Source organism: Latilactobacillus parasakei (assembly GCF_049674265.1).
Lineage (GTDB): Bacteria > Bacillota > Bacilli > Lactobacillales > Lactobacillaceae > Latilactobacillus > Latilactobacillus sakei.
Genome location: NZ_CP186861.1, coordinates 2,131,407 through 2,189,077, shown reverse-complemented (window position 1 = coordinate 2,189,077; position 57,671 = coordinate 2,131,407). Strand labels below are relative to the sequence as shown.

The following is a 57,671-nucleotide window of genomic DNA, read 5'->3' as shown; positions in this document are numbered from 1 at the left end:
TATTGCGAATCATATCCGGTGCTTCTTGAAGTCGTTCAACATCAAATTCATCAAATTGTGCGACCCGATCAATCCCCATCCCCGCCATTTGTTGCCGTAGAATTGGAATTTTACTAGCGGCTACTTTCCAACTTAAACCCACCTGAAAAACACCAACTGTTAAGAGTTCAAACCAAATTTGATCATCATCAGTTGGCGTCCCAAAATAGCAATGATAGGCTTGAACGCCATCTGTCGCTATTTTAAAATCATTTTTCGCTGTCTCATCTACCATCGATAAACCGCCTGTCCTGCACTTTCTGTTGGAAAGCCCACTTTCTTCGCTAATTCACTGTAATGTGCTTCTAAATAATCGTAACATGCTGTCACATCATGGGCCATAAAAACCGGTAGTAACCCCATCTGATCATCAAAGTGAATGTGTTCTTCTTGCGCATAGGCCTTCAAGACTTTCGCTAACTGATAAAAGTCCTGATTAGCGATATAATACGGCGTTACGGCTTGTTTGGTATCAACGGTGACAATCGCGCGATAAGCGTGACCGACCCCTGGTAGTCCCCCAATCCCCGCTGCTGGGCCTGCAGTTTGGAAGACTGCATAATGGACAGCTCGAATTACTGCTGTCGCCAATTGCTTAACCATCTTCGTGGGCATCACTTTTAAATAATCTGTCTGTTTCAAACTGATTTGATGTGGTGCTAACGTTATTAAATAAGGCGTCCGTGTTTGCCGCCAATGTGTCGGCATCGTTTGCCCGTCCCTGATAACAGCGACATCTGTCAACGTTTCACTAAACTGTTGCCTTAAGTCAACATAGTACCGCTCTGGTTTTTGGATAAGCTGTCCCAAAACGGATAACGGCACTGTTTCTTCCGTTTCAGATAAATGCCAATGCTGTCGTAAGCGCGTTAATAGCGAACCCGATTTAGTCACTGTTTCAACGTCTAACAGTTCGTTCAAACTCACGTTATAAAGTTGCGCAAGTCCGACTAATAAGTTCAACTCCGGCACACTTTTATCAGTTTCCCACTTAGAAATGACTTGGCGCGAAACATTCAGTTTATCCGCCAGTATCTGTTGTGAGTATCCCGCACCTAATCGAAATTGTTTTAAACGCTGACCAATTAACATCTAACCACCTCCAAGACCTACCGTAGCGAAAACCGCCTTTTTTCACCAGCAACAATCTAAAGCATTAGTTAAATCAGGCCGCTACGATTCATTGCACCCTTATCATACCACGCTTTAGATACAAAAAAAGCGGCGAATCAAACGTCAATTTGATTCACCGCTACCTGTTTATTTTTCAAAGAATGTTGTTTGCACTGCCCGACTAATGGCGAGCTTAACGTGCGCATAAGTTAAACCACCTTGTAAATAAAGCGTGTAAGGTGCCCGTAATGGTCCGTCAGCTGAAAATTCGATGCTGGCGCCTTGAATAAAGGTGCCGGCAGCCATCACGATTTGATCTTCATATCCGGCAAAGTCACTTGGAATGGGTGTGACGAAAGAATCGATTGGTGATTGTGCTTGTACACAACCCGCAAACTTAACCATGTCATCAGGATTACCAAAGTTAACTGTTTGAATTAAATCGGTTCTAGGGGCATCCCATTTTGGTGAAACATTTAAGCCCATTTGTTCCAAAAGTGCTGCTTCAAAAACAGCCCCTTTGATGGCATTTCCTGTGACACTTGGCGCTAAGAAAAAGCCTTCGAACATCAATTGTAAGTTACCTTGTGTGGCCCCTTCACTGGCACCAACACCTGGCACCGTTAAGCGATAACCAATCATTTCAATTAAGCGTTCTGGCCCAACAATGTAACCACCTGTTTGGGCAATCCCACCACCAGCATTTTTAATCAATGAACCGGCCATGACATCCGCGCCGACTTCCGTTGGTTCGATTGTTTCTGAGAATTCGCCGTAAGCATTATCAACGAAGACAATCAATTCGGGATTAATCCCCTTGATAAAACGTACCATCTCTTCAATTTTAGCAACCGTAAAACTATCGCGATCGGCATAACCACGTGACCGTTGAATCGCAACGACTTTCGTTTTAGCCGTGATCTTCGTCTTAGCTGTTTCAAAATCGACCGAGCCATCTGCCAATAATGGCACGTAATCAAAGCCAATTTGATATTCCTTCATCGAACCAATGCCGTTACCGGCCATCCCGACAACTTCTTGGAGCGTATCGTAAGGTTCTCCGGTCAAATAGAGTAAATCATCGCCAGGGCGCAACATGCCCAATAAGGCTGTTCCAATCGCATGTGTGCCGGAAACTAGTTGTGGCCGAACAAGGGCGTCTTCCGTCTTGAAAAAGCGACTATAGACCGCTTCTAACTTATCGCGCCCTTGGTCATCGTTCCCATAACCCGTTGTTCCGTTTAAATGTGATTCTGAAATATTTTCTTCTTGAAAGGCTTGCAGCACCTTCGCTTGATTATTAATAATTTGTTCATCTAACGCTTGGAGCCGTGGCGCAATTTGGGCGTCAACAGCTGCAATTTTGGTCCGTAATTCTGGTGCTAATGAGGCTTGCCAATCCATATTATTCACTCCGTTTCCACTATTTCTGTAACCAGGCCTGGATATCTGCTTGAATGCGTGCTAAGTCGGCTTCTTGATGCTCAACTAAATTATACCAGTTAACCGGAATTTGATTTCTAAACCATGTTAATTGGCGTTTTGCATAATGGCGCGAGTTTTGCTTCACTTGATCAATAGCTGCTTCTAGTGAACACTCACCATCAAAGTACGGGAAAAATTCCTTATAACCAATGCCACGAACTGCTTGCGGACTTGTTGCCCGGCGTTCATAAGCCCATCTTGCTTCTTCAATTAACCCGGCGTCCACCATTTGATCAACGCGTTGATTAATCCGCTCATACAAGACAGGACGGTCGCAATTTAAGCCAATAATAAAGGTATCATAGCGCAATTCCTTAGGCTTTTGTTGCGAGAATAAAACACCCGTTGTTTCATAAACTTCTAATGCCCGAATAACGCGGCGCGTATTAGCCGCTGGTATTTTTGCCGCAGCATCCGGATCAATCTTAGCCAGTGCCTGCCATAAATCAGTTTCTGAATGCCGCTCTAAGTATGCTTGCCATTTATTGCGAATACTGAAATCCTGTTCAGCATCCGTTGCACTCCCTAGCGTCATATCATACAATAAGGCTTGCAAATAAAGACCGGTCCCACCAACAATCAATGGTAAATGTTGGCGGTCAGTAATTTCTGTAATCAATTGTTGGCCTTGTTGTTGAAAGTCAAAAGCCGTGAAACGTTCATCAATATCCGCGACATCGATTAAATGATGCGGCGCAATGGCTTGTTCTGCCGGCGTTACTTTGGCCGTTCCGATATCAAGATGACGGTAAACTTGCATCGCGTCTCCAGAAATAATTTCGCCCTTCAACTGTTGTGCCACTTGTAGGCTAAGTGCTGTCTTACCAACACCCGTGGGCCCTACAATGACAATTATCTTTTCTTTTTTCATTATTTCACCACACTAATTAACGTATTTTACTAGCTATTCGCGCCTAAATACGCGATAATGAACATATAGTTTGAATGAATGATTGAGGAGGTTTTACGATGAAACATAAATTTTTTAAAGGTTTCGTAATCGGGACTGTTTCTACTGTTGGTGCGATTGCCGGTTCACTCTTTGCATTTAAGAAAACCGTGTTAGATCCTATCGAAGAAGAAGAAAATAAAATCGAAGAAAATCGTCGTCGCGCTAACCGTAAGAGCCATTCAGCTCACCAAGGCTAAGCGATTAAAGATGATCACAAGACGCTGCCCTACTTTTGTAGGTGGCGTCTTTTTTTGGTGCTGAAACGTGCTTTTCAAAGCTACCTCTTGTGCTTTGCTACGTACCGCAAACAATCGACTATTGTCGTTTATTCACGATACTAGGCAAATGCTCAGAGTCAAATCGCTTTGAACAGCACTCTTTTTCTTGAAACGTACTTTTATCGCTAGCTTTCTGTGCTTAACTACGTGTGCCAAACTAGCGATTACATCGCTAATTCGTCACCCTAGGTTAATGCTCAAAAGCTGATCAAGCGGTAAAAGCACTCTTTTTCATATAAAAACCCAAAAGTCTGCTGTTCTTCACTGGCGACTTTTGGGTCTTTTTTTAATCTACTTTTTACGTTTTGTTTTTCCTGTCCAGTTGTTAAAACCTTTTTGGAGCCATTTAACGTTCGTAAAACCTGCTTTGCGAAGTTTTAATGCTGCCCGAACGCTTAATGTAATGCCTGTATCATAGAGGTAAACTGGCAAATCCATTCGTAATTCCCCCATGTTTTGTTTCAACATTGGGTAAGGAATGCTCCGAGCACCTAAGATATGGCCAGCATCGAAATCCTTGCGTTCACGCAAATCAACGATTTGGGCTTTACGCATGTTTTCTTCAAATGCCTTTTCAGTCAGTTCGCCGCCTAGACGCTTACGTTGGATTTTATAATAAACCCACACGCCAATTATCCATAATAAAATAGCGATCAAGATAATATTAACAACAAACATTGGATTAATTGTCCCGATTACAAACATCTACAAAACTTCCTTTTTAACAGATTATTGTTGGTCAAATTGTAAAGCTAATGAAGCAGCACCGATAACACCGGCAACGTTACCTAAGTTAGCTAAACGAACCTTCGTTGTTTGCTTAACATTTGGGAATGTAAATTCTTCAAAGTAAGCTTCAACTTGTTTACGTAAGAATTCACCAGCGGCTGAAACACCACCACCGATAACGATGTAGGCTGGGTTCAACATGTTACCAACGTTAGCTAAAGCTAAACCAAGGTAGTATGACACGCGGTCAACTACTTTGACAGCCAATGGATCAGATTCCTTAGCCAAGTCGAAAACAAGTTTTGAACTGATTTGTTCGCCATCATCTAACATTGTCTTCAATTTTGAATTACCAGCATATTCTTCAGCCATGTCACGCGCAACACGCACAACACCTGTTGCTGAAGCATAAGTTTCTAAACAACCTTTTTTACCACAAGTACATTCGTAGCCACGTGGTTCAACAGTTACGTGACCTAATTCACCGGCGGAACCAGCAACACCGTGTAGTAAATGACCATCAGCAACGATCCCGCCACCGACACCAGTACCAAGTGTTACGAAAGCAACGTCAGGTTGGTTTTCACCAGCACCCTTCCAGCGTTCGCCTAAAGCGGCTACATTGGCATCATTATCAACTGCTAGTTTCATATGTGTGCCAGCTTCAATATCACGACGTAAGTATTGTGTCACTTTCCAGTTTAAGTTGAAGGCGCCAATAACAGTACCTTCTTCACTATTAACACTACCAGGTGTTCCCATCCCAATTCCGATGAAATCTTCGGGTGTCATGTTGTATAAATCTAAATGATGATTAATCGATTCAACGATATCGGGCACAATGTGGCTACCTTCATCCAAAATATCTGTATCGATACTCCAACGTTGTTGAATGTCGCCATCCACTGTCATAATTGCAAATTTAGCCGTTGTACCACCTAAGTCAACGCCGATTAATTTCTTGTCTGTCATTTAAACTTTTCCTCCAATAATTCATGATTGAATGTTTGTTTTTCTTCCAACCGATGTTCATGTACTAGCACCATCTTAGCGTCGCGATACACTTTACCATCGATTAAACCAGCATCGTAGACATGACGTAACTCGATACTCGTTAGCTCAATATCCCAAAGTCGCTTACCAACATGGACATAAACACCAAATTGTTTTAAAAGTTGTTGCACATCATAAAGTGTTCTCATCAACTTCACCTATCATATTATACCTAAATTTATTAACGATTCATACCCAAGTAGACAAATAAAATAAGGGTAACGACGTAAACTAACCCACTAACCACACGGTTTAGCGGGTTAATTTTCCCGATACGTGGTGCGCCAAGTGCCATGCTACTTAAAAAGCCACCTAAAATACCGCCAACCATCCCATACATCGCATTGCGATTAACGACAAATTGTAATCCGGCTGTTAAAAATAGGAATAACCAATACTGGCGCGCAATCTGACCAAAAACTGGATTATCTTTGAACGCATCACCAAGCATTAAAAAACCACCAAAAATCCCAAGAACGGCTAAGCCCGCTGTAATCGTTTGCGAACCTGTTCCTAAGAAAAGACCTTGCGTGATTAAACTTGCTAAACTACTGAGTATATAGATTGCCAATAAGCGCCAATGACCAATTAATGATTCTAATTGGCTCCCGACAAAATATAAAATAACACAATCCATTAAGAGACTTAAAAAACTAATATGGTTAATTGAAGCCATTAAAAATGGGACAACACCACCTGCCAGCAAGCCTTGCACCGACGTAATTCCCTGCGCCCAAATCATTGGTGCAACAAACATTAACCCAAAATAAAGGACGTTCATGATAATCAAAGCATAAGCGACAAATGGTATTTCCCGCCAATCTTTGTTGTGATTTACTTTCATCTCTTCTCCTTCTTAAGCCGTAATAATGTGCTTTAGTTTAACATCAAATTGATCAACTGACCAATCAGGCACCTTCACTTGTTGTGGCTTTAAAGCGAGTGCAACAGTGTTCATCTGATGAGCTGCCAGATAGCGATCATAATAACCACCACCAAAACCAACCCGCCAACCGTCTAAACTAAAGACAACCCCTGGAACAATCATTAAGTCCGGTACAATTACCTCACCAGTTGCTTGCGGTTCTAAAACACCAAAATGACTTCTCTCAAGAACCGTTGTTGACGTCAACTCATAAAAGGCCATCTGACGCTTAGGAAAAGTTCTGGGCACAACAACCCGTTTCCCCGCTGCTTGCGCAGCCTCAATAATCGGTTGCGTTGCGACTTCAATCGGTTGATTAAGCGTTATCCCAATCACGGTTGCGGATTGAAAAGCAGCACTGTCAATTAATTTTTGTAACAAGATTGCTTCTTGTTGTTGCTTGTTAGCGGGTTGTTGGGCTAAACGCTGTAACGCTGCCAAACCCTGTTGTCGGACTTGTTGCTTAGTTTGCACGAAGACCCCTCCTAACAAAAAAAGCCCGGGCAAGCGCCCCGGCTTTTTTTATGCGTCACTATTTAGTTTCGCGGTGTAAAGTTACTTTGCGTTCGCGTGGGCAATATTTCTTTAATTCCAAGCGATCTGGATTGTTACGTTTATTTTTGTTTGATAAGTAACTACGTTCGTGACATTCTGTACATTCCATTGTAATGTGAACACGCATTGATATAGCCTCCAAGCTGTAAGTAAATTTCTAAAAAACTGTTTAATTCTTAGACTCTTAGTATCATACCATTTTTTCTAGTATCTGAAAAGGTTAATTCGCAATATTTCATTTTGAAATATTATTTAATTTATAGTAATCGGTAATCATTTCACGCGCCAACAAGGTATTGTAGTGCCCTTCATCGGATGTCAAGTTAGGGAAAACAATCGCGATGGCGACTTGTGGATCGTTATATGGAGCAAACCCAACCAGACTTGATGTGACGGTTTCTACTTGCTTGCTGGTTGAATCATTTGGATCTTCACGTGCAAATGATTGCGCGGTCCCGGTTTTAGCACCAAAGGTTGGTTTGATATCCTTCAAGGTATGCGCTGTCCCCCAGGCATTAGTCCCGTTGACAACGTTGTACATCCCTTCTTTAACAACATTAAAGTACGATTTTGGTGCGTTAATCGTGTTTAAGACCGTTGGACTAGTCTTAGATTCAAGTTTGCCCAGGTTACCATCAGTCCCTGTTTGTTGGATTGAATCCACCAAATAAGGTTTCATCCGGTTACCACCGTTAGCAATTGCTGAAATATATTGTGCCAATTGAATTAAGGTATAGGCATCGTAGTTCCCGTAGGATAAATCCAGTGCGGAACCCACGGCTGTACTCCCATCATCCGTTAAAGTTGGCCCTTCAATCCCTTTTGCTTCACCTGGTAAATCGATACCTGTTTTTTGACCTAAACCAAATTGATTGAAGTAACCCCGCATTTTTGTAAAGATATCCGGTGAAATCTTGATGCTCTTATTGGGAATGTACTCAGCTTTCCCTTCACGTAATGCTAATTGCATCATGTAAATATTGGAAGAAACTTCCAAAGCCGATTGTGCTGATAATGACCCGAAAGTCCCCACTGGGTAAACAGATTTCTTAACTGGGGTGCTTGGTAAATAAATTGGCGTATCCGGCAAGGTATTATTAGTTGGTGAAATAACACCGTCCATCATCCCACCCATCACTGTGGCCCCTTTGACAGCAGAACCCATGACGAAGGTGCGATTGATAACCCCTAGCGCATCATCGCTGGCTTGCTTAGTAGTACGGTCGTTTTGTTCACCAGCCATCGCTAAAATCGCACCGGTTTTTGGATTCATCGCAACCGCGTAAGCACCGTCAGAGTACGTCGTTGCGCCAGCGGCTACCGCTTTGGCATAGATTTTCTTCAAGGCTGCTTCCACTTTTGTTTGGTAGGCTTGATCGATGGTTAAGTTTAAATTACTCCCTTTTTGGCCCTTGAAAAGTACTTTGCTTGAGAGAATTTGGTTGTTATTACCAACTTCCACTTGGGTTTGTGATTTAGAGCCATGCAAAATACTTTCGTATTGCTTTTCTAAATAACTAGTCCCAACCCGATCGTTTCGTGAATAGCCTTGGGCTAATAACGAATTGATACCGTCTTCTGGCAACCCTTGTTCTTCTGTTGAAACATGCCCGATAATACTGCGCATTGAATCACCATTAGGATATGAGCGTTCCCAATCGGTCCCAACATTAATCCCAGGTAAACTGGTTAAATGTTCACTAATTTCAGCAATTTCTTTATCAGTGACGTTGTCATTCTTGATATAAACTGTTGAAAGTTGATAAGCACCACTCATAATTTTAAAAATCGCTGCCGCTTGTTTTTGCTTATCTGATAAGCCAGTAAATGACTTTTCAACGAGGTCAATTGTTGATTGATAAACTGTCTTATCCGGAATCTTAGAACCGTCAGCCGCTACTTTTTTAGATTTTGGTAAGCGGGCATTCCATTTTTTAAGATTCTTCGGATTGCTGAGGTAATAATCAATCTGATCACGTTCTGTCAACGTATCTAACTTATCGATGGTTAGATATTTCGTTAACTGATTGGCCTCCGCATACATTTTATCCGCCAAGACGTTCATATTCTTCGTATACGTAATGGCTGATTTAGCACTGTTGCCGACCAACACACGCCCCTTGGCATCCAAAACCATCCCACGGGGGACATTGCCGGTCACGATTTTTTTATCGGTACTATTGACCATCGCCTGATAACTCGCACCGTTTAACACTTGCAAGCGCCCCAATTGAATAATCAAGGCTGCAAATAATGCAAAAACGATAAAAAATAGGAAGTTAAGTCTGAATGGAATATGGGATCTCTCCCGGTTTCTCTTAGTTTTTTTCTTCATAATTTTCACGGACAATCAGTTACTCCTTATTATTAGGCTTTTTGAAAAAGCCTTGCGATTCTTTATTTAAATCTTAATAAAATAAGATTATTGTACATAGCATATGCTTCATTGGTTAAGTTTAGCAAAATTATCCTTAACAAGCTATGCCCAATCTCTAAATTCAAGTGAGATTATGGTATCCTAAAGAGGATTAACATTACTGTTATATTTTACAGCTTTTCATCATTAAAAGCTGTTCATCAAACTAATTTTTAGATTTTTTTATTAATTGGAGGTTTCTCGTGACTCGATTATATACTTTTTTACGACGCCACTACGCGTTAGGCCTTAGCTTCTTACTTCCTTTTGCCATTATTTTTATTTATGGCTTAAGTCGCCACGTCTTTCCGTTTGGCGGACAGACAATTATGACGGTTGATTTAGGGCAACAATACATCGATTTTTTTGCCTACTTTAGAACAACCTTACTTCAGCATCCCGATACTTTCTTTTATTCGTTTGCCAAGGGACTTGGCGGTGATATGCTCGGTGTTTGGGCCTACTACTTAATGAGTCCGTTTAACCTGCTCGTCTTATTGACGCCCGGTAAATGGTTGAGCTTTGGCGTTTGGCTCATGGTATTGCTTAAATACGGTTTTAGTGGGCTGAGTTTTGCCTACTATCTCAAGAAAAGTCGTCTGCTAAGTGGCTGGTGGCTGCCAACACTCAGTCTAGCCTATGCACTATCAGGCTTTGCAATCGCCAATCAATTTAACGTGATGTGGTTAGATGCCATGATTTGGTTACCACTAGTCGTTTTAGGCATCGAACAACTCTTTGAGCGCCATCGTTTTTGGTTATACCCACTTAGCTTAGCGGCTTTATTAATTATCAACTATTATATGGGCTACATGGTTTGTTTATTTGTAGTGGCCTATTTTTTCTGGGCGAGTGTCCATCATTTTAAAACTTGGCGCCAAACTTGCCTCGCCTACCTCAAATTTGCCGGCGGTTCAATTCTAGCTGGTCTGTTAGCGGCTTGGCTATTATTACCGACTTTCTTCCAATTAACACAAAGTAAAGGCCAATATACAATTCAAAAGATTCATTGGAAAATTGAATATAATCCCCTCAAGATTCTCTCTAAATTAGTGGTTGGGAATTTCAATTTCGATCAAATGCCAAAAGGCGAACCCAACATTTTCGTTGGTAGTCTCGTTTTGATTGGTTTTATCGCCTATTTCCTAACCCGCAGCATTCCGATTAAAGAACGACTGGCCGCGTTACTGGTAACTGGGTTTCTCGGTTTATCACTGTGCTTTGAACCGCTCGATTTACTCTGGCACGGCATGCAATTCCCAGTTTGGTACCCTTATCGCTTCTCTTATGTGATTAGTTTCTGGCTAATCGTCTTAGCTGTTCAGCGATTGCATTATCAACCACAGTTCAAGTGGTACAGCTTGCTCGCGCCACTTCTACTACTGGCGGCATCACTTGCTTACACTTTCAAACACGTCAAAGCATTTTCAGCATTATCCGAACGACAAGTACTCCTTAGCCTTGGCTTTTTAATCGCCGTTGGTTTAATTCTAATGTTGCCAGCGCGCTTCAAACGCTATACTGCTGTCTTTTTATTACTGGTTACCGGTGGCGAAATGACCGCCAATGCCATCCTCAGCTTGAATCAAATTAGCTACGTTTCACAAAAGGATTACGCTGATTACACGGAACAACTGCAATCAGCTGTCGCCGCCGTTCCTAACAAAGTCCCGTTCCAACGGATTGGTAAAACGTTCATGCGGACTAAAAATGATCCGATGCAAGCCGACTACTTCGGCGGTTCTCACTTTAATTCAATGTTGGAACCAAGCTATCCTAAATTCATGGGGAGTATCGGTGAACCTGCCGGTGATGGTTCCGTGGCCGATACCAACCAAACGATGTTCACCGACGCTTTACTAGGTTATCGCTATTACCTCAACAGTACCAGCGTTCAAGCAACCGTGCCGCGCAGTACCAACAGACCCGATTTAAGTGACTATCGCCAAATCAAACAAAACGGCCAGATTGCCATTTATCAAAATGATAATGCATTACCACTCGGTTTTGCAGCTTCTGATAAGGTGCTTAAACATAAGGTCACGGCGGACTATCCAATTCTTGAACAGGGCAACATTGCAACCAAGCTAACGGATAATCCTACGCTTGGCAATCAATTATTCACCCTTCAATATTTCAACACCGTTGCTTACCAAAATACTAAGCAAAAACCGAAGTTAAACGAAACCTTCCTCCGCATCAATTCTAAAAAAGATGCGCACGTGACCTACACCTTCACGCCAACGACGAATGACCCTTACTATTTAACACTGGGCTCAAGTCTCGAAAAGAATGCTGTGCGCTTGACGTTAAACGGTCAACCGATTACGCAATATGATACCTTTAGAGATACCGTTGCGCTTAACTTGACTAACAAGGCACTCGGGAAACCGCAGACGTTAGACATCGCCTTTTCAAAGGATGAAATTTGGCTTCAAAACATCAATCTCTATAGTCTTAACTTAGAAGCCTTAAGCAAGATTACGACCCAATTGAAACAATCACCGTTACACATCAAACACTTTTCAAATACGCATATCAGCGGTGATATCACAATCAAACACAAGAATCAGGTCTTAATGACGACGATTCCTTATGCCCCTGGCTGGCAAGTAACGGTCGACAACCATCCCGTAAAGGCGGTCAAAGGGCTTAAGAACTTCATCGCAATACCATTAAAAACGGGTCACCATCAAATCCAACTGACTTACCGGCCTCCTTATTTCAGACTAGGCCTTCTAATTTCAGTCGTTTCGGGATTAATGGCGATCTTAATCGCGATTATAACGCGCTATTTTAGAAGAAGACGACTGTTTTAAAAAAAGAAGAGTGTGGCATAAGTCGGGTATATTCTGAGGATTAACAGAGAGCGGCGGATAATTGCGTTAGCAATTATTCGTCGTTCGGCGTTAACCACAGGAATATGACTTATAGAACACGTTTAGACAAATCATATTTAAACAGAATAAAAAGACGTTCGGGCAAAATTAATTTTGCCTGAACGTCTTTTTATTCTGTATCCGTGTCCGCCAAGATCAACGCGTTTTCAGCGTAGTTAATATCTTTGCGTAACTCATCCGCCAATTCCCATGAAATCTTATGCTGTTCCAATAATTCTTGAATCGCAAGTCGTTCACTCGTTAGCGCCTTGATTCGTAATTTTTGTAGTTGTTGTTCGTAAATATCCGTCTTCGTATGGCCGATATTTTTCATGTTCTCAATTTGATTCCGGTAACGAATAATAATTTGATAAATGACTTGTCGGTTATAATGATGCTGCCGGTTCTCAGGCTGTTTCAAGAAATACGACAGTTGTTTGATCCCCGCTTTCGCCATTTCCTTTTCGGTCGTCCGCCACTCGGTGAGCGCTGCTGTCGATTTTTGCGATGTCTTTAATCTCGCTATTAACCGCTTCAGCATCGTCAAACCACGGTAGAACATCAATTGGACATGACGCCAACTGAAATTACTGCCAATCACCGATAACCCAATTTGTTTCTGCCGGAGTTTCCGTTTACCACGGCGGTACGTTTTGGCCGTAATTTCACCATCAGACCGCAGTGTTTCTAACTTTTGCCGTTCCCCTTCAAAAGCGACCTGCCGCAAAATTAATTCTTCTGCAATCAACGGTGGTAATTCATCGCCTTCTGTCTGCTCATTTTGTTGATTTTCAAACCGGCGCATCATCAGTTGGTATTCAGCAATTAAATCTAGCGCTGCCCGATTATTTTCAATATGACGCAACGACTCAACCGTCCCAACTGCCACACGATACATATAGATTTTGGCATCAAATTCACTCAGTAATTGGTCATCAACTGGCACGAGTTCTGCCTCGTCATTTGTATCTTCGTGAGCGGTTCCCCGTAATTCAATCGGCGTTCTCACCTTGGTTAATATTGGAATAAAGATAATCGCCATTACCAAGCTAACGATAATGACACCGGCTGCAATAAACAGCATTAAACCGCGTTCTGGAAATGGTGAGCCATCGGCAAGCACAGTCGGTACAGAAAGCACCCCGGCCATCGTAATGGCTCCCCGCACGCCTGAAAGCCCTGAAAGGACTGAAATTTTAAGATTATCTTTTAATTGCTTCGGATTCGACTTGTTAGTATACAATAAGTAGCTTAATGTCCAACAGGTTCGAATTAGAATTAAAATCCCCCAAACCGCTAATACCAAGAGAATTTCTTCCCCCGTATTAATCAGTGGACTATGCACCGTCCCCCTCATCGCGACTGGTAATTCGATCCCCAAAATTAAAAAGACAAGGCCGTTCAATAAATAAACACCAATCGACCAAGTTTGTTCCGTCACTAATTTTAATTCTGGTAAATAATCTAAGTAAATATTGCGACTTGCGTGACTAATAATCCCAGCTACAACCACTGCAATGACCCCTGATGCATGGAGTAAATCTTCAACCACTAGATAAATCACAAAAGGGGTAATCAACTGCAAGACGGTGTGAAAAACAACGTCTTCAATCCCCTGTTGCAACATAAACAGTCGAATAAAATGAATTGCATACATCAACAACATCCCAGCAATTGCGCCAACGATACTGATGTATAAGAAATCACCGGCAGCTTGTTGAATCGAGAAGTACCCGGTAACCGCAGCGGCAATCCCGTATTTAAAACTAATCAAGCCACTGGCATCGTTAATTAAACTTTCGCCACTAACCAAATGTAAAACACGCGGCGGCAAGTCGGCCTGTTCTGAAATCGACTGGACCGCCATCGGATCCGTTGGTGATAAAATAGCAGCTAACGCAAAACTCGCTGCCAATGGCATCTTAGGCACTAGCAAATGAATTGCTAAGCCCCCAATCAATGTAGTAACAAATACTAAGAAAATCGCATTTCCAATAATCGGTCCTCGCAACGCCCATAATTCCCGCTTAGGAAACCGGCGGCCGTCGTTAAACAACAACGGCGCGACAAACACTAACATAAACCAATCTGTTTTTAATGGAATCTCAACTGAAAAAAGTAGTGCCACCAGCAAGCCCAATCCAATTTCAATCAGACTGACTGGTAGTCGTGGTACATAGTGACCGATGATATTAGCGACAATCAACAGCATCACTAACAAAATAACAGCTTCAATGATAGCCATCTAAATCCCTCACTTTCATGCAAAAATAGGGGTCGTACAATGACTGGCCCCCATTTTTACTATTCTGATTTTTTACCGATAATTCGCACTTCTGGCTCAAGGCGAACTTCGAATTTGTCCCAAATTATTTCTTGAATATACGCAATTAACGTTAAATAGTCGGTAGCAGTTGCGCCGCCACGATTAACAATAAACCCAGCGTGCTTCTCTGAAACTTGTGCGCCACCGATTTGATGTCCTTGAAGGCCTGCCTTTTGGATTAAAGGCCCCACAAAATGGCCCACTGGTCGTTTGAAGACACTCCCACATGAAGGGTATTCCAACGGTTGTTTAGCAGCGCGTAATGCATTTAACTCATCCATTTTCTCACGGATGGTTGGTGCAACGCCTTTAGCCATTTCAAAGCGGGCTGACAAAACAATACTCCCATTTTCTTGAATCAAACTATGCCGATAGCTGAAGTTTAATTCAGCGTTCGTTAACGTTTCAATTTCGTTATCCTGCGTTAAAATTTCGGCAGAAGTTAAGACATCACTGATTTCACCACCGTAAGCACCAGCATTCATGAAAACCGCGCCCCCAACGCTCCCAGGAATCCCAGCCGCAAATTCTAATCCCGTCAAACTACCACTATAGGCAGCCTCAGAGGTTTGGATAATCCCAGCTCCGGCTTGTGCAACCACGGTTGTGCCCTGCACATCGATTTGATCCATGGCGGTCAAGATAATCACTAAGCCACTAATCCCATCATCACGGACGATTAAATTACTAGCATTACCAATCACCGTAATCGGTAATTGATTTTTCTTAGCGGCTACTAATAATTGGCGTACTTCAGGAACTGACGTTGGCAAGGCTAATAAATCAGCCGGGCCACCGGTTTTGGTAAAGGTATATTTGCTTAAAGGTTCATTGATTTTAACATTAATCGTTTGATTTGCTTCTAAAAATGCGTTGATTTGACTTAACACGGCTGTCGTTCCTCTCAAATAATCTTATTCTAGTTTAACAAAGTAGACCGTAATTGAACAGTCAACACTTCTTTTGCGTAATTACGCATAGACCGTTAAAATATAGGATAGAAACGAGGCGAAGATCTATGAAATTTATCTCTTGGAATGTTAATGGCTTACGAGCCGTCTTAAAAAAGGATTTTATGGCTACTTTTGAACAATTAGATGCTGATTTTTTCTGTCTACAAGAAACAAAAATGCAAGCTGGTCAAGTTGAACTTGATCTACCTGGCTACCATCAATATTTTAATTATGCTGAAAAAAAAGGTTATTCTGGTACGGCTATTTTTACAAAACATGAACCACTCAACGTCACTTATGGTATTCAACAACCCGAACATGACCACGAAGGCCGGGTGATCACTTTAGAATACCCTCAATTCTTCTTGATTACTTGCTACACCCCTAATTCGCAAAATCAATTAAAACGGTTAGATTACCGCATGACTTGGGAAAACGCGTTTAGAGCTTACGTGCAACAACTAGGTACGCAAAAGCCGGTTATTTTCTGTGGCGATTTAAACGTGGCCCACGAAGCGATTGATTTGAAAAATGATCGGACCAACCACAAGAGCGCTGGTTTTTCTGATGAAGAACGGGCCCAAATGACAACCCTTCTTCAATCAGGATTCACAGACACTTTCCGTTATTTCTATCCCGACCAAGCCGATATTTATTCATGGTGGAGTTATCGATTCCATGCGCGTGATAACAACGCCGGTTGGCGAATTGACTATTTCATCACTTCTGACGAGCTCCAACCAAAATTAATGGATGCCAAAATCCATACAGAAATCTATGGCTCCGACCATTGTCCCGTAGAACTTGACACACAAGATTTATTCGCTTAAAATAAGCAAACTTCAAATAAAGCGAGGTAGAAACAGTGAATTTCGTTGCAATGGATTTTGAAACCGCCAATGGTCAACGCGACAGTGCTTGTTCAATCGCACTGGTCGTCGTTCGTAACGATCAAATTGTCGATCAATTTTACACCCTTATTAAACCTGAAACTTATTTTAGTAGCCGTAATAGCCAGATTCACGGTATTTATGAAGAAGATGTGGCCCAAGCCCCTAAGTTTGATCAAGTGTGGCCACACATCGCACCTTTTTTCACACCGCAAAAATTAGTTGTGGCGCACAATGCGACCTTTGATATCGGTGTCCTTCGTAGCACACTCCAACACTACGACATCCCAGAACCTCACTATTTAGCCCTCGACACTTTAACAACTAGTCGTCGGCTTTATCCCCAATTTGAAAATCATAAGTTAAATACATTATGTACCAACTTAGAAATTCCACTCGAAAATCACCACAATGCACTAGCTGACAGTATCGCATGCGCCAAAATCTTGATTAAAGAAGCACAAGATTTTGGCACAGACCCACTAAAACAGGTCACAAAAATAATCGGCTAGAGTGCCCTTCAAAGCGGTTTAACTTCGAGTACTTGCATAGTGTTGTGAATAAGCGACTTTAGTCGATTATTTGCAATACGTAGCAAGATGGAAAAGTTAGCTTTGAACGCACGTTTTAAATAGAGTGCCCTTCAAAGCGATTTAATCCTACCAACAAAAGAGGCTATCAGTAACTGAAATGGTTACTGATAGCCTCTTTATTAGCAATGGTGGATTAAAGCTAAATCAACATTAAGGTGTGTCATTAATACATTTAACCATTAGCAATCGCACTAATGGTTAAATAGCTTTTTATCCACTAATAATTGTACCACATTTACTTTATTACGTTAACTTATTTTTTACTGATTTCTCGGCGATTTCCAAAGCTAAGAATGAAAACTGTGCTGATAACGAGCAAGCCACCGATAACTTCCCAATGATTGAAACTCGTTTTTAAAAATAACACTGTCCCAATTGTCGCAGCTAACGGTTCAAAAGTATTCAATAAACCGGCCGTTGTGGGAGTAATATAATTCAAACTTCCTAAAAAGCAAAGGTTCGCCAAAGCCGTCCCAAAAATGGCAATAAATAACACACTGATGATTGTTGGCATATTCATTGGTGGGGCATCCACCCAAAATGGATGAATTACATTAAATAACACGCCACCAATTAGCATCGCCCAGGCTACAATTACTAATGTATCGTACTTTTGAAACAGTTTCCCTGGGATTAACGTGTTTAACGCCCCAGAAAAGCCGAGGTACAAACCAAGCCCTAAAGCGGCACCTGAAATCGATAACTGAGTTAGTTGCCCCTTAGTGACCAATAACCAAGTCCCTAATAAAGCGACAATCACAGCAATTAATTCCGTTCGACTAGGTTTCTTATGATAAATCACAAGACTGATGATAATAATCATAACGGTCCCTAATTGCTGCAAAATCGTCGTGGTTGGCGCATTACTGGCCTGAATTGTTAAAAAATAAGCGTATTGGACAGCTGATAATCCTAAAATAGCAAAAGCCAATAGTCGACCAGCATCTCGTGGTTGCCGCCAAACTGCTGTGACAGTTTTCGGTTGCTTACTGAATGCATAGCCTAGTAAGAACAGCCCTGAAAGACCCATCTTAACGCCCATCAGCCATTCAGGTGCAATTGACGTGTCTGTGAATAACCATTGTGAAACAGGGCCCTGAATCCCCCAAAAAATTGAGCCTAAAATTGCTAAATAAATCCCTTTTATGCGTTGTTGTGCCACTTTAAAATCTCCTACTCTATATTAATCAAGCGGACCATTTGTAATACCGGTAGCATCCCGACTGCCGGATCATAATAGCCCGCCTTTAGTTTAGCCTCAACTTGAAAACCAAATTGCTGATAAAGTTGAAACGCGCGTTGATTCCGTTCTTGAACTGTTAACACGACCCGGCGTGGTTGCCCACTAGCGCTGATTGTTTGTAATAGTGCGTCTAGTAATCGGGTGCCAATTTTTTGGCGCCAATGCGCCTTTAAAACAGCAACACTCAATTCACCAATATGTTGCAAACCTGGTTCAGGTTCGCTCACCAAACGAGCGGCGCCCACAATTGTAGCCCCATCAACTGCCACCCATAGAGCATCAGTCGAACTATCAAGCACGGCTTGTAACATCAGTTCGCAAAACGCCTCAGACATCGCCAAGTTTTCTGCTGCAATTGGTAAATATGGCGTTTCCTGCACCACTTGGTTTAAAAAACATAAATAAGCCCGTGCATCCGTTTCCTGCACAGGCCGAATTACTAGCGATTTAGTTGTCAAAACTAGCCTCGACCAAGGCTGTATAGCGTGCGCCATGCGGTTCAAAAACAAGCGTCCGCATCTGATCGTCGTCATCATTTTTATTGAAATGAATCGTCAAGTAGTCACTTGGTAATTCATCAGCAATAAATTGACTCCATTCAATGACTGAAACGCCATCCCCATCAAAATATTCCTCTAAACCAAGATCACTGGCGCCGGTTTCTTCTAACCGATAAACATCCATATGATAAAGTGGAATCCGGCCATCTGGGTATTCTCGAATCAAAGTAAACGTAGGACTTTTGATATACCGTTTAATATCCAAACCTTCCGCTAATCCCTTAGTGAAAGTTGTTTTACCGGCACCCAAATCACCGTCAAGTAGTAAAACATCACCTGCTTGCAATTGACGTCCTAATTTTTTAGCAATCGTAATCGTTTCTTCTGGTTGCGTTGTTTGAAATTCTAACATAATTCGCCTCATTCTATTGACTCTTTGTCTGCATTATACCGAAAAATAACAAGTGAGGAAAGCATTGCTATCCGAAGATTCCCAAAAACAAACATAAAGAGGCTTAAGATAACGTCGCCATTATCTTAAGCCTCTTTAATCAATACTCTAATTTTGCAATGCTTGGGCAGCTGTGATGATGGCTAACTTGTAAACATCTTCTTCATTGCTCCCACGTGATAAATCTGAGATTGGTTTATTTAAGCCTTGTAGGATTGGACCGATTGCTTCGAAGTTACCGAAACGTTGGGCAATCTTGTAGCCAATGTTCCCTGATTGTAATTCTGGGAAAACAAAAACGTTTGCTTGACCTGCCACTTTTGAATCTGGGGCTTTTTGGTTAGCAACTACTGGGACGTAAGCGGCATCGAATTGTAATTCACCGTCGATGTCTAAGTCAGGTGCTAATTCTTGGGCAATCTTGGTTGCTTCTTGAACCTTTGTCACTTCTTCGCCACGGGCAGAACCCATTGTTGAAAAGCTTAAAAGCGCCACTTTAGGATCAATATCAAATAATTCAGCAGTACGTGCTGAAGCCACTGCAATCTCTGCTAGTTCTTGCGCATTTGGATTGATGTTGATGGCACAGTCTGAGAATAAATAACGTTCGTTGTCGCGGCCACGTTGCATGATGAAGGCCCCACTTGTCCGTTGAATACCAGGTTTTGTTTTGATGATTTGAAGGGCTGGGCGAACTGTATCACCAGTTGAGTGAACAGCACCTGAAACCATTCCGTCGGCCAAATCAAGATAAACCATCATTGTGCCAAAATAATTAGGATCTTGTAAAATAGTTTGGGCTTGTTCCGTCGTTGCTTTACCTTTACGACGTTCAACAAAAGCGGCTACCATTGTGTCAAAATCTGCTTGAGGATACGCTTTAGGATCGATAATTGTAATCCCTGCGAGGTTAAACCCCTTGGCAGATGCAATGCTTTGAATATCGGCTGCATCCCCGATTAGAATTGGTTTTAAAATCCGGTCAGCATTCAAACGGGCTGCTGCACCAATAATTCTAGGTTCTGTTCCTTCAGGAAAAACAATCTTAAAATCATGACTCGTAATTTTTGCTTTCAAACTTTCAAATAAATCCAAAATAGTAACCTCCATAAAAGCGTTTTATTTATAATCTGATACAATCATACAACGTTTCTTATCGTCCGACAAGTCAATAATGAGAGCGTTTTATTTTTGTTCAGAAACGTCTTGTGGTAATTGCCAATTAATGGGCGTCATTGCCCACTGTTTTAACTGCCGATTTGTTTGTGAAAATGGTTTGGAGCCAAAGAAGCCATGGTAGGCTGCTAGCGGACTTGGATGAACGGCCGTTAACACTGCATTTTGACTTTCATCGATTAAGGCCCGTTTGGCTTTAGCCGCATTGCCCCATAAAATAAAGACCACGTGCCCGCGTTTTGACAAGGCCGCAATCGCCGCATCAGTTAGTTGCTCCCAACCTTGCTGGCGATGAGAATTGGCCTCACCAGCTCGCACGGTCAACACAGTATTTAATAGGAACACGCCTTGATCTGCCCAGGCCTTCAAATAGCCATGATTAACGGGATTGAAATCGACATCCGTTTGTAGTTCCTTATAGATATTCTTTAATGATGGCGGTACTTTAACACCTGGTAATACCGAGAAACTACAGCCATGCGCTTGATGTGGGCCGTGATAAGGATCTTGACCCAGTATCACAACTTTGACTTGTTCGAATGGCGTCCACTCGAAAGCCTGGAAAATGTGATGCATCTCCGGGTAAACCGTAGTCGTCGCATATTCTTGCTTCAAAAATTGATGCAACTGACCATAATAAGGTTTGGCAAACTCTGGTGCTAAAACAGTTTGCCAATCATTATGAATAATTGTTTTCATTTTTTCACCTCACCGATTAGTTTATCTTGTTTTAACACAAGTTGCTAGAAGAATGTGCCCTCCCATGCTAAGATATAACTAAGTCTTTAAAAATACGTTTTCAGGAGGAATTGAATTGATTTCACTTATCGCATCTGACATGGACGGTACCCTTTTAAATGATAAAATGCAGGTTTCTGATGATAACATCAATGCCATCAAAGCGGCTCAAGACGCTGGGATTGAATTCATCGTCGCTACCGGGCGCAGTCGCAACGAATCACTGCCACTAATGGCTGAAGGTGGTATCAAACCAGCCTTAATCACCATGAATGGCGCTCAAGTTTTCGATCAATTGGGCAACGAAGTCATCAATATTCCAATTGAACCTGCTACTGTCGTGGCAGTTACGGATGAATTACGCGCTAGTGGTTACTACTTTGAATTGATGACCACCGCTGGTAATTATTCTGACAGCCAAGTCAACCGGATTCAAAATGTGGCCGATCTATTAGTCGACCTCAATCCTGATACCAGTTATAAAATTGCCGTTGCCCTAGCTGCAGCGCGCCTAGAATTAATGAATATCAACTATGTCGATGATCATTATGCCGGCATTATTGCGGATCCAACCATCAAAATTGTTAAAATTATTGCCTTTAGTACGAAAGGCCTCGCTGATCTAGAACCCGTGAAGGTTTTCTGTGAAGAACGCGGTGATTTAATTGTCACCTCTTCTTCAAGCAATAACATCGAGATCAACCACATCAATGCGCAAAAAGGGATTGCACTCGCAGCCTATGCCAAAGAAAAAGGAATTCCAATGTCTGAAACAATGGCGATCGGTGATAACCTCAATGATTATTCCATGATTGAAGCAGCGGGCATCGGCGTGGCAATGGCTAATGCAGTGCCCACGATTACCGACTTAGCCAATTACCATACCGCTAAAAACACACAAGATGGCGTTGCCCAAGCTATTTACCACGCCATCGACATTAACCAAGCAGCCGAAAAGAAGTGATGGCGCATGCCTGATTTATACATTAAGCATCAAGCAAGTGCCTTAAAAGGGGTCTCAACGATTATGGATGACCACCAACGGCCCTTGTTCCTCTTAGTCGGTAGTCGCGGCTTACGCCAAGATGGGTTTTCGCTCTACCGGCTTTCGGGTGAATTACTCGGTGAAATCAAACAGAAATCACTCGGGTTTTCACCCAGTTTTGAACTATTTCAAAACGGCCAATCAATCGGCAGCCTCCAGAAGATTTGGGGTGTTTGGCGTGAATTCGTCTATGTTAAAAATCTCAACTGGCTAATTATGGGTGACCTAATTCAGAATCAATACCGCATTATCTACCATACCCAAACCATCATGCAAACTAATGTTATCCTGACAAGTACTGGGCCTACTTTTAAATTAGCAATCGCTGAAGATGCAGATCAGATTTCCTGCATTCTAATTGCGGCCGTTTTGAATCATTGGGTGTATACACAACCAAAAGCTTTCATTCGTAAGCTAGCACCTAACACGCTTCGCTTTAGTTAAACAGATGAGTCATCGCCAAAAGCGGTGACTTTTTTGTTGTCCAACGTTAAATTCATAAAAATTTGCCTCCCCTTTTTTTAATTGGTATAGTTGAATATGTTATTTTTAAAATTAAAGGGGTCTTTACAATGCCAACTGGCGTCATTATTAATTCATTATCCGTCTTATTCGGCGGTATTATCGGTGGTTTATTGGGTGATAAACTATCCGCTAGATTTAAAACAGAGATCACTTTAATCTTCGGCGTTTGTTCAATGGGGATGGGCATCAACGCAATTGTCGTCATGCGAAATATGCCGGCCGTTATCCTCGCAATTGTCTTAGGGACCGGTATTGGTTTAGCCGTTCACTTCGGTCACTGGATTGATCGTGGCGCTGTCTTAATGGAAAAGCCCATTTCAAAACTATTCCCAGTTCGTAAAACAACTTTGACCGATGCTGAATTTATTTCAGCCCTCGTAACCGTCATTGTTTTATTTTGTGCAGGCGGCACCGGTATCTATGGTACGCTCGATGCCGGTATGACTGGTAATAGCACTATCCTTATTTCCAAATCAGTGCTCGATTTCTTCACCGCCGCGATTTTCGCATGCAACTTAGGGTACGTCGTTTCGGCGATTGCCATTCCACAATTTATTATCTTCTATATTATTTTCTTACTCGCTAAATTAATTTTCCCATTAACCAATCCCAGTATGATTGCTGATTTCAAAGCCTGTGGTGGCTTTTTAATGCTCGCAACTGGTTTCCGAATGGTTAAAATTAAAGAGTTCCCGATTGCGGATATGATTCCGGCGATGATTCTCGTCATGCCACTTAGTTGGCTATGGACCACGGTGATTATGCCGTTGTTATCGTAAAATTAAAATTCAGTTACTGAACTAAAAAAACGTTATTAGCATTCGTGCTAATAACGTTTTTTAGTTTGGTAATCAATACGATACCGGATACTCGTACCGGCTTGGAATTAATTTGTATTCTTCGTTTGACTCATACAAATTACGAGACTGCTGATTCTCAAGCTCAATTTCATAAAGACTACCCACTGGAAAATTCCGAATTATTTCTATTGGTAAATATTTCTTCATCATTGGTTCAGATAGTCCCTCATTTTCGGATTCAATCAAATTAGCGAGCATCCCCGTTGACATTTCTTTTACTGGAATATATTTTTTAATATAAAAATAGTTTCTACTATTCGTCTGTCGACTTAGCCACTGGATTCTCTCTTTGAATGGTCTCGTTTTTAGCCACGTATAATGCTCTAAAAAACGACGCCAAAAAGCGAGTTCAGTTGAGTAAAAGTGAATCTCCCCGCCATTGGTTAAATCATTTATTTCAGTTCTATTGGCACTTCCTTCTAATAAACCACTCAGCATTTCAGAAACTGGTTGATTGAATTCTGAATATTCGTTGGATTTCTCCAAAAGCATCGTTTCATGTTTTGATAAGTCAACAATATTAGGGGTTGTCGAAGTGCCCCGAAATGAATACTCACTATTTCCCGACATTGATTTCATATATAGTCTGGTCAAAGCCTTTTTACGTTGCGCTTTCGTAAATTTAACGGTTACGTCAAAACCACCCGCTTCATCAGCCAACATTCGATCATGCGTTATCTTGGGTGTTATCCCCAGCACCGTTCGATAATAACGATCACCTGCTGCCATATATGGTCCGTATTTTGCTTTTGGCACATGACACATCGTTAAAATCAGTACACCAAATAACAGCATGACGGTTAGACAGCCAATTGAACAACCCGTTGCACAGCTCATCGTTTTTCGCTTCATGTCTAAATGATACCCCAATTCTACCATTGTATAGTTAACGTATTAAACCACTTTTATATTAGTATATCATCGCCATGATTAAAGTAAAAGGCTCGGACAAACGTAAATTTGTCCGAGCCTTTTTCTAAAATTTTAAATTAAATTGCTTTGACCATATGTTCATAACGGTGATCACCAATCATTAGCTCACCTTGTTTTACAAAGCCCATGCGCTCATATAATTTCTTAGCCCCTGGATTTTGTAAATCGACGCTCAGACTGATCATCTTCTCACCGCGTTGCTTCAAATAATCGGGCAAGGCCTTCAAAAGGGCGGTCCCAACACCACGTCCTTGTGCATGTTCGGCCACGGCTAGTGTGTCTAAATACCATTCACCTGGTTGGGCTTCTTTATCCGTGAAAAAGCGGGTTTCTTCAGGTAAGCCGATTTGTGGGAAAAGTGGTGCTAGTGCATCATCGATGTGGGCTTCCTTTTCTTCTGGGAAACCAACGACAATCCCTAATATTTCACCGTCTTCTTCATAAACCAGTGTATTAGCATAGCTATACCGGTATTCTGGCATTTCAAATGCCTGTTTTAAGATCTTAAATAGATTTTCGAGCGGTATCTCCTGAAAAAGTGGCATCTCCATTTCTTCAAAAACAATATTAATAATGGGTAAGACACTTTGTGCATCTTCAATTGTTGCTTGACGAATCATTCAAAAACCTCCTTCAATATCTCTTAAGCATACGGGGGAATTCGCAAATCGTCAACTTTCAACTAATCTAAATCCGCACGATAGTCCGCCATTTTCTTAGCGAATAACTCCCCGTTAGTCGGCGGCGTGTAGGTCAACGCATTGGCGCCAGCCTCAATCGTACTTAGAATAGTCTCTTCATCATGCCCACCCGTCGCGATGATTGGGATTTGCGGATATTTTTGCCGAATGGCTTTAATAATCGCGGGCGTTTTTGCTGCACCACTCACATTAAGAATTGAAACCCCGGCTTCAATCTGGGCCGCATAGTTCTGACGTTCTGAGACAACGGTACCAACGATTGGCACATCCACTACCTTATTAATCATTTTAATGGTCTCAACGGAAGTTGGCGCATTGACCACCACCCCCATTGAACCAGCCGCTTCCGCCAATAAGCCCATATACGCTGAGCGACTCCCCGCTGTCAGCCCGCCACCAATCCCGTTTAAAACTGGAATGGTCGCCACATTACTGATGGCATTCATGACCGCTGGATGCGGCGTAAAGGGATAAACAGCCAGTACAGCATCCGCATTCGTATTATTGACAATCGCCACGTCAGTCGTGAAGATCAATGTTTTAATTTTCTGGCCTAAAATCTTAATCCCACCAACTTGGCGCGCAATTGCGGGTGGTCCAACAACACTCGTTTTAAGTGGTGTATAAATTTCCGGTACAAATTTTTCTGTCATTAATCAGCCCTCCTCATTTAAAAGTCGTTGTAATCGCTGCGCCAATGCCGTTAGTTGAGACGTATTGAGACGCGCAAAATTAATCCGAAAAGCAGCCTGATGTGCACCAAATAATGTGCCTGGTGCTAGTGCCACATGCGCCGCAACAAATGGTGCTAATGCATACGGTTTAACTGCCCGGGTCGCCCAAATATAAAAACCACCTTGGGCCACACTGAACTGCCAGTTAGGCAATGCACGCGCCAAAACCCGTTGCGTCTGTCGTGCCCTTATTTGTAGCTGCTGACGCAATGCGACTAATTGCGTTTGAAAATGCGGCTCCTGAATTGCCAAGGCGGCCATCACTTGCGACATAATACTTGGAACTAAATCCATTTCCCGCTGAACACGCACCAATTGGTCAATCACTTGCGGCGTTGCAGCAACCCATCCAATTCGGGTACTGACACCCATAATTTTCGATAAAGAGCTCATATAAATCACATTTTCAGGATCAAGTTGTTTTAACGTTGGCAAGGCTGGCGTCGTTTCAAAGCGTAACCAACCAAAAACATCATCTTCGACAATTGGTACTTGATACGTTTGGCAAAGCCGAATAACCGCCTGCCGTCGTTCTAAGCTCATGACTTGGCCCGTCGGATTTTGATAATTGGGATTGAGAATGACTAATTTAATGCGATGCTTTACAATCAATTGCTCCAGCGCAGCCAATTGAATACCTTCTGTATCAAGTGGTGCACCAAACGAGCGAATCCCAGTTGCTTCAAATAACGTCGCTTCGTGGAAAAATGACGGTGATTCAACTGCGACCGCATCCCCCGGTACCAATAATCCCTGCAATACTAGAAAAAGTGACTGTTGCGCACCCGCGGTCAATAGGAGTTGGCCTTCAGGTAACACTAATTTTTGATTCTCCTGATTCAAGCGGTTAATCGCCGTTAACAATGGCGCGTACCCAAGTCGTGTTTCTGCTTCTTGGGCGCGGTTAAAATCTTGCCACGTTAACGGTGGAAATTGGAATTGCGGCATCAAATCAGCTGGTAAGTCGCTCGAATAAACATCGATTAAATCGGCGGGTTGCTGTGCAATTAATTGTTGCAGTGCCTGGCGCTTTACTTGCCCGACTTGAAAAGGTTGCGACGTTAAATACGTATGCCAATTAACGCGCCGCTGCGCTTGTTGTTCACCAGCCTGTTGACTGACGAAAGTCCCACTACCAACACGCCGCACCAATATACCATCTGTCGTCAGCTCATCAAACGCTCGCGTCACAGTCGAGCGGTTCACTGTTAATTGCGTAGCTAACCATCGTTCTGCCGGTAACTGTTCACCTGGCGATAGTAACCCCTGTTCTAATAGGCTAATCACCATTTTTTTAATCGCTAAATATTTTGGTTTCTGTGCTGGTAAATAACGTGCCCACTCTATCAAGTCCTCACCTCTCTTTAAGTGTATAAATTGGCTGGTAAAAAAACAAGCCAATTGGCTCTTTTGTCCCATCACACTATCCGTTAAGGTTAATATAACCAAAAGGAGGCGGCTTATGTCAAACATTCTAACTATTGCTGGTTCTGATACATTGGGCGGTGGCGGCTTACAGGCGGATTTGAAAACCTTCGAAGCCTTCGGTCACTTCGGCGTCAGTGCCGTCACCTGCCTCGCAACGGTCATGCCGGATCAAACTTTTCAAATTCAGAATATCGAAACTAAAACGGTATTAGCCCAGATTGAAGCCATCTTACATTACGTGCCACTAACGGCTATCAAAATCGGCTTAATTAACGATGCCACGACACTTGAAAAAATTGGTCGTCTTTTACAAAAACAACCGCATTTGCAAATCATCACGGATCCTGTCTTGGCCTTCAAAGAAACCACTGATAAGCTGCAACAACAGTATCTAGATAGTCTGAAGGAATTCTTATTGCCGCAATCCCTAGTCGTAACCCCTAATCTAGTTGAAGCCCAATTACTAAGTGGCTTGCCCCAGATTCAGACACGGGCAGAACTGGAACAAGCCGCAACCATTATCCAATCTCTCGGACCACAACACGTCGTTATCAAGGGTGGGCAACGTTTCCCTGATGATGACGCCATCGATTTGTTGCGCAGTGGCACAACTAACCACTACCTCAGCGCGCCCCGCTTAACGAGTACGACTCGCAACGGTGCTGGCTGTACCTTATCGGCCGCTATTACAGCGGCAATCGCGAGCGATCGTGATATTTATCCCGCGGTTAAAGTGGCTAAACAATTCGTCTATCACGGGATTCAAAATGGGATTCAACTGCGCCACGGCTTCGGCAATGTGCGCCAAGGAGGTTCATATGAATTTTAAACAGCGTCAAATACCCGTTATTGCGATTCTAACGGCCCTCACCGTTTCTTTATCTATGTTATTCATCATTCCCGTCCCAGCGACTAAAGGTTTTGTCACGCTCTGTGAAGTGGGTATTTACACCACGGCAATTATTTTAAAGAATCCGGGCGGTTTAGCAGTTGGTGCGTTGAGTGGTTTGCTGATTGATTTATTATCAGGTTATCCTGAATGGTGCTTGTTCTCCCTTTTAATTCATGGTACCCAAGGCTTTGTTGTCGCGTACCTCACCCGCAATGATGAACGGCCCAGACGCTTATTCATGCCACTGCTATGCGGGAGCGTCATCATGGTCGTTGGTTATTGTTTAGCCACGAGCTGGCTTTTCGGTTGGGCCGCAGGAATCGCCTCTATTTTGAGCAATATCGTCCAAAATGGCTTTGGTATTTTAGTCACAGTTTCCTTAGTCAAACAACTTTACCGGGTTCGTCCCCAACTTTTTAGTGAATAGGAGTTTTTTTATATGTCAATTGATCTCAATCAAATTAAACAGGATTTAACCCAAATTACCAACGACGTCTTAACGGCCGCCAACTTACGCCGTGGCGATATCTTCGTGCTCGGTTGTTCAACGAGTGAGGTGGTTGGTGGCCATATTGGCAAAGCCTCTAGCCGCGAAGTCGGTGCAACGATTATCGAAACCCTTTTAAGTATTCTCAAGCCGCTCGATATCCAATTAGCCGTCCAAGGTTGCGAACACATCAATCGTAGTTTAGTAATGGAACGTTCAGTCGCTGAAGCACACAATTTCGAAATTGTCTCCGTTGTTCCCGCAATGCACGCTGGTGGGGCTTGTTCCGTTGCTGCTTTTGAACAATATAGCGATCCCGTTGAGGTGGAACATATCGTCGCCCATGCCGGCCTTGATATCGGCGATACGGCCATTGGCATGCACGTGAAATTCGTGCAAGTTCCCGTACGTCCTAGTCTCGATACATTAGGCGCTGCACACGTGACAGCACTCCGATCACGACCAAAATACGTCGGTGGACCACGCGCTACTTATGACATTTAAGCAAATCTAAAAAAGGCATTCAGAAATTAATCTGAATGCCTTTTTATATTTGCCACGCTATGTTAATGCTCAAAATCTGATCGAGTTTTAAAACCACTCTTATTTGAAACGTGCTTTGAATACCAACTTTCTGTGCTTTGCTACACTTGTCAAACCGGCGAATCCTTCGCCAATTCGCCAAGTTAGGCAAATGCTCAAAAGTTACCCGGTATCAAAACCACTCTTATTTTTGAAACGTGCTTTTAAAACTAGCTTCTTCCGTTTAGCCACGTTAGACAAATAATCGATTCCATCGCTTATTTGTCTCCCTGAGCTAATCCTCAGAAGCTAACCAGTTTTAAAACCACTCTTATTCTACTGTAACACTTTTGGCTAGGTTTCTTGGTTGGTCAACGTCGTAGCCTCTTTGAAGACTTGCATAATAAGCAATCAGTTGTCCTGGGATGATACCTAACAATGGTGCTAGTAATGGATTAACATTTGGTAAGACGACTTGGTCGCCAGCTTGGGCGTGGTCTTCGCTGACAATTGTTAACGTCTTAGCCCCACGTGCGCGAACTTCTTGCAAGTTACCGCGTGTATGATCAATCGTCTTAGCATCCGTTAAGAAGGCCATCACTGGTGTCCCTTCTTCAATCAAGGCAATTGTCCCATGTTTCAATTCACCGGCAGCAAAACCTTCTGCTTGAATATATGAAATTTCTTTCAACTTCAAGGCGGCTTCTAAACTCAAGGCATAATCTTCGCCACGGCCGATGTAAAAGGCATTGCGGGTTGTCTTCAAGTACATCGTTGTGAAATCTTCAATCGCTTGTTTTTCACTCAATAAGGTTTCCATCCCGGTTGCGACTAAAGCCAACTCATGGTTAACATCGAAATCTTGAGCAGCTTTGATAGCGGTATGGCGACCAAGCGCTACTGCTAAGAATAATTCAACCGCGATTTGAGCTGTGTAAGCCTTCGTTGAAGCGACCGCAATTTCAGGACCCGCATGTAGCAACAGTGTATAATTGGCTTCTCGTGAAAGCGTTGAGCCTTGGCTATTCGTGATTGTTAGGCTTGGATAACCTAATCTATTCGTTTGCACCAATACTTGGCGACTATCAGCTGTTTCACCACTTTGTGTTAAGAAAATGAAGAATGGTTTCTTCGATAGAATTGGCATGTGATAACCAAATTCACTGGCCACATGTACTTCCACCGGTTTTTCAGCTAATTTTTCAAATAATGATTGGCCAATTAAACCGGCGTGGTAACTTGTACCAGCTGCCACAATATAAATCCGGTCTGCGTCATCAATTGCCTTAAGAATTGCTGGATCGATTTTCATTTGACCAGCGTCATCCACATATTCGGTTAACAAACGGCGCATTACTGCGGGTTGTTCGTCAACTTCTTTTAACATGTAATGGGGGTAAGTCCCTTTGCCAGCTGCACTGGCATCCATGTCAACATGGTAACTATCACGATGAATGAAAGTCCCGTCTAAATCTTCAATTTCAACCTTGTCCTTTTTAAGAGTGACCATTTCGCGGTCGTGAATTTCAATAAAGTCTTTGGTTTCGTTTAACATTGCTAAAGCATCTGAACAAACAACGTTGAAATCAGCGCCGACACCAATTAATAATGGTGATTTATTCTTAGCCACGTATAACGTCTCTGGATCGTTCCGATCAATCATGACAAAGGCGTATGAGCCTTCAATCAACGTTAGGGCCTTGCGGAAAGCTTCCTTAGCTGATAGTTGTTCTGTCTTAGCTAAATAAGCGATTAATTGAACGGCCACTTCAGTATCTGTTTCACTTGCAAAGTTGACTTGGCTTAAATAAGTTGCACGTAATTCAGCGTAGTTTGTTAAAACGCCGTTGTGGACCAAGTAGAAACGACCATCTTCTGAAACGTGTGGGTGAGCATTTGCTTGACTTGCAACACCATGCGTTGCCCAACGTGTATGACCAACACCAATTGTCCCCTGTACTTCAGGACCAACTGCGGCTTTTAAAACACTAATTTTACCGGGTTCTTTAACCAAATAATCGCGACCAGTTTGACTATTAACATAAATCCCTGCTGAATCATAACCACGATAAGCTAATTTTTCTAAACCATTTAATAAAATTTCAGTTGTATCTTCTTTACCAATCACACCGACAATTCCACACATATCAAATTCCTCTTTTTCTCTTTGGTTTTATTTTTAATTTTAATTGGTATAACACTTAAATATAATAACACCAACGTTTTTATTGTCAAGATTTTTATTGGTATATATCAATGTGTAACATTGGTATAGTCCTGAATAAATCCTATTAAATTATGCTATACTAGACCTATTCAAAACTTAATCGGGAGTCTTGATCATGAAAAAAGCTATTCTAACGCTTCGCCTCATTTCGCTAATCGGGTTACTAGTCGGGGCGGGTTTCATCTTGGTTGCCCCTCAGACCGTCGCCTTACATATCACCGCTGATAACGTCGTTGATTCATCTGGTAGTCGCTTCATGTTGCTCCTCGAACCACTCTTATTGATAATCGTCAATGAAGTCAGTATCTTCAGCATCAAACGCTATCGCCACAATTTTTCATTAACCGAGGCACCGATGATTCTTGTTAAAGAGTGGTATTACATCTCCGCTGCGATTGTCTTGTTGATTACTTTTAGTTTTTTGATGTATCAACAGATCACTTGGCATTAAAATCATAAGCACAAAAAAAGAGCGTAAGACAAAATTACTTTTGTCTTACGCTCTTTTTGAATCGTCGAAAATTTCAAACGCACTCTTGGTTTAAACGTGCTTTTTGGTTGCAACAACTTCCGCTTAATATAAAATTGCCAGTAATCCTAAAACCCTGGATTACTGGCAATTTTGTCTTAATGCTCAGTTGCTACCCGCAACTAAAAGCACTCTTGATTTAAACGTGCTTTTCGAAACTGCCTTCTGCGCTTAACGATATTTGCCAAATCAGCGATTTTATCGCTAATTCGTCAAATTAGGTTAATGCTCAAAGTCAAACCGTTTCAAACGCACTCTTTTTAATTATTCACCAATTTCAGATTGAACGACTGCGGCAATTTGGTCCGCATATTGGTTAACCTTTTCTTCAGTAGCGGCTTCACACATGACACGTAATAGTGGTTCTGTCCCACTAGGACGGACCAAGACGCGGCCATCACCGTTCATTTCTTTTTCAACAGTATCAATAGCGGCTTGGATCTTATCGTTTGTTAACCAAGCATCCTTGTCCTTAACTGTTAAGTTAACTAATTTTTGTGGGTAAGTTTGAACTGGGGCTGCCAATTCTGATAACTTCTTACCGGTTTGTTTCATGACATTCATTAATTGAATCCCAGTTAACATCCCATCACCAGTATTATGGTAGTCAAAAATAATGATATGGCCAGATTGTTCGCCACCTAAGTTAAAACCTTTTTCGCGCATTTCTTCAACGACGTGGCGATCACCAACGTCTGTTTGGGCAGATTTCATTCCATTAGCTTCAATTGCTTTATACAAGCCAATGTTACTCATCACTGTTGTGACAATTGTATCTTGTTTCAAGCGACCTTTTTCAGAAAGATAGTGACCCAAGATAAACATGATCTTGTCGCCATCAATAATGTTCCCTAATTCATCGACTGCGATACAACGATCGCCATCGCCATCAAAAGCTAAGCCCATATCAGCGCCTGATTCCAAAACCTTTTTAACAAGATTTTCAGGATGGGTTGAACCCACACCATCATTGATATTTAAACCGTTAGGATGAGTAGCAGTTGTTGTGAAATCAGTTTCTAAATCAGCAAAGACCCGGCTAATCAAACCACTTGTTGAGCCGTTAGCGCCATCAACAGCCACTTTTAAGCCTTCTAAATCATCAGGAATTGTATGTTCCAAGAATTGTGTATATTTCAAAGCACCTTCTGGATATTCTTCAACAGTCCCAAGGCCTTCACCTTCTGGACGTGGTAATGTATCTTCTGGTGCATCTAAAATAGCTTCAATTTCTTCTTCAGTGGCATCAGGTAATTTATAACCATCAGCTCCGAAGAATTTAATCCCATTATAAATAGCGGGATTATGTGATGCAGAAATCATGATACCGGCACTTGCTTCTTGAACCTTAATTAAATAAGCAACTGCTGGTGTTGTGATGACGCCTAATGATAGGACTTCAATCCCGACTGACAATAAGCCAGAAATTAAAGATTGTTCCAACATTTGTCCTGAAATCCGTGTATCGCGAGCAACTAACACTTTAGGCCGTTGGTTTTTATCAGCGTGTTTTGTTAAAACGTAGCCGCCAGCGCGACCTAATTTAAATGCCATTTCTGGGCTTAATTCTAGATTAGCAACGCCACGTACACCGTCAGTTCCAAAATATTTTGTCATGTCTAATTATCTCCATTCCATCTTCTTAAACGTTTTATGATTCGTTCGTATTTGCTGTACTGCTTGAGTTGTCACTACTACTACTTGACTCACTGGTTTGATTATTATCAGTCGTCTGACTCTCACTTGTCGTACTACTACTGCTACTTTGCACTTGGCTTTGACTCATTGAAGTCGTTGACTCTGATGAAGACTGCGTTGTTGTTTCCGTACGACTAGTCGTCATCCCAGTTGGTGCTGTAACCTTAATATTGACCTTTACCTGTTTAGGATGACTGTCATAGACGCCACTTGGAAGCGTCAAAGTCACCGTGCGTGTCGTATCTTTAGTGATATCCGTCATATCGACCGTTAGTGGTAAGTCCGTTAAGGTTGCCAAAGTTTGCTTCTTCCCGTACACCGTTACCTGTTCCGTTTCTGAACTCAACGTGTACTGGTAGCCGCTCTTTTCACCCGTTTTTTGTAAACTGAGTGGGACCGTCTTTTTATTCATCTGAACGGCAATCTTAATATTAACAGTTTGGGGTGAAATTAAAACATTCACCGTCTTACCATTACGATCAACCGCTTGTAGAAGCGTTTCTTCGTTAATATCATTTTTGGTCCCTTTATCAGGATCAATTGTCGCTACCACTCGCGCAACTGAATTAACAGCTGCCTTGGCTCCACTAACTTGTACGACATCTTGACTAATCTTAGGATTGCCAATACTATAACCAGTCGCCAAATTTTCTTCCTTGACGTTAACTTGTACTGGGAACTCCTTAGTCAATTTATGTTCAATTTTAACCTTAATGGTAGCTGGTTCAATCTTCACTTTGATGTCTTTGTTAATCCCGGTTTGTGTTAATTTAACCGTATGCGTCCCAGCACCTAGCTTCGTTAAATCGCCAATCACCCGGAAATTCAACGTATTAACAGCAGATGTGATCAACGCATTAGGACCTGACAAGGTTACTTTAACTTTTTGAGGATAGCCGGTAATAAAATATTTATCGGTATCCGCATTAATTTGCAACGGCACCTTCACAGTTTCACTGCGCGTCGCTAACATTTGTGTGTTGTTATTATTAATTTGGCGCGTGGTATTAATTTTATCAATATTAACGTAGCTAAAAAGGAGTAACGATAAGAAAAGCGCTAATATCCGGTACAACCAAGGCCCTTCTATAAAGTTTTTCATTATTTATGGCCTCCTTTTTTGAAGCCGTCAACGAATTCTTGCAATAGGCTCACCTTATCTTCTTCTTGCGTAATTAAGTGTGAGTTTAAGTATTTCAAGTAATCTTCCCGCGTTAAGTCGCGCATCAATTCGTTATTCTTGGTTAACGTGACACCACCGGTTTCTTCAGAAACAACGATCGTCAACGCGTCCGTTACTTCACTAATCCCGACAGCCGCACGATGCCGCGTCCCCAGTTCCTTAGGAATTAGATTACTTTCTGACAGTGGCAAGTAAGCCGCCGCAACGGCAATCTTATCCTCGCGAATAATAACGGCCCCATCATGCAGTGGCGTGTTGGGAATAAAGATATTAATCAATAATTCCCCTGTGACATCGGCGTCTAGATCAATCCCGGTTTCAATATAGTCTTCTAACCCGGTATTCATCTGAATGGTAATCAATGCCCCAATTCGCCGCTTTGACATGTACTGAATCGCCTTATCTAAGGCCTTAATCAAGTTGTTTTCTTTTTCAAGTTTAGGATTATTACCCCGCATCAATAGTGAACCACGCCCGATATGTTCCAAGCCACGACGAATTTCTGGTTGGAAGATGACGATTAACGCAATCACAATCCAACTGATAAATTGATCCATGATGTACGAAACGGTTCTTAGACCAAGGTACCAACTGACAATCTTGATGATGGCAATGACCATGATGCCTTTGAAAAGCTGCACGGCTTTCGTGCCCCGAATCAACATGATTAATTTATAAATAAAATACCAGACCACAATGATATCCAAAATATTGGCTAACATGCGCCAGGTTAACAATTGTGCCCAATCAACTGACATGGTGACCTCCATTCAAAAAATTTCTTTTTCCATTATACCATGAAGCCTTTTTGTTTGCTGATAGCTTCACAATTAATGTTGCATCTTAAATTCTAGGAATAAATCGTTGTATAGACCAACCATCTCAGGTGATAAATCACTATAAACTTGTAGTTTATTCAGCACTTTTTGACTTGGGTAATAGGCTGGATTATTCCGGGTTGCTGCTGGTAGTAGCGCTTTTGCTGGCATATTCGGTGTTGAATAGCCAATGTATTCCGCGTTTTGCGCCGCGTTCTTAGGTTCTAACATGAAGTTTAAAAAGGCATAAGCTGCTTTGGTATGTTTAGCCGTCTTGGGAATCACGAGGTTATCAAACCAAACGTTACTCCCTTCTTCCGGAATCACATAGTGCAGATGTTTATTGTTGGCTAACATTTCAGCCGCTTCACCGGACCAGGTCACGGCGACGCTCGCTTCATTTTGAACCATGTACATCTTAATTTCATCGGCAACAATTGCCTTAACATTGGGTGCCATCTGATCAAGACGTGCTTTAGCAGCTTTTAACGCCACTGGGTTGGTACTATTGACAGATTGGCCGTTTTCAATTAAGCCCACCGCCATCATGTCCCGCGCACTATCGACGACCATAATTTTACCGCGATATTTTGCTTGCCATAAATCGGACCAATGCGTTAAGGGCCGATCGACTAATTGATCATTATAGATAATGCCTAACGTCCCCCAGAAATAAGGGAGCGAGTATTTATTACCCGGGTCAAATGGTTGATTCAAATAAGGTTTGCCAATGTTTTGAAAGCCGGTTAAGCGTGAATGATCGATTGGTTTCAAAAGATTGGCCTTCCGCATTTTTTCAATCATATATTCACTCGGAACCGCCAAATCGTAAGCCGTGCCACCTTGTTTAATCTTAGTGTACATCGCTTCATTACTATCAAAAGTTTCAACCGAAACGTGATAGCCGGTTTGCTTTTCAAATTTCTTAATCAATGATGGGTCGATATAATCGCCCCAATTATAGAGGGTTAATGTATTGTTTTTCGTATAACCTTGCGATTTTTGTAGCTGAACCGTCCCGAACCAAAGGGCTGCACAGACGACGAGGATTGCTAACGTTAATCGTCCTAATTTATTCATTTAACTGGCGCCCCCATTTTCTGCTTCCGTTTTGCTTTGTGTGCTTGATTGCGTTGATTTAATAAGTAATAGCCACCCACTAATAATAGTGAGAAGACAAACATCAAGGCTGATAGCGCGTTAATTTCTAAACTAATTCCTTGTCGAGCTCGTGAATAAATCTCAACGGACAACGTTTCAAAACCGTTGCCGGTAACGAAGAAGGTCACCGCAAAATCATCAAGTGAGTAGGTAAAAGCCATGAAAAAGCCGGCAAAAATGCCTGAACTAATATACGGTAAAATTACCTTGCTGAGTACTTGCCAATCAGTCGCCCCTAAATCACGCGCCGCATCAACTAATGCAGGTCGCATTTCGTTTAATTTAGGCAGAACCATCAAAACCACAATTGGAATTGAGAAGGCAATATGACTCAGTAAAACTGACCCAAACCCTAGCCCAAGGCCCAAGAACGTGAAGAAAATCAAGAAGCTGGCCCCAATGATAACATCGGGTGAGACCATCAAGATATTATTCAAAGATAAAATAATATTTCTTAACCGCCGTTGCTTGGTGGAATAAATCCCCAACGCGCCAAAGGTCCCGATAATCGTCGCACAAAGTGATGATAAAATCGCAATTAATAGTGTTTCTAGGACAATTTCAATCATCCGTGTATCCGCAAATAAGTCTTGGTAATTTTGCCAAGTGAACGATTTAAAGCCGTTCATATTGTCGCCGCTACTGAAAGAATAGAAAATCAGATAAAAAATCGGTGCGTACAACAAAATGAAGACGACAATTAACCAAACATGTTGCCATTTAATCTTAGCTTGTTTCATTTCATCGTCACCTTCTTCTTCGTCTTCTTTTCACCGGTTAACATCATGATGAGGCCCATTGCGACAATCAAGACAACCCCGATTGTCGAACCCATGCCCCAATTCATCGTCGTTAGGAAATGTTCTTCAATCGCGGTCCCTAAAGTAATCACTCGGTTACCCCCGATTAAACGCGTCAACATGAATAGTGATAATGATGGGATGAAGATGGCTTGCACGCCCGCTTTGACACCGGCCATCGTCAAGGGTAACACGACTTTTGAAAAGGTCTGCCAATTGCTGGCCCCTAAATCGCGACTCGCATTCACTAAAGAAGGATTTAATTCTTCCAAACTATTGAAAATCGGTAAAATCATAAATGGAATTTCAATATAGGTCGCCACCACCAAGAAACTAAAGTTGGTGAATAGAATCTGTTGTGGCCCGATGCCAAACCACCCTAAGAAATGATTGATGGCGCCATCTTGACTGAAAATCCCGATAAAGGCGTATGCTTTTAACAAGAGATTAATCCAAGTTGGTAGAATAATGAGTAACAGCCATAATTGCTTATGCTTGGTTTGATGGAGCCAATAAGCGGTTGGATAACTGATTAATAACGTGATTAACGTAATCAAAAAAGCATACCAAAGCGAATTCAGCGTCATCTTCAAATAAGTGCCGGATTCAAAATAAGTGACATAATTTTGGAGCGTCACATGGTTATTAATATCAAAGAAGGACTGATAAACGATTAAAGCGACCGGCGCTAGCACGAATAACAAAAGCCACAGCGCGTATGGTAAATAATAAATTAATTGTTTTTTCCGCATAAGCCGCCTTAATCCTCCTCTTCATAACTTTCAAGACGCGCGTCAAAATCTTCTTCAGATTCGCCAAAACGCATGACGTGGACATCTTCTGGTTCGAAGAACAAGCCAACTTGTTGGCCGTCTTTAGCTGGATTAGTCGAATGAATTAACCACCGATTATGATCGTCATCGTAGGCAGTAATTTCATAATAATCCCCTCGGAATAATTGCGTATCAACGGTGACAACTAACTGTCCTTGGTTGACGGCTACGATATCCAAATCTTCTGGACGCAACACAATTTCAACGGCTTCGTTAGGTTTCATCCCCGCATCTGCACATTCAAAAACTTTACCAACCATTTCTACTTGATAATCAGCAACCATTTTCCCGGGCAATATATTGCTTTCCCCAATAAAATCTGCGACAAAGTGGTTAATCGGTTCATCGTAAATATCAACTGGGGTCCCACTTTGAAGGACATTTCCCTCGTTCATAACGAAGATTTCATCACTCATTGCAAGTGCTTCTTCTTGATCATGCGTCACAAACAAGAAGGTAATCCCTAAGCGTTGTTGGAGATCACGTAATTCATATTGCATTGCTTTTCTTAATTTCATATCTAACGCTGATAATGGTTCGTCTAATAGGAGGACTTTAGGCTCGTTGGCTAAAGCACGGGCAATTGCCACCCGTTGTTGTTGCCCACCTGATAGTTCACTAATTTCGCGGTGTTCATAGCCACCCAACCGCACAAGTTTCAGTGCTTCAATCACCTTTTTTTCAACGTCTTTTTTGTTAACTTTACGTAAATTTAACCCAAAGGCAACATTATCGAAAACATTCAGATGGGGAAATAGCGCATAATCTTGAAAAACAGTATTGACCTGACGCTTATTAGCCGGCAAATCATTCATCCGTTTTCCTTCAAATAAAACATCCCCAGAAGAGGCGTTTGTAAAACCAGCAATAATTCTCAGAATTGTTGTCTTACCACAGCCTGAGGGCCCCAATAAGGTATAAAACTTACCTTTTTCTAGTGCCATATCAATTCCCTTTAGGATTTGATTATCGTCATACTTCTTGATGACGTTTTTGAATTCCACCATTGGTTGCTGCATTTTCGTAATCCCCTCTACATACTATTATAAATAATGGCTCGATAAGTTAATAAATATCCCTTCAATTATACCGTTTCCAGCTTAGTATGCCAATTCAAACCTTGTTTTGTTGTATAATGAAGCTAACTAAACTATCGGAAATGAGGTTTTATATTATGGTCGCTTATCAAGCTTTAGTTTTAACACACGACAACGAAACTGTTACTGCTCAGTACGTAACAAAATTGACACCTGATTTACCAAAAGAAGGCGTCTTAATCAAAGTTGCCTACTCAGATATCAATTACAAAGACCGCCTCACTATGAATGCTAAAAGTGGCGTTCTTAAAAACTATCCCGCAACACCCGGCGTTGATTTTGTCGGCACAGTGGTCAACTCGGACAATCCGTTCTTCGAGGCTGGTGAATGGGTCTTGTGTACAGGTTATGGTACCGGCATTAGCATCGACGGCGGTTATGCACAATACGTCAAAGTCCCTAGCGAATGGCTCTTGAAATGTCCAATTGAACTAACACCCCAAGAAATAATGCAACTTGGGACGGCCGGGTTCACCGCGGCTATCGCCCTTACTAAAATTCTTAGACAACCTTTTACACGGGATCACGATACGCCACTACTAATCACAGGTGCAACTGGTGGCGTTGGCAGCTATGCACTGACAATGTTAGCACAACTTGGTTTCACCAACATCACAGCGACGACTCGCGATCTCAGCCAAGCAGATTACTTAACCCAACTGGGTGCCAAACATGTCATTGCAACTGATGATCTCTTAAACGCTCCGCTCAAACCATTGGCTCATCAATCCTATACTGGTGTAGTCGACACACTTGGCGGTGATGTCTTAGCACACATTCTCCCTTATATGGCTCAAGATGGTTTAGTCGCAGCTTGTGGTAACGCTGCAGGCTTTAAGCTCGCAACAACGGTCTTCCCCTTCATTTTACGAGGGGTAACACTGGTTGGCATCGATTCAGTCAATTATCCCCGGAAGGATCGCAAAGAAATTTGGCAGTTGTTAGCTACTAACTTCAAACCGCAAACCTGGCCACTAATTCGTAATATCGCATTTTCAGAACTCGCAACTGAACTGAGCACCCCCACTAAACAAGCTGGTCGCGTGGTCGTTAAAATCAATACTGAACATTAAAAAAGTGATTCTACTCGTCCATAACGGATGCGTAGAATCACTTTTTAGTTAGACTTATTTATCCATTTTTTCTTTGACATCATCGATGACTTCATTTGTCTTTTCAGCGACTTTGTCCTTAGCTTCCGCTAATTTTTCCTTGGCCTTGCCCATCATACCCTTGGCATTACCCTTTGCTTCTGTTTCTTTGTCGCCTGTTACTTTACCGGCTGTTTCTTGAACTTTACCAGTAACTTGATCTTTCATGCCATCTAACTTCTCTTTATTTGTCATTTAAAACACTCCTTACTGATTAGTATATCTTCATGGTAACGAATTACTCAACCATTCGTCAAAGTTTATGATTATCATTTATCAGTCAATTGACCATCACGCATGATGTAAACTTGATCCGTATAGGCTAAAACGCGTTCATCGTGCGAAACCATTACAATCGTCTGACCCGTTTTTTTAGTAATCGCCGATAACTGCTCAGCAACCTGAATGGCACGTTTGCTATCCAAGCTGGCAGTCGGTTCATCAGCAAAAATTAACGCTGGTTGCCCATAAAGTGCTCGGGCAATCGCAACGCGTTGGCGCTGCCCACCTGATAGGCTAGCCGGATACTGACGGCGTTGGTCCAATACCCCTAGTTCCTTCAAAAGGTCGTCTGTCTTATTCGGACTCGGCGTTTTCCGGAGTCGATCAACTAATTCAAATTGTTCACTGACCGTTAAAAAGGAAACGAGGTTTGAACTTTGCAAGATAAAGCCAAAATCGTTAAACCGCAAAGCTGACCGTTCCTTTTCCGTTAAGTGTCCTATTTCTTGATCCTTAAAATAGAGCTGCCCATCACTAGGACTTTGCAAGCTGCCCATAATCGTTAGCAAGGTGGTTTTCCCTGAACCAGAGGGCCCCGTTAAACCAATAAATTGCCCTTTTTCAATCGTTAAATCGATTTGCTTAAGGGCGGTCGTCTGCTGATCACCACTACCAAATCGTTTAGTAATCTGTTCTAAGCGCATTAAACTCATATTAAGCCCCTCCAATCGCATCTAGCGGATCAATTTTTAGAATCCGCCAAATTGAAAATAGTGCGCCGACCACCGTCATCAGCAATAGCACCGCTGAAAAGGCACCGATTAATAAACTATTATTCGCATACGGCACACTGACTGGTAATACCAAGGTTGTTAATATATTACCAATGAGACCCGCACCTACGCCAATTAAGCCCAAGAAGAGTGATTGCCACATCAAACTGGCCACTAATTGACCACCCGATATCCCTTGGGTTCGCATGACACCATAAACCGTCGTTTTTTCAATAGTGATAATATACATAAAAATCCCCACAATGAAGGCAACAATAATTAATAAAGCACCAATCATCAGCGCGAAGGTTTTCACTTGTGGCCCATAGCCCGGAATATTATCGATTAACTGTTTAATCGTTAGGTTGGTTAATTGGTCGTCCTTTTTAATAGAGGCGCCGTCTCTTAAAACGACGGCATTAATCTGATCGCTAGCCGCTGGACCATAGCGCATCTGACGAAAAGCCTTTAAGCTCAAATACGTGACCGGTTGCGTGTTATACCGGTGATCGTTTGTTAACCCAACTACCTTATATTTTTCAGAACGCCCGTTTAATTTAATCTCCTGATTGAGCTTAATCCCTTGGAGACTATCATCGACAGCCACTTCGCGGGTCGCTTTTGGTAAGCGGCCCTTCGTTAATGTCGGTTTTAGAAAAGCATCGAAATCAATGCCAAAAACACTCGTATTTTGTTTTTCGATTTGCGAACCACTAACAACCCCCATCATCTGGCCTAAATAGGCGCGATCTTGTTGGTCCCCTTTAATCGTTGGCAGTGATCCCGTTTGTAACTCGGAAGCCGCCAAATTTTTATTCGCATACTGACTAATCACGATTCGATTGGCGTCCCAATGATCAATTGCTGACCGGTTATTGTTGGCCAACCCATACGCCAAGCCCGTTAAAAAATAAATTAAATAGGCAATCAAAAAAAGCGTAAAAATAATTAATGAATACCGCAATTTAGCATGCTTCATTTCCTTAATGGCTAGATACAATGTCCTCATCCTCTCATAAAGTCTACTTCCAACTTAACATATCCAGCGTCATCATAATATTTATTTGCTCTAAGCATAAAAAAAGACCTAGGACAAAAATAATTTTGTCTCAGGTCTTTTTTAACATCAATTCTCAATGTTTGGGGAAAGCATATTTCGGTTCGTCTAATTGCGCGTCATAATCAATTGCTAGGTCATAGTCAGCAAAAAACCAAGCATCCGAATCACTGGCGAAATAAGTAATCCCGTCTTTTTCAACTTGACCAATCGGTTGACTGACTTCAGCCCGTTCCATTCCTAATGAAAAGCCGTCATGAACAGCCGTTTGACCGTAAACCTTACCGAAAAAGCGCACTGCTTCTCCTGGTTTTAAAGCGAGTTCCTCTTGAAACCAATGACTTGCTGCATCTGTAACTGTAATTTGCATCATCATAACCTCCCAAATTTTTAAATTAATCCGCTAATTGATGCTTGATGGCATAAATTGCGGCCTGCGTCCGATCGTCAACTTGTAACTTCGCTAAAATGTTGGAAACATGCGTCTTAACCGTTTTAAGCGTGATGAATAATTCATCCGCAATTTCTTGATTACTGCGACCCTTGGCAATCAAACCTAGGACTTCTCGTTCACGGTTCGTTAAATCTTCGTATAACTTTGTTTCTGCTTGATGCGTCATGCGATTCATCATCTTGTTAGTGACTTCAGGTTCTAAAACCGATTGACCAGCAGTTGTTTTCCGAATCGTGTTGGCAATTTCCTCGGCCGTCGACGTTTTTAATATGTAACTTGCCGCACCAGCTTCGATTGCTGGGTAGACTTTTTCGTCATCAATAAAACTAGTTAGAATAATAATCTTGGCTTGGGGCCAAGCCTTTAGAATCGTCTTAGTGGCTTCAATCCCATCCATTTCTGGCATGACGAGATCCATTAAAATCGCATCTGGCCGTAGCGCCAATGCTTTTTCGACACCTTCACGGCCATTAACCGCTTGATCGACTACTTCTAAATCGTCTTGCACCCCTAAATAAGTTGAAATCCCCAATCGAACCATCTCGTGGTCATCTACAATCAATACTTTTATCACTTTAATTTCGCTCCTTCAAAAGTGGTACTCTAATTTCAACGCTTGTGCCTTGGTTGGGCAAACTAATAATCTTAGCCGTTCCGCCCACCGATTGGGCGCGTTCTGTAATGTTATTTAAACCGTAACTCCCAGCTTTTTGCGCGACCTTTGGATCAAATCCTTGGCCATCGTCCATGACTTTCAATAAGACGCTCTGGCCGATTTTTTTCAAATAGACTTCAATTTCTTGAGCCTTCGCATGCCGCAAAGTATTTGATAATAATTCTTGGACGATTCTAAACAGATTGTCCTCAATCCCACTTGGTAGGGTGACATTATCAATATCCCAAGTAATTTCCACCGCAATTTTAGTCTTCAATTCATTCAATAACTGAATAATCCCATCGCGTAAACTCTTACCTTCCAACGTCACTGGCCGTAGATGTAACAACAATGCTCGCATCTCTGATTGTGCATCGTTCAAGACCCGTTCAACCGTCGTTAGCGATTGTAACAGCTGCGGATTATCCGCTTGTTTTTGGGCCACTTCGCTTAACGCCGATAACATCATCGTCGCCGCAAATAACTGCTGACTAACGGAATCATGCAACTCGCGAGCTAGACGGTGCCGCTCTTGGGCCAAAATTTCTTCTTTTGTCTCACCCGCAATCACCGGTGGCCGATCACTATAACTTTGAATGTCTCGTTGTAAGCGTATCATTTTTTGCCGTAATTGTTCAACAGTTTGTTCGATTGTCATCGAAAAATTACCATTATCGGCATTTATTTGTTTAAAAACCGGTGATTCGTACTGTCCGGAAACTAAATATTGCAATTGGCTCTCCGTATGTGAGACCTGTTGACGTAAAACGAGATAAAAAATACTCGTCACAACCGTCGCTACAATTAACGCTGCCACAATAATATAGGCAATTAACGGTACATAGAAAAAGCGAACCGTCGCTAGGCTCAATAACCATTGATCTTGTTGAATACTATAGAAATACGCAAAAAATAACGCCACTGAAAACAGAAGCGTCAACAATCCGGTACTAATAAACACAAAACTGCGCGCGAGTTTACTCATACTAGAATCACCTCAAGATCGCCAATCACGACATTCGTGATAATTTTCAGATGGCGACTTTCTTCATCATAATTGGTACTATACAACTGAAGTGACTCATTTTTCAAGTGATATTGTTGTTCATCAATTGTGACAGTTCCTAACATCGCAGAATGGTCTAAATAAATCCCGGTGCCCACTGGGACTAAAATCCGCGTTTTACCAAACCCTTTACGAATAACAATATGATTATCATCCTTAGGCAAAATCGTACTGCCCAAATCAATAATTGTATCACCGGCTAAGACGGCAAAGTTAATATCGTCCCATTCAAAAATATTCGTCCCAATCGTCTGATGACCAAACCAATTATGCCGGGTCACGGTCGCTTGTTTTGGCTTAGGGGCAGTCGTATTAATCGGTATGAAATTCTTTTTGCGCCATGGTGCATTTTCAAATAAATTGTTTAAATTACGGTTGTTAAAATGACTTGCATGACTATGGTTGATTGCCATAAAAACAACTGCGACAATCAACATCAACCATAATGAAAAATTAATCAATAATGGCACTGCAACCGCCACACTACTCATCATCGTTAGAAACATCGTCCAAAAGCCCCGCTTATTAGCCATTCGGCGTTTATTAGCCCAGACTAATCCGAGAATCCCGATAATAATATAGACTAAATAAGGCGGATACGTAATAATCTGCCAAATAAAGGTGCCAAAAATGATTGCTTCTACGATTAAAAAAATCCGCCAGAAAAACGGCATAATTTGGTCTCCTCTCAACTCTTTAAAATCATTATACAAGCTTAATCATTAAACGCCAATCAGTCTAGGGGCTGATTAACGTAAAAGAGTGCGTTGTCAGTGGTTAACTTTTGAGCATTAGCACAGCTCGGTGAATAACTGCTGACAAAAATACGTTCAGACTATAAAAGTTCAACTAAAAAAGAGCCGGGACAAATTGACTTTGTCCCGGCTCTTTTAGTTAGTAGGCTATTTTTGAAACGTGCTTTCATTAAGCACAACCTTCCGGTTAGCTACATAGGTCAAATAATTGACTATCGTCGCTTATTCACCCTATTAGGCTAATCCTCAGGTTGCACCCGCTTAATGACGCACTCTATTTAACTTCCGTAATGGTTACGTGCATGTCGCCGCCTGGTGTTTGAACTACGACTTTGTCACCAACGTGTTTGCCAACTAATGCTTGGGCAATTGGTGAGTCATTTGAAATCTTACCGTTAAATGGGTCAGATTCTGCAGCACCAACGATTTGATAAGTTTCTTCTTCGCCGTCTTCATCATCTGTGAAGCTGACTGTTTTACCAACAGCAATTTCGTCAACAGCAATATTGTCAACATCAATCACTTCCGCAAAACGAAGCATGTTTTCAACTTCAACGATTCGTGTTTCAAGTGAGCTTTGTTCATCTTTAGCAGATTCGTATTCAGAGTTCTCTGATAAATCACCGAAACTACGTGCAATCTTAATCCGATCGATTACTTCTGGTCGTTTAACCATTTTTAAGTTTTCAAGTTCTTTAGCTAGGTTTTCTTTACCTTCTGCAGTCATTGGGAATTTTTTTTGTGCCATTGTAGTCACCTCGTTTAATTATTAGTCATTCATATTTAGAATAGATTGAATTTTCGTTACTAAGAGATCAATCGCCACCCTGTTGTTACCACCTTCGGGCACGATTAAATCTGCATACCGTTTTGTTGGTTCAATAAATTCGTGGAACATGGGTTTAACTGTCTTGAGATATTGCATCACAATATCATCAAATGAACGTCCCCGACTCTCCATATCACGACTCATCCGTCTTAATAAACGAATATCATCATCCGTATCAACGTAAACTTTGATGTCCATCAAATCACGTAACCGGGCATCCGCTAATACCAAGATTCCTTCCAAGATAATGACATCTTGTGGTTCCACATGGACAACTTCATCTGTCCGGTTATGGATTTTATAATCATAAACAGGTTGTTCAATTGATTGATGATTTTTCAACATGGTTGCTTGTTCAATCAATAAATCAGTATCAAACGCATCTGGATGATCATAGTTGGTTTCTTGGCGTTCTTCAAACGAACCATCTTGATGTTTATAATACGCATCCTGTGGTAATAACATCACCGAATGGTTTGCAAATTTTTGTGCGATTGCCTGGCTAACAGTGGTTTTGCCACTACCTGAACCACCAGTTACGCCGATAATTATGGGTGCTTTTTTTTGACTCGTCATTAGACGCTCCTTTTTTCTCAACTTCTTTTTGGACAGACAGAAGTCGACCCCGCTTGAGGTCGACTTCTATGATACATTACTAATCTTCGATCGAGCTCGTTGTGTCTGTATGTTGCTCGAAAGTCTTCGAGTAATAAACCTTACCCGTCTTCAAGTTAGCCACAAAGTAGAGATAACCTTGATCACGATCAGCTGGGTTTAAGACCGCCGTTACAGATTGTAAACTTGGCGAGTTAAATGGTCCTGGCCCGTAACCTGAATGAACATAGAGGTTATAAGGTGAGTCGACTTTAGTATCTTTATTATAGAGATGTGTCTTATGCGTATTCAATGCGTACATAACAGAAATATCTGATTGAATTGGCATATCAATATCTAAACGGTTAAAGAAGACACCAGCAATCTTTTGACGATCGCTTGCAGTTACCCCTTCACGTTCAACTAATGAGGCCAATGTTAATGTTTGTTGAACAGATAATTTCTTATTCTTCATTGTTGCATAGTATGGTTGTAAGTTTTGATCAGTTGTTTTCACCATTTCGGTAATCAATTCTTTCAACGTGCTGTCTTTATAGACTTCATACGTTGCTGGGAAGAGATAACCTTCTAAGTGATAACGAACATCCTTCTTAGCCATCGTTGATGACAAGAGTTGTGGGTATTTCTTCTCAAGGCTTGCCAAGAATTTCTTATCCTGAACTTGCTTCATGAAGGCAGCTTTCGAGAATTTTGTTTCCTTGCCGACTGCGGTTGCAATCTGTTCAAGGGTAACCCCTTCTTTGACTAAGACCTTACCCTTCGAATCGCGAGGACGGGTTGGCGTCCCTTCTTTTTGAAGGTTGGCAATAATCTTATCTAAGCTCATTGATTGTTTCAAAACGTGATAACCAGCTTGGAAATCGGTAAAGTTATGTGTCTTCACGTAATAGTTAAAGACAGATGCATTCCGAATGAGTCGCTTATCTTGTAAGATAGCGGCAATTTCCTTGTTGGTTGATCCGTTAGGAATCTGAACCGTAATTTCTTGTTTAGCATTTGTGTTATAAGGTTTCAACGATGATTGGACAAAGCGATACCCCATAAAACCAATAATGATGACTAAGGCTATCAGGATACTAATAATCCAATAGACAATTTTATTAGCTGCTTTTTTTTCAGCCCGTCGTTCAGCATATTGCCGTTCTTCAGCCGTTTTTTGATCAACTGGCTCCTTTTGATCAGCATTCTTCAAAGGATGACCTCCTAATTGCTCTTTTAAATACAATCCTTAAAACATTATACCAAATTATTTAAAAATTGCATTAAAGATTCGTAGATTAACGGACTTTCGCTTGGAAAGTTGCCACTAAGTGCGCCACAACTTTTTCAAAGGCCGCGTTAACTTCTTCTTCTGTTAAAGTAGCGTCTTCATTGAGATATGTCAATGTATAAGCCATTGACTTCTCGCCAGCTTCGATATGACTGCCCGCATAAACGTCGAATAATGATACTGAAACAAGATAACGGCCGCCTTTTTCCTTGATTGCGTTGACCAATTCAGCATTCGTAACTGCTTCAGGCACTTGTAAGGCAATATCCCGTGTCACTTCTGGGAACTTAGGTGCTGGTTTGGCAATAATTGTTTGACGTTGTAATTCTAAGATTTTAGCCAAGTCTAATTCAAAAATATAAGTTTCTTTTAAATGTGTGGCTTTCGCAATTTTAGGATGGATTTGACCCACAATTCCGATGAATGTTTCACCGACATAAATAGCGGCAGTCCGACCCGGATGCATTTCTGGATAAGCATCTGTTGCTTGGTAAGCTACTGCTTCTTGCAAGTTATAGCTAGCCATCAAGGTATCAACAACACCTTTGATTGTATAGAAATCAACTGGTGCTGCCGTTTCTTGCCATGATTTCACTTGACGATTACCGCTCATTAAACCAGCAACGTATTCGACTTCGCTTGGGCGATCTTGACCTGCATGGTGTAAAAAGACCCGGCCTTGTTCGTACAATGCTAAGTCTGTTTGTTTCCGTGCGACGTTGTAGGCAGCATCATCGAGTAAACCAGTGACAAGATTCATTCGTAAATAAGCATGATCTTGGGTCATTGGCCAATCAAGAACGGTTGCCGTTTGTTTGGCAGCTAAAGCAAATTGCCCCGCTTTTTCTTCAGTCGTCAAAGCATAGCTAATTGCTTGTGTTAACCCAGCACCTTCAAGCGTATGACGTGTTCGGCGAAGCGCCTTTTGTTCGGTTGTCAAAGCACCAGTTGTCATGTCACCAGTTGGTAATGTACTTGGTAAATTATCGTAACCGTATAAACGAGCGATTTCTTCAATCACGTCTGCTTGGATTTCAATATCCCAACGACGGGCAGGAATTGTCACCGTCAATTGGTCAGCGCTGTTAGCCACTTCAAAACCAAAACGTTCAAGTAAATCAATCATCGTTTGAACACTCATGTCAGTGCCTAATACACGGTTGACCCGTGCTGAATCGATTTGAATCACTTTAGGTTGTGGTGCCAAGTTTGTTGGGCTCACGACCCCAGCAGTCACTTGACCAGCGCCTAATTCAGCCATCATGACTGCGGCGGCATCTAAAGCCACTTGAACATCAGCAACATTCACGCCTTTTTCAAAACGTGATGAGGCATCTGAACGTAAGTTATGGCGTTGCGCCGTTTTCCGAACAGCCGTTGGGGCAAAAATAGCAGCTTCGATAATTACGTTTTTAGTATTAGTCGTAATTTCTGAATTGAAACCACCCATAACACCAGCTAATGCGATTGGTTGGTTGCCATCTGTGATGACAATATCTTCATTGGTTAAATCATGTTCTGCTTCATCAAGAGTCGTTAATTTTTCACCTGTTTTAGCTAAACGAACTTCAATTTGTTTGTGATCGCCAGTTAAAGTATCGGCATCAAAAGCGTGTAAAGGTTGACCGTACGTTAACATCATGTAGTTCGTCACATCAACAAGGTTATTGATGGGGCGAATACCAGCATTCCAAAGCCGTGTTTGTAACCACAATGGACTTGGTTGGACCGTCACGTTTTGTAACATGCGCAAGTGATAACTTGGGGCTAATTGGTCATCAACTACTTGAGCACTCACTTGATCTTTTGTTTGAACATCACTTTCTGAAACAGCTACGTCTTCAAAATGAGGTGTCAATGATTCAATCGCTGCCACTTCATGAGCCACACCGTGAATTCCAAGTGCATCGGCCCGGTTAGCTGTTAAATCAAGATCGATAATGTAATCAGTCATCCCAAGTGCTTCATAAACTTCAGTACCAGGTGTAATTGCTTCTGGGAAAACAAAGATGCCATCAACATATTCTTTAGGTACAACGCTATCGGCAAAACCGATTTCTTGTAGGCCACAGATCATGCCCATTGAAACAACGCCACGCATCTTGCCTTTTTTAATCTTCACATTATCTGCGATTCGTGAGTTAGGTAAAGCGACAATCACATATTGACCAGCGGCCACATTAGGGGCACCACAGACAATTTGGAAAGGTTCTTCTTCACCAACATCAACTTCACAAACATGTAAATGATCTGAATCAGGATGTGGTTCGCAACTTAAAACGTGTCCCACAACAATTTTTTTCAAGCCAGCACTCATTTGTGCAACGTCTGCGACTTCAATCCCTGTCCGGGTAATTTTTTCTGCAAGTGCTTCTGGCGCAGTTGTTAAATCTAAATAGTCTTTTAACCAGTTATAAGATACTTTCATTGCTTAAACCTCCTGTGTGAATTGATTTAAGAATCGGACATCGTTTAAATAGAAGTTCCGAATATCATCCACACCATATTTCAACATTGCAAAACGATCGATCCCAAGCCCAAAGGCAAAACCACCATAAACTTCTGGATCAACACCACCGGCTTTTAAAACGTTTGGATGCGTCATCCCAGCACCTAAAACTTCAATCCAGCCAGTTTGTTTGCAGACACTGCAGCCTTCGCCATTACAACGGAAACATGAGATATCCACTTCAACAGAAGGTTCCGTGAATGGGAAGTAACTTGGCCGGAAACGTAGATTACGATCTTCACCAAAAATGTGGTGGATTGTGTATTCTAGGGTCCCTTTTAAGTCAGCCATCGTAATGTTCTTATCGATCACTTGACCTTCCATTTGGTAGAACTGATGTGAATGCGTGGCGTCATCTGTATCACGCCGGTAAACACGACCTGGGCTAATCATCTTAATTGGGCCGTTAGCAAAGTCATGGCTTTCAAGATCGCGTGCTTCATTAGGTGACATATGGGTCCGCATCAACGTATCCTTGGTAATGTAGAACGTATCTTGCATATCACGAGCTGGGTGATCAGCAGGCATGTTTAACATTTCAAAGTTATGTTTTTCATCTTCCACTTCAAAACCGGCAACAACTTGGTAGCCCATCCCGATGAATAAATCTTCTAGATCATCAATCACTTGGGTTAAAACGTGCGGTGTGCCCTTTTTAACGGGTTGACCTGGTAAGGTGACGTCAATTGTTTCGTGCGCTAATTGAGCGGCTTCTTTTTTAGCTTCTAATTCTGCTTTGCGCGCTTCAATCGCTTGGGCCAAATCGCCCTTAATTTCGTTTGCAAAAGCCCCTACTTTAGGCCGTTCTTCATTACTTAAGTCCCGCATACCACGTAAAACTTCCGTAATGGGCCCCTTCTTACCGAGCACTTCTACTCGAATCTGATTCAATGCATCTAAATCAACAACTTTTTGGATATCTTGCAAACTCTTTTGTTGCAAGCGTTCCAACTGTTCCTTCAATGACATTTGATTTCCTCCTTATTTTTGCCAACAAAAAAAGCCTCGTCCTCAAAAGGGACGAAGCTTCGCGGTACCACCCTAGTTTATGACCTAGTCATACACTCAAGTTTGCGTAACGGGCAATACCGGACTCAACGGTCAACTCTGAAAGTGAACTTCACCTAAACTCAACTGAATAACTTGCAGTCTATGATTATTCTCCCTGAAAGTTGGTTGTTAGGTTACTCTTTTTCATCTTTGTCTATAAACTTTATTTTAGCGTAAATTCAATGATTAAGCAACTAGTCGTTCGTATCGCACCATTGGTCAGACCAATTATGAACGGCATCCATAACAGGTGCTAGCGATTCGCCTTTTTCAGTTAGTTGATATTCGATCAACGATGAATCAGCACTCGTTATTCGAGCAACGATTCCCGCTTGTTCTAATTCCTTCAAGCGTTCAACTAACACGCGATCACTGCACTTGGGCACACTATGAACCAAATGCTTGAAGCGCTGTGCGCCCCCTTCTAATAATACATCAATGATCAGACCATTCCATTTCTTGCCTAAAATTGAGAATGTTTTTTCAAATTTAGGACAGAGTTGGAAGGTCTCTTGACAGTCAGAAATAGCATTTTCTTTTACAATACTCATCATTACTCACCTCACACTTATTATTAATAAGTGTACTCAAAAAGGTTGCAAAAAGCAACCTTGAGGATTGGCGCATCTTTTATTTGTTGGTTTGTGTGGCAGCTGATTGACGGCGCACTTTTTGTTTGAATTTCGTCCAAAGTGGTGAACAAAATTCAGTCACCGCACAATAGTCATCGACCAAGGAAACAATATAACTCTCACGATATTTTGGATGGCTAACAGTCGCCCCCCACATATGTTTGACAATAATATCTTTTTCCATTGGTGACAATTCGGTTAGTTTCTCAGCATTTCGCAGTGCAATCCGTGGGTGCACATAAGCGTGGGTCCCAAGATCGAACTTCGTATCACGCCAGTCGTAGTAGAACAAATCATGTAATAAGCCTGCGCGGGCAACTGAGCGGACGTTAAGATGCCATTTCTTGGCAATCTCGTAGCTTCGATAAGAAACACTGAGTGAATGTTCTAAACGATCTGAATGATGATGCTGTGTGTAATTTGCTAACTTTTGAACTTCTTCTTTTTCTAACAAATCGGCAATCAATGCCATATAATCTGCATCTTGATACCACTTAGCTGTTGCGTTCATTCAAAGACTCCTGACTGATTTAAATTCAAATTCTGCCACAAGAATAACAGCTTTTTGACCAAAAAAGAAGTCATTCGCTCCAAAAAAAACGCTTCATTAAGAAAACTTAAGAATTAGCCTTCGATTAATTTAAACATTAAAATCCCAGCAGCAACTGCGACGTTCAATGATTCTGCATTCCCAGGAATTGGAATATAAAGGTTTTGTGTTGTGGCAGCTAAGACGTCTTTTGCAACACCATTGCCTTCATTGCCTAAGATCAAAGCCATGTCAGCTGCCTTAGGCACATCTTGATAACTGATGGCTTCTGGGTTTAATTCTGTCCCGTAAACTGGTACGTCTTGTGAATTGAATTTCTTCATCCAATCCATTAAGTTGCCTTGATAGATTGGTAAATGGAAGTGACTGCCTTGCATTGAACGCAACAATTTTGGATTGTATAGATCAACACTACCATTCCCTAAAACGACGCCGGCAAAGCCAGCAGCATCTGCTGTCCGAATCATCGTGCCGATATTACCAGGATCTTGAACGGCGTCTAATAATAAGTAACGACCCGTTAATTTTTCGGGCATTGGTGTTTCTGACATTTCAACAACGGCAAAAATCCCTTGTGGCGCTTTTGTTTCGCTAAGATGTTGGGCCACTTCAGGTGCGATTTCAAAAGTATCATCGTATAAACCACGTAAGGCGCGTTCGTCGACATATTTTTCTGTGGCAAAGACTTGGCGAATCACTGCTTTATTTTGGATAGCTTCTTGCACTAAATGCCAGCCTTCTAATAAATAAGTATTTTCTTTACGTTGGTTTTTCTTGACGGTTAATTTCTTAGCCGCTTTAATCTTAGTATTTTGGTTCGATTGAATGTATTCCATGTTGTGCTCCAGTCTATTTAGTAGTTTCTATTATACGCGACTTGGGCTGTAAATTCTATGAAACCCTCGTCTTGCTTTTTAATCGCCAAATCATCGCCAAGCGATTACAATAGACTGGAGGTGATTAATATGCAAAAAGCAGTCCAATTAGACGTTTTTGGTCGCGTTCAAGGGGTTGGCTTCCGGTGGATGACTAAACTGGTCGCTGATCGACTAGGGATTACTGGCACGGTTGCCAATCAACCCGATGGCTCTGTCAAAATTATTGCAATGGGCCCCGATGCCATTTTGGAACAATTCATTGGTGCCGTTAAAGCGTCACCGACACCCAGTGGTCGCGTTGATCGTGTTATCCAAACACCCCTGAAAGATGTGTCAGCGTGTCATAAATTTTCAGTTGTCGGTTGAAAAACGTAGCCCCTTACAGTATAGTTACACTTATTGAAACTTATCTTGAAAGGGCTAAATTTATGAAAAATTCAAAACGCTTCGCAACACTTGCGATGCTAGCAATGACCGTTACATTATTTCTATCCGGCTGTATGCCACAAAAAATGAGTAGCCATCCTAAAGTCCCAACCGGCTTCATCTATGGCTCATCGTACAAATACATCGCCGTCCCATTACAACATATTATGGAACGGATCGCTGATTTCTTCGGCGGAATCAATGGTTACGGCTGGGCAATCATCATCATCACCTTCGTTGTGCGGATGATTTTACTCCCATTAATGCTTAATCAATCAAACAAAATGACTGCGCAACAAGAAAAAACGCGTCGTTTGAAACCACAATTAGATATCGTACAAGCACAACAAAAGGTTGCGACAACACCTGAAGAAAAAGCCGAATTAAGCCAATTAATGATGAAGGTTTATAAGGAAAACGATTCAAGTATGATGCCTAGCCTTGGTTGCTTAACTTTATTAATTCAATTACCAATCTTCTCTGGTTTGTACCAAGCCATTCAATACTCACCAGAAATTTCAAGTAGTCACTTCTTTGGGATTGGTTTAGGTCAACCCAATATCATTATCACGATTATCGCGACCCTCTTTTACGTTGGTCAAAGCGCCCTCTCACTTGTTGGGATGCCCGCTGAACAAAAGAAACAAATGCAAACAACCGTCCTCATGAGTCCTGCGATTACATTCTTCATTTCGTTATTCGCACCAGCTGGGTTAGCACTTTACTTCCTTGCCGGCGGGATGATCATGATTATTCAACAAATGATCACAACCTTCATCATCATGCCACGTGTTAAGAAACGCATTGATCAAGAAATCAAAGAAAAGCCAATCGTCACAGTCGTCACAAAAGACATGTTCACTAAAAAAGCAGCTGCTAAAGCAACTGAAACACCTGTGACACCAGAATCAACGCACACCAATAAGGCAACGACGCCTTCTGAAACAGGCAAACGTAACTCAGGCAAACAACGACACAAACCACAAGCATAATTAGAAATACTAAAAGAGGCACAGACAAAATGATTTTGTCTGTGCCTCTTTTTCGATATCCAAATATTAATGGTATAAACGTGTTCTATAAGTCATATCCTTCCGGTTAACCCTGAATGTCAAACGACTGCTTGCAGCAATCATTCGCCATTCTGTGTTAATCCTCAGGACATACCCGACTTATGGCACACTCTCTTTTTTAATTATCATCTTCTGATGTAGTCTTTGTTTCTCTAACGAGTGGTAATTCAATCCGGAAGACCGAACCATGTCCGACACTACTTTCAAGTGAGACATTACCATCGTAGCCTTCAACTAATTGTTGAGCGATGGCTAAGCCTAGACCATTACCGCCTTTTTCCCGACTCCGAGCCTTATCAACCCGGTAGAAACGGTGGAAGACTTTCTTCTTATCTTCTTCCGAAATCCCTTCGCCAAAATCTTGGACGGCGACTTGTGCATAACGCTCATCGTTGGCCACGGCAATATGAATTTCCTTACGAGTCGTTGAGTATTTAATCGCATTATCTAGTAGGATAATCATGATTTGCTCAAGGTGATTGCGGTTGATATTAACCAAGGCTTGACCATGCAGGTCATCATCCAAAATAAACGTAAACTCAGGATACAGCATCTCAAAATTATGATAATTTTGTAAAACGACTTTCCCGACATCTGTTACTTCCGTTGTGCCTTGTGTGACTGCCTGATCAGCACGCGTTAAATCTAACATTTCTTGAATCAAGTTCTTCATTCGTAAAATTTCTTGCAGTGAAGCTGCCAGAGATTCCGATAAAACTTCCGGATCATCTTTACCCCACCGATTCAACAATTGAAGGTGGCCTTCAATGATCGCAACCGGTGTCCGTAATTCATGCGAGACATCACTCACAAATTGGTCTTGTTGTTCAAAGTAATGCTGAATTCGGTTTAACATTTCGTTAAAAGCCACGACTAAGTCCGAGAGTTCGTCTTGGCTACGACCCGTCTCTGGAATGCGGGCATCCGAATTCGGTTCAACGTTAATCGCTTCAATTGTCTGCTTCATCGCTTCAATCGGCCGCAAGAACCGGTTCGCTAATAAGTAGCCAATCACAGCACTAAACAACATTGCAAATAACACAACGACCACTAAAACAATCCGTAATTCCAGCATCGCATGATTATAATCACGCAAGTTATTGGTAACCTCAACATATCCAATAGTACGGTTCGTATTGGCCGCCTTGATGGGACGAATCCCAATCAAATGAATCTTCCCAAAGATATGCTCCCGCTTTAACACATCGGTATCTTGCTTTGGAAAAGACGTAGCCCGACCACGCGAGGCAAATAACCCTTGCCGATTTTGATCATAAACTTTAACCGTCGTATCTTGTTGCGCTAAGCGCATTAAGACGGAATCTTGATAGATTGCTTTTGATTGTCTTGGCGCTGGGTCGAGTTGACTCGTAACAAAGTCCGCGGTCAACGCTTTTTCCGGGCGGGCCAATCGTTGCTGAATGACACTGACCGTATCATGAACATTATCAACTTCCTTATGCAATAAAATGTTCGAAATACTACTGAAAATCACAATTGAAAAAATCGCAAAGGTGATAAAAATGGCCAACCCAACTGCAGCTGCCCATTTCACCTTTAACGATATTTTACGACCCTTATTGTTATTTTCACTGGGTGTTTCTAAGTCATTTGTTATCACGAGCGCATCACATATCCAGTTCCCCGAACGGTTTGAATATAGCTTTGTTCGCCCGTTCGATCGATTTTATTCCGTAAATAACGAATATAAACATCGACCACGTTCGTTTCAACATCGGAATCATAACCCCAGACCTTGCTTAACAAGACATCCCGTGCTAAGACCACGTTGACGTTTTCCATTAAGGTTAATAGTAATTCGTATTCACGTTTCGTTAATTCAATAATATCATCGCCACGACGAACGATACGGTTTTCCTTCTCGACCGTTAAATCGCGATAAGTCACCGTCGTTTGTTTGGCAGCATTATGTTCGCCT

The 57,671-nt window shown here is 41.9% G+C and carries 61 protein-coding genes and 1 other annotated feature (2 of these 62 cut by a window edge); of the genes, 14 read left to right on the top strand and 47 right to left on the bottom strand.

Translation table 11 applies throughout. The annotated features are described in order from the left end of the window. From ACPBEH_RS10855 to miaA, 4 genes are all read right to left on the bottom strand, one after another. Positions 1–274 carry the 5' portion of a DNA-3-methyladenine glycosylase I gene (locus tag ACPBEH_RS10855; protein WP_424349181.1) on the bottom strand. 272 nt of this gene lie to the left of the window's left edge, so only the first 274 of its 546 coding nucleotides appear in the window; the start codon lies at positions 272–274; the stop codon falls past the left edge of the window. Continuing rightward, positions 268–1,131: a helix-turn-helix domain-containing protein gene (locus ACPBEH_RS10850; RefSeq protein ID WP_424349180.1), complete on the bottom strand. Its 864-nt coding sequence runs from the start codon at positions 1,129–1,131 to the stop codon at positions 268–270. Before ACPBEH_RS10850 ends, ACPBEH_RS10855 begins: the two co-directional genes overlap by 7 nt. 168 nt (positions 1,132–1,299) lie before the next feature. Next, positions 1,300–2,556 carry an aminotransferase class I/II-fold pyridoxal phosphate-dependent enzyme gene (locus ACPBEH_RS10845; protein ID WP_104964291.1) on the bottom strand — a complete coding sequence of 419 codons (1,257 nt, stop codon included), beginning with the start codon at positions 2,554–2,556 and terminating at the stop codon, positions 1,300–1,302. A gap of 19 nt (positions 2,557–2,575) precedes the next feature. Next, a complete protein-coding gene (gene miaA, locus ACPBEH_RS10840) occupies positions 2,576–3,508 on the bottom strand; it encodes a tRNA (adenosine(37)-N6)-dimethylallyltransferase MiaA (protein WP_424349179.1) in 933 nt (310 codons plus the stop codon). Positions 3,509–3,606: 98 nt separating this feature from the next. On the opposite strand from miaA, the gene ACPBEH_RS10835 reads away from it, so the two are divergent. Beyond that, a complete protein-coding gene (locus tag ACPBEH_RS10835) occupies positions 3,607–3,786 on the top strand; it encodes a DUF3042 family protein (RefSeq protein WP_016265394.1) in 180 nt (59 codons plus the stop codon). 372 nt (positions 3,787–4,158) lie between these two features. Here ACPBEH_RS10835 and ACPBEH_RS10830 read toward each other — a convergent pair whose 3' ends face one another. The 7 genes from ACPBEH_RS10830 to ACPBEH_RS10800 all read right to left on the bottom strand — a co-directional run bounded on the left by ACPBEH_RS10830 (position 4,159) and on the right by ACPBEH_RS10800 (position 9,464). Next, positions 4,159–4,572 (bottom strand): rhodanese-like domain-containing protein, encoded by a 414-nt coding sequence (locus ACPBEH_RS10830; protein ID WP_011375023.1) that lies wholly within the window; start codon positions 4,570–4,572, stop codon positions 4,159–4,161. 24 nt (positions 4,573–4,596) lie between these two features. After that, complete coding sequence (locus ACPBEH_RS10825) at positions 4,597–5,568, bottom strand: ROK family glucokinase (protein ID WP_016265395.1); 972 nt, start codon at positions 5,566–5,568, stop codon at positions 4,597–4,599. Then, a complete protein-coding gene (locus tag ACPBEH_RS10820; protein WP_011375025.1) occupies positions 5,565–5,798 on the bottom strand; it encodes a YqgQ family protein in 234 nt (77 codons plus the stop codon). The genes ACPBEH_RS10825 and ACPBEH_RS10820 overlap by 4 nt, the downstream gene beginning before the upstream one ends. 32 nt (positions 5,799–5,830) lie before the next feature. Further along, positions 5,831–6,493, bottom strand: coding sequence for a rhomboid family intramembrane serine protease (locus ACPBEH_RS10815; protein ID WP_424349178.1), 663 nt, complete (start codon positions 6,491–6,493; stop codon positions 5,831–5,833). A 12-nt stretch (positions 6,494–6,505) separates the two neighbouring features. After that, positions 6,506–7,048, bottom strand: coding sequence for a 5-formyltetrahydrofolate cyclo-ligase (locus ACPBEH_RS10810; RefSeq protein WP_424349177.1), 543 nt, complete (start codon positions 7,046–7,048; stop codon positions 6,506–6,508). 58 nt (positions 7,049–7,106) lie between these two features. After that, the gene (rpmG, locus tag ACPBEH_RS10805; protein ID WP_011375028.1) at positions 7,107–7,256 is read right to left on the bottom strand and encodes a 50S ribosomal protein L33; all 150 of its coding nucleotides are present in this window, start codon (positions 7,254–7,256) and stop codon (positions 7,107–7,109) included. A gap of 108 nt (positions 7,257–7,364) precedes the next feature. Beyond that, a complete protein-coding gene (locus ACPBEH_RS10800) occupies positions 7,365–9,464 on the bottom strand; it encodes a peptidoglycan D,D-transpeptidase FtsI family protein (protein WP_424350073.1) in 2,100 nt (699 codons plus the stop codon). Between the two features lie 284 nt (positions 9,465–9,748). On the opposite strand from ACPBEH_RS10800, the gene ACPBEH_RS10795 reads away from it, so the two are divergent. Next, positions 9,749–12,364, top strand: coding sequence for a YfhO family protein (locus ACPBEH_RS10795; protein WP_424349176.1), 2,616 nt, complete (start codon positions 9,749–9,751; stop codon positions 12,362–12,364). Between the two features lie 190 nt (positions 12,365–12,554). Here the strand turns inward: ACPBEH_RS10795 and ACPBEH_RS10790 are convergent, their stop codons facing one another. After that, the gene (locus ACPBEH_RS10790; RefSeq protein ID WP_424349175.1) at positions 12,555–14,669 is read right to left on the bottom strand and encodes a cation:proton antiporter; all 2,115 of its coding nucleotides are present in this window, start codon (positions 14,667–14,669) and stop codon (positions 12,555–12,557) included. A gap of 59 nt (positions 14,670–14,728) precedes the next feature. Continuing rightward, entirely contained in the window at positions 14,729–15,640 is a 912-nt protein-coding gene (gene murB / locus ACPBEH_RS10785; protein ID WP_424349174.1) for a UDP-N-acetylmuramate dehydrogenase, read from the bottom strand. Positions 15,641–15,768: 128 nt separating this feature from the next. On the opposite strand from murB, the gene ACPBEH_RS10780 reads away from it, so the two are divergent. Together ACPBEH_RS10780 and ACPBEH_RS10775 are read left to right on the top strand one after the other, a co-directional pair. Further along, positions 15,769–16,533 carry an exodeoxyribonuclease III gene (locus ACPBEH_RS10780; protein WP_424349173.1) on the top strand — a complete coding sequence of 255 codons (765 nt, stop codon included), beginning with the start codon at positions 15,769–15,771 and terminating at the stop codon, positions 16,531–16,533. Positions 16,534–16,568: 35 nt separating this feature from the next. Next, positions 16,569–17,105, top strand: coding sequence for a 3'-5' exonuclease (locus ACPBEH_RS10775; protein ID WP_424349172.1), 537 nt, complete (start codon positions 16,569–16,571; stop codon positions 17,103–17,105). 334 nt (positions 17,106–17,439) lie between these two features. On the opposite strand, the gene ACPBEH_RS10770 is transcribed toward ACPBEH_RS10775, so the two are convergent. The 5 genes from ACPBEH_RS10770 to ACPBEH_RS10750 all read right to left on the bottom strand — a co-directional run bounded on the left by ACPBEH_RS10770 (position 17,440) and on the right by ACPBEH_RS10750 (position 21,255). Further along, positions 17,440–18,348, bottom strand: coding sequence for a DMT family transporter (locus ACPBEH_RS10770; protein ID WP_424349171.1), 909 nt, complete (start codon positions 18,346–18,348; stop codon positions 17,440–17,442). 11 nt (positions 18,349–18,359) lie between these two features. Further along, entirely contained in the window at positions 18,360–18,887 is a 528-nt protein-coding gene (locus tag ACPBEH_RS10765) for an N-acetyltransferase family protein (RefSeq protein ID WP_424349170.1), read from the bottom strand. After that, a complete protein-coding gene (gene tsaE, locus ACPBEH_RS10760; RefSeq protein ID WP_011375037.1) occupies positions 18,877–19,341 on the bottom strand; it encodes a tRNA (adenosine(37)-N6)-threonylcarbamoyltransferase complex ATPase subunit type 1 TsaE in 465 nt (154 codons plus the stop codon). The genes ACPBEH_RS10765 and tsaE overlap by 11 nt, the downstream gene beginning before the upstream one ends. 147 nt (positions 19,342–19,488) lie before the next feature. Continuing rightward, positions 19,489–20,475, bottom strand: a complete 987-nt coding sequence (gene pta / locus ACPBEH_RS10755) for a phosphate acetyltransferase (RefSeq protein WP_424349169.1) — start codon at positions 20,473–20,475, stop codon at positions 19,489–19,491. A 90-nt stretch (positions 20,476–20,565) separates the two neighbouring features. Further along, on the bottom strand, positions 20,566–21,255 hold the full coding sequence (locus tag ACPBEH_RS10750; protein WP_424349168.1) for a uracil-DNA glycosylase: 690 nt from the start codon (positions 21,253–21,255) through the stop codon (positions 20,566–20,568). Positions 21,256–21,370: 115 nt separating this feature from the next. Between ACPBEH_RS10750 and ACPBEH_RS10745 the strand changes: the two genes are divergently transcribed. From ACPBEH_RS10745 to ACPBEH_RS10735, 3 genes are all read left to right on the top strand, one after another. After that, complete coding sequence (locus ACPBEH_RS10745; RefSeq protein WP_424349167.1) at positions 21,371–22,258, top strand: Cof-type HAD-IIB family hydrolase; 888 nt, start codon at positions 21,371–21,373, stop codon at positions 22,256–22,258. A 6-nt stretch (positions 22,259–22,264) separates the two neighbouring features. Next, positions 22,265–22,783, top strand: a complete 519-nt coding sequence (locus ACPBEH_RS10740; protein WP_424349166.1) for an LURP-one-related/scramblase family protein — start codon at positions 22,265–22,267, stop codon at positions 22,781–22,783. Positions 22,784–22,911: 128 nt separating this feature from the next. Continuing rightward, complete coding sequence (locus tag ACPBEH_RS10735; protein ID WP_424349165.1) at positions 22,912–23,643, top strand: DUF554 domain-containing protein; 732 nt, start codon at positions 22,912–22,914, stop codon at positions 23,641–23,643. Positions 23,644–23,715: 72 nt separating this feature from the next. On the opposite strand, the gene ACPBEH_RS10730 is transcribed toward ACPBEH_RS10735, so the two are convergent. The 4 genes from ACPBEH_RS10730 to ACPBEH_RS10715 form a co-directional block, all read right to left on the bottom strand. Beyond that, positions 23,716–24,576 (bottom strand): hypothetical protein, encoded by an 861-nt coding sequence (locus ACPBEH_RS10730; RefSeq protein ID WP_424349164.1) that lies wholly within the window; start codon positions 24,574–24,576, stop codon positions 23,716–23,718. A 137-nt stretch (positions 24,577–24,713) separates the two neighbouring features. Beyond that, positions 24,714–25,277: an N-acetyltransferase family protein gene (locus ACPBEH_RS10725; RefSeq protein WP_424349163.1), complete on the bottom strand. Its 564-nt coding sequence runs from the start codon at positions 25,275–25,277 to the stop codon at positions 24,714–24,716. Positions 25,278–25,339: 62 nt separating this feature from the next. Further along, a complete protein-coding gene (locus ACPBEH_RS10720; RefSeq protein ID WP_424349162.1) occupies positions 25,340–26,011 on the bottom strand; it encodes a hydrolase in 672 nt (223 codons plus the stop codon). A 3-nt stretch (positions 26,012–26,014) separates the two neighbouring features. Next, complete coding sequence (locus ACPBEH_RS10715; protein WP_424349161.1) at positions 26,015–27,442, bottom strand: PLP-dependent aminotransferase family protein; 1,428 nt, start codon at positions 27,440–27,442, stop codon at positions 26,015–26,017. A gap of 112 nt (positions 27,443–27,554) precedes the next feature. On the opposite strand from ACPBEH_RS10715, the gene thiD reads away from it, so the two are divergent. Genes thiD through ACPBEH_RS10700 form a run of 3 tightly spaced genes read left to right on the top strand, consistent with a single transcriptional unit; the run spans position 27,555 to position 29,403 of the window. Then, the gene (thiD, locus tag ACPBEH_RS10710; protein ID WP_424349160.1) at positions 27,555–28,349 is read left to right on the top strand and encodes a bifunctional hydroxymethylpyrimidine kinase/phosphomethylpyrimidine kinase; all 795 of its coding nucleotides are present in this window, start codon (positions 27,555–27,557) and stop codon (positions 28,347–28,349) included. After that, entirely contained in the window at positions 28,339–28,839 is a 501-nt protein-coding gene (locus ACPBEH_RS10705) for an ECF transporter S component (protein ID WP_424349159.1), read from the top strand. Before thiD ends, ACPBEH_RS10705 begins: the two co-directional genes overlap by 11 nt. 12 nt (positions 28,840–28,851) lie before the next feature. Beyond that, a complete protein-coding gene (locus ACPBEH_RS10700) occupies positions 28,852–29,403 on the top strand; it encodes a TIGR01440 family protein (protein ID WP_424349158.1) in 552 nt (183 codons plus the stop codon). Between the two features lie 349 nt (positions 29,404–29,752). Here the strand turns inward: ACPBEH_RS10700 and glmS are convergent, their stop codons facing one another. Continuing rightward, a complete protein-coding gene (glmS, locus tag ACPBEH_RS10695; RefSeq protein WP_424349157.1) occupies positions 29,753–31,567 on the bottom strand; it encodes a glutamine--fructose-6-phosphate transaminase (isomerizing) in 1,815 nt (604 codons plus the stop codon). Between the two features lie 196 nt (positions 31,568–31,763). Between glmS and ACPBEH_RS10690 the strand changes: the two genes are divergently transcribed. Beyond that, positions 31,764–32,099, top strand: a complete 336-nt coding sequence (locus ACPBEH_RS10690) for a hypothetical protein (protein ID WP_424349156.1) — start codon at positions 31,764–31,766, stop codon at positions 32,097–32,099. 342 nt (positions 32,100–32,441) lie between these two features. Here ACPBEH_RS10690 and glmM read toward each other — a convergent pair whose 3' ends face one another. The 7 genes from glmM to ACPBEH_RS10655 all read right to left on the bottom strand — a co-directional run bounded on the left by glmM (position 32,442) and on the right by ACPBEH_RS10655 (position 39,689). Continuing rightward, entirely contained in the window at positions 32,442–33,794 is a 1,353-nt protein-coding gene (gene glmM, locus ACPBEH_RS10685) for a phosphoglucosamine mutase (protein ID WP_016265419.1), read from the bottom strand. A 34-nt stretch (positions 33,795–33,828) separates the two neighbouring features. Then, positions 33,829–34,977 (bottom strand): CdaR family protein, encoded by a 1,149-nt coding sequence (locus ACPBEH_RS10680; RefSeq protein WP_231953038.1) that lies wholly within the window; start codon positions 34,975–34,977, stop codon positions 33,829–33,831. After that, positions 34,977–35,816 carry a diadenylate cyclase CdaA gene (gene cdaA, locus ACPBEH_RS10675; protein ID WP_016265421.1) on the bottom strand — a complete coding sequence of 280 codons (840 nt, stop codon included), beginning with the start codon at positions 35,814–35,816 and terminating at the stop codon, positions 34,977–34,979. The genes ACPBEH_RS10680 and cdaA overlap by 1 nt, the downstream gene beginning before the upstream one ends. 72 nt (positions 35,817–35,888) lie before the next feature. Next, a complete protein-coding gene (locus ACPBEH_RS10670; protein ID WP_142500999.1) occupies positions 35,889–36,956 on the bottom strand; it encodes an ABC transporter substrate-binding protein in 1,068 nt (355 codons plus the stop codon). Next, positions 36,953–37,777, bottom strand: a complete 825-nt coding sequence (locus tag ACPBEH_RS10665) for an ABC transporter permease (protein ID WP_011375056.1) — start codon at positions 37,775–37,777, stop codon at positions 36,953–36,955. The genes ACPBEH_RS10670 and ACPBEH_RS10665 overlap by 4 nt, the downstream gene beginning before the upstream one ends. Further along, positions 37,774–38,589, bottom strand: a complete 816-nt coding sequence (locus ACPBEH_RS10660) for an ABC transporter permease (protein WP_016265423.1) — start codon at positions 38,587–38,589, stop codon at positions 37,774–37,776. Before ACPBEH_RS10660 ends, ACPBEH_RS10665 begins: the two co-directional genes overlap by 4 nt. Before the next feature lie 8 nt (positions 38,590–38,597). Further along, positions 38,598–39,689 carry an ABC transporter ATP-binding protein gene (locus ACPBEH_RS10655; protein ID WP_424349155.1) on the bottom strand — a complete coding sequence of 364 codons (1,092 nt, stop codon included), beginning with the start codon at positions 39,687–39,689 and terminating at the stop codon, positions 38,598–38,600. A 155-nt stretch (positions 39,690–39,844) separates the two neighbouring features. Between ACPBEH_RS10655 and ACPBEH_RS10650 the strand changes: the two genes are divergently transcribed. Further along, positions 39,845–40,840 (top strand): YhdH/YhfP family quinone oxidoreductase, encoded by a 996-nt coding sequence (locus ACPBEH_RS10650; RefSeq protein WP_424349154.1) that lies wholly within the window; start codon positions 39,845–39,847, stop codon positions 40,838–40,840. 54 nt (positions 40,841–40,894) lie between these two features. Here the strand turns inward: ACPBEH_RS10650 and ACPBEH_RS10645 are convergent, their stop codons facing one another. The 15 genes from ACPBEH_RS10645 to ACPBEH_RS10575 all read right to left on the bottom strand — a co-directional run bounded on the left by ACPBEH_RS10645 (position 40,895) and on the right by ACPBEH_RS10575 (position 54,191). Beyond that, positions 40,895–41,113 (bottom strand): CsbD family protein, encoded by a 219-nt coding sequence (locus tag ACPBEH_RS10645; protein ID WP_016265425.1) that lies wholly within the window; start codon positions 41,111–41,113, stop codon positions 40,895–40,897. Between the two features lie 74 nt (positions 41,114–41,187). Continuing rightward, on the bottom strand, positions 41,188–41,853 hold the full coding sequence (locus tag ACPBEH_RS10640; RefSeq protein ID WP_424349153.1) for an ABC transporter ATP-binding protein: 666 nt from the start codon (positions 41,851–41,853) through the stop codon (positions 41,188–41,190). 1 nt (position 41,854) lies between these two features. Beyond that, entirely contained in the window at positions 41,855–42,922 is a 1,068-nt protein-coding gene (locus ACPBEH_RS10635; RefSeq protein WP_424349152.1) for an ABC transporter permease, read from the bottom strand. Between the two features lie 124 nt (positions 42,923–43,046). Then, complete coding sequence (locus ACPBEH_RS10630) at positions 43,047–43,340, bottom strand: HesB/YadR/YfhF family protein (RefSeq protein WP_011375063.1); 294 nt, start codon at positions 43,338–43,340, stop codon at positions 43,047–43,049. Between the two features lie 25 nt (positions 43,341–43,365). Continuing rightward, complete coding sequence (locus tag ACPBEH_RS10625; protein ID WP_016265428.1) at positions 43,366–43,998, bottom strand: response regulator; 633 nt, start codon at positions 43,996–43,998, stop codon at positions 43,366–43,368. Position 43,999: 1 nt separating this feature from the next. Continuing rightward, a complete protein-coding gene (locus tag ACPBEH_RS10620; protein ID WP_016265429.1) occupies positions 44,000–45,064 on the bottom strand; it encodes a sensor histidine kinase in 1,065 nt (354 codons plus the stop codon). Further along, entirely contained in the window at positions 45,061–45,819 is a 759-nt protein-coding gene (liaF, locus tag ACPBEH_RS10615; RefSeq protein ID WP_424349151.1) for a cell wall-active antibiotics response protein LiaF, read from the bottom strand. The genes ACPBEH_RS10620 and liaF overlap by 4 nt, the downstream gene beginning before the upstream one ends. 355 nt (positions 45,820–46,174) lie before the next feature. Next, positions 46,175–46,648, bottom strand: coding sequence for a transcription elongation factor GreA (greA, locus tag ACPBEH_RS10610; protein ID WP_011375067.1), 474 nt, complete (start codon positions 46,646–46,648; stop codon positions 46,175–46,177). A gap of 21 nt (positions 46,649–46,669) precedes the next feature. Further along, positions 46,670–47,326 (bottom strand): uridine kinase, encoded by a 657-nt coding sequence (udk, locus tag ACPBEH_RS10605; RefSeq protein ID WP_424349150.1) that lies wholly within the window; start codon positions 47,324–47,326, stop codon positions 46,670–46,672. 58 nt (positions 47,327–47,384) lie between these two features. Continuing rightward, positions 47,385–48,536: an endolytic transglycosylase MltG gene (gene mltG, locus ACPBEH_RS10600; RefSeq protein WP_424349149.1), complete on the bottom strand. Its 1,152-nt coding sequence runs from the start codon at positions 48,534–48,536 to the stop codon at positions 47,385–47,387. An 85-nt stretch (positions 48,537–48,621) separates the two neighbouring features. Then, on the bottom strand, positions 48,622–51,042 hold the full coding sequence (gene pheT, locus ACPBEH_RS10595) for a phenylalanine--tRNA ligase subunit beta (RefSeq protein WP_424349148.1): 2,421 nt from the start codon (positions 51,040–51,042) through the stop codon (positions 48,622–48,624). A gap of 3 nt (positions 51,043–51,045) precedes the next feature. Then, positions 51,046–52,092, bottom strand: coding sequence for a phenylalanine--tRNA ligase subunit alpha (pheS, locus tag ACPBEH_RS10590; RefSeq protein ID WP_424349147.1), 1,047 nt, complete (start codon positions 52,090–52,092; stop codon positions 51,046–51,048). Positions 52,093–52,136: 44 nt separating this feature from the next. Further along, positions 52,137–52,333 (bottom strand) — a binding site (T-box leader). A 34-nt stretch (positions 52,334–52,367) separates the two neighbouring features. Next, a complete protein-coding gene (locus ACPBEH_RS10585) occupies positions 52,368–52,724 on the bottom strand; it encodes a winged helix-turn-helix transcriptional regulator (RefSeq protein ID WP_099947546.1) in 357 nt (118 codons plus the stop codon). Positions 52,725–52,803: 79 nt separating this feature from the next. After that, positions 52,804–53,316 (bottom strand): HD domain-containing protein, encoded by a 513-nt coding sequence (locus ACPBEH_RS10580; RefSeq protein ID WP_424349146.1) that lies wholly within the window; start codon positions 53,314–53,316, stop codon positions 52,804–52,806. Between the two features lie 113 nt (positions 53,317–53,429). Then, a complete protein-coding gene (locus tag ACPBEH_RS10575; RefSeq protein ID WP_016265437.1) occupies positions 53,430–54,191 on the bottom strand; it encodes a TrmH family RNA methyltransferase in 762 nt (253 codons plus the stop codon). A 129-nt stretch (positions 54,192–54,320) separates the two neighbouring features. On the opposite strand from ACPBEH_RS10575, the gene ACPBEH_RS10570 reads away from it, so the two are divergent. Together ACPBEH_RS10570 and yidC are read left to right on the top strand one after the other, a co-directional pair. Continuing rightward, the gene (locus ACPBEH_RS10570; protein WP_424349145.1) at positions 54,321–54,599 is read left to right on the top strand and encodes an acylphosphatase; all 279 of its coding nucleotides are present in this window, start codon (positions 54,321–54,323) and stop codon (positions 54,597–54,599) included. A 62-nt stretch (positions 54,600–54,661) separates the two neighbouring features. Continuing rightward, positions 54,662–55,651, top strand: a complete 990-nt coding sequence (yidC, locus tag ACPBEH_RS10565; RefSeq protein WP_424349144.1) for a membrane protein insertase YidC — start codon at positions 54,662–54,664, stop codon at positions 55,649–55,651. Between the two features lie 199 nt (positions 55,652–55,850). On the opposite strand, the gene ACPBEH_RS10560 is transcribed toward yidC, so the two are convergent. Both ACPBEH_RS10560 and ACPBEH_RS10555 read right to left on the bottom strand, forming a co-directional pair. Continuing rightward, a complete protein-coding gene (locus ACPBEH_RS10560; protein ID WP_424349143.1) occupies positions 55,851–57,353 on the bottom strand; it encodes a HAMP domain-containing sensor histidine kinase in 1,503 nt (500 codons plus the stop codon). Then, on the bottom strand, positions 57,350–57,671 hold the end of the coding sequence (locus ACPBEH_RS10555; RefSeq protein ID WP_016265441.1) for a response regulator transcription factor. The gene runs 365 nt beyond the window's last position; only the last 322 of its 687 coding nucleotides appear in the window; the start codon falls outside the window, past its right edge; it ends in the stop codon at positions 57,350–57,352. The genes ACPBEH_RS10560 and ACPBEH_RS10555 overlap by 4 nt, the downstream gene beginning before the upstream one ends.

Bases quoted from the DNA above. Each gene is read 5' to 3' on its own strand.
- ACPBEH_RS10850 (WP_424349180.1), bottom strand. From the start codon at position 1,131: ATGTTAATTGGTCAGCGTTTAAAACAATTTCGATTAGGTGCGGGATAC.
- ACPBEH_RS10845 (WP_104964291.1), bottom strand. From the start codon at position 2,556: ATGGATTGGCAAGCCTCATTAGCACCAGAATTACGGACCAAAATTGCA.
- miaA (WP_424349179.1), bottom strand. From the start codon at position 3,508: ATGAAAAAAGAAAAGATAATTGTCATTGTAGGGCCCACGGGTGTTGGT.
- ACPBEH_RS10835 (WP_016265394.1), top strand. From the start codon at position 3,607: ATGAAACATAAATTTTTTAAAGGTTTCGTAATCGGGACTGTTTCTACT.
- ACPBEH_RS10830 (WP_011375023.1), bottom strand. From the start codon at position 4,572: ATGTTTGTAATCGGGACAATTAATCCAATGTTTGTTGTTAATATTATC.
- ACPBEH_RS10825 (WP_016265395.1), bottom strand. From the start codon at position 5,568: ATGACAGACAAGAAATTAATCGGCGTTGACTTAGGTGGTACAACGGCT.
- ACPBEH_RS10820 (WP_011375025.1), bottom strand. From the start codon at position 5,798: ATGAGAACACTTTATGATGTGCAACAACTTTTAAAACAATTTGGTGTT.
- ACPBEH_RS10815 (WP_424349178.1), bottom strand. From the start codon at position 6,493: ATGAAAGTAAATCACAACAAAGATTGGCGGGAAATACCATTTGTCGCT.
- rpmG (WP_011375028.1), bottom strand. From the start codon at position 7,256: ATGCGTGTTCACATTACAATGGAATGTACAGAATGTCACGAACGTAGT.
- ACPBEH_RS10800 (WP_424350073.1), bottom strand. From the start codon at position 9,464: ATGAAGAAAAAAACTAAGAGAAACCGGGAGAGATCCCATATTCCATTC.
- ACPBEH_RS10790 (WP_424349175.1), bottom strand. From the start codon at position 14,669: ATGGCTATCATTGAAGCTGTTATTTTGTTAGTGATGCTGTTGATTGTC.
- ACPBEH_RS10780 (WP_424349173.1), top strand. From the start codon at position 15,769: ATGAAATTTATCTCTTGGAATGTTAATGGCTTACGAGCCGTCTTAAAA.
- tsaE (WP_011375037.1), bottom strand. From the start codon at position 19,341: ATGTTAGAATTTCAAACAACGCAACCAGAAGAAACGATTACGATTGCT.
- ACPBEH_RS10750 (WP_424349168.1), bottom strand. From the start codon at position 21,255: ATGAAAACAATTATTCATAATGATTGGCAAACTGTTTTAGCACCAGAG.
- ACPBEH_RS10740 (WP_424349166.1), top strand. From the start codon at position 22,265: ATGCCTGATTTATACATTAAGCATCAAGCAAGTGCCTTAAAAGGGGTC.
- ACPBEH_RS10735 (WP_424349165.1), top strand. From the start codon at position 22,912: ATGCCAACTGGCGTCATTATTAATTCATTATCCGTCTTATTCGGCGGT.
- ACPBEH_RS10730 (WP_424349164.1), bottom strand. From the start codon at position 24,576: ATGAAGCGAAAAACGATGAGCTGTGCAACGGGTTGTTCAATTGGCTGT.
- ACPBEH_RS10725 (WP_424349163.1), bottom strand. From the start codon at position 25,277: ATGATTCGTCAAGCAACAATTGAAGATGCACAAAGTGTCTTACCCATT.
- ACPBEH_RS10720 (WP_424349162.1), bottom strand. From the start codon at position 26,011: ATGACAGAAAAATTTGTACCGGAAATTTATACACCACTTAAAACGAGT.
- thiD (WP_424349160.1), top strand. From the start codon at position 27,555: ATGTCAAACATTCTAACTATTGCTGGTTCTGATACATTGGGCGGTGGC.
- ACPBEH_RS10705 (WP_424349159.1), top strand. From the start codon at position 28,339: ATGAATTTTAAACAGCGTCAAATACCCGTTATTGCGATTCTAACGGCC.
- ACPBEH_RS10700 (WP_424349158.1), top strand. From the start codon at position 28,852: ATGTCAATTGATCTCAATCAAATTAAACAGGATTTAACCCAAATTACC.
- glmS (WP_424349157.1), bottom strand. From the start codon at position 31,567: ATGTGTGGAATTGTCGGTGTGATTGGTAAAGAAGATACAACTGAAATT.
- ACPBEH_RS10690 (WP_424349156.1), top strand. From the start codon at position 31,764: ATGAAAAAAGCTATTCTAACGCTTCGCCTCATTTCGCTAATCGGGTTA.
- glmM (WP_016265419.1), bottom strand. From the start codon at position 33,794: ATGACAAAATATTTTGGAACTGACGGTGTACGTGGCGTTGCTAATCTA.
- ACPBEH_RS10680 (WP_231953038.1), bottom strand. From the start codon at position 34,977: ATGAAAAACTTTATAGAAGGGCCTTGGTTGTACCGGATATTAGCGCTT.
- cdaA (WP_016265421.1), bottom strand. From the start codon at position 35,816: ATGTCAGTTGATTGGGCACAATTGTTAACCTGGCGCATGTTAGCCAAT.
- ACPBEH_RS10670 (WP_142500999.1), bottom strand. From the start codon at position 36,956: ATGAATAAATTAGGACGATTAACGTTAGCAATCCTCGTCGTCTGTGCA.
- ACPBEH_RS10665 (WP_011375056.1), bottom strand. From the start codon at position 37,777: ATGAAACAAGCTAAGATTAAATGGCAACATGTTTGGTTAATTGTCGTC.
- ACPBEH_RS10660 (WP_016265423.1), bottom strand. From the start codon at position 38,589: ATGCGGAAAAAACAATTAATTTATTATTTACCATACGCGCTGTGGCTT.
- ACPBEH_RS10655 (WP_424349155.1), bottom strand. From the start codon at position 39,689: ATGCAGCAACCAATGGTGGAATTCAAAAACGTCATCAAGAAGTATGAC.
- ACPBEH_RS10650 (WP_424349154.1), top strand. From the start codon at position 39,845: ATGGTCGCTTATCAAGCTTTAGTTTTAACACACGACAACGAAACTGTT.
- ACPBEH_RS10645 (WP_016265425.1), bottom strand. From the start codon at position 41,113: ATGACAAATAAAGAGAAGTTAGATGGCATGAAAGATCAAGTTACTGGT.
- ACPBEH_RS10640 (WP_424349153.1), bottom strand. From the start codon at position 41,853: ATGAGTTTAATGCGCTTAGAACAGATTACTAAACGATTTGGTAGTGGT.
- ACPBEH_RS10635 (WP_424349152.1), bottom strand. From the start codon at position 42,922: ATGAGGACATTGTATCTAGCCATTAAGGAAATGAAGCATGCTAAATTG.
- ACPBEH_RS10630 (WP_011375063.1), bottom strand. From the start codon at position 43,340: ATGCAAATTACAGTTACAGATGCAGCAAGTCATTGGTTTCAAGAGGAA.
- ACPBEH_RS10620 (WP_016265429.1), bottom strand. From the start codon at position 45,064: ATGAGTAAACTCGCGCGCAGTTTTGTGTTTATTAGTACCGGATTGTTG.
- liaF (WP_424349151.1), bottom strand. From the start codon at position 45,819: ATGCCGTTTTTCTGGCGGATTTTTTTAATCGTAGAAGCAATCATTTTT.
- greA (WP_011375067.1), bottom strand. From the start codon at position 46,648: ATGGCACAAAAAAAATTCCCAATGACTGCAGAAGGTAAAGAAAACCTA.
- pheT (WP_424349148.1), bottom strand. From the start codon at position 51,042: ATGAAAGTATCTTATAACTGGTTAAAAGACTATTTAGATTTAACAACT.
- pheS (WP_424349147.1), bottom strand. From the start codon at position 52,092: ATGTCATTGAAGGAACAGTTGGAACGCTTGCAACAAAAGAGTTTGCAA.
- ACPBEH_RS10585 (WP_099947546.1), bottom strand. From the start codon at position 52,724: ATGAGTATTGTAAAAGAAAATGCTATTTCTGACTGTCAAGAGACCTTC.
- ACPBEH_RS10580 (WP_424349146.1), bottom strand. From the start codon at position 53,316: ATGAACGCAACAGCTAAGTGGTATCAAGATGCAGATTATATGGCATTG.
- ACPBEH_RS10575 (WP_016265437.1), bottom strand. From the start codon at position 54,191: ATGGAATACATTCAATCGAACCAAAATACTAAGATTAAAGCGGCTAAG.
- ACPBEH_RS10570 (WP_424349145.1), top strand. From the start codon at position 54,321: ATGCAAAAAGCAGTCCAATTAGACGTTTTTGGTCGCGTTCAAGGGGTT.
- yidC (WP_424349144.1), top strand. From the start codon at position 54,662: ATGAAAAATTCAAAACGCTTCGCAACACTTGCGATGCTAGCAATGACC.